The 57,671-nt window shown below is 40.1% G+C and carries 50 protein-coding genes and 2 pseudogenes (1 of these 52 running past the window's edge); 11 read left to right on the top strand and 41 right to left on the bottom strand.

Translation table 11 applies throughout. The features are described 5' to 3' along the window. The 13 genes from IEU71_RS01465 to IEU71_RS01400 all read right to left on the bottom strand — a co-directional run. Positions 1-237: the 5' portion of an ABC transporter ATP-binding protein gene (locus tag IEU71_RS01465; RefSeq protein ID WP_004911416.1), read on the bottom strand. The gene continues 1,545 nt to the left of window position 1, outside the view; 237 of the gene's 1,782 nt are visible here — the first part of the coding sequence; it begins with the start codon at positions 235-237; its stop codon lies beyond the left edge, outside the window. After that, entirely contained in the window at positions 234-1,175 is a 942-nt protein-coding gene (locus IEU71_RS10240; protein WP_004911417.1) for an MFS transporter, read from the bottom strand. Before IEU71_RS10240 ends, IEU71_RS01465 begins: the two co-directional genes overlap by 4 nt. A 192-nt stretch (positions 1,176-1,367) precedes the next feature. Beyond that, on the bottom strand, positions 1,368-2,027 hold the full coding sequence (locus IEU71_RS01450) for a histidine phosphatase family protein (protein ID WP_004911423.1): 660 nt from the start codon (positions 2,025-2,027) through the stop codon (positions 1,368-1,370). Between the two features lie 27 nt (positions 2,028-2,054). Next, positions 2,055-2,717: a YfbR-like 5'-deoxynucleotidase gene (locus tag IEU71_RS01445; protein ID WP_004911426.1), complete on the bottom strand. Its 663-nt coding sequence runs from the start codon at positions 2,715-2,717 to the stop codon at positions 2,055-2,057. Positions 2,718-2,720: 3 nt separating this feature from the next. Beyond that, entirely contained in the window at positions 2,721-5,273 is a 2,553-nt protein-coding gene (mprF, locus tag IEU71_RS01440) for a bifunctional lysylphosphatidylglycerol flippase/synthetase MprF (RefSeq protein WP_004911429.1), read from the bottom strand. Continuing rightward, positions 5,260-5,994: an alpha/beta fold hydrolase gene (locus tag IEU71_RS01435; protein ID WP_004911431.1), complete on the bottom strand. Its 735-nt coding sequence runs from the start codon at positions 5,992-5,994 to the stop codon at positions 5,260-5,262. The genes mprF and IEU71_RS01435 overlap by 14 nt, the downstream gene beginning before the upstream one ends. A 57-nt stretch (positions 5,995-6,051) precedes the next feature. Next, positions 6,052-6,417: a preprotein translocase subunit YajC gene (gene yajC / locus IEU71_RS01430; protein ID WP_004911433.1), complete on the bottom strand. Its 366-nt coding sequence runs from the start codon at positions 6,415-6,417 to the stop codon at positions 6,052-6,054. An 80-nt stretch (positions 6,418-6,497) separates the two neighbouring features. Further along, positions 6,498-7,718: a tRNA guanosine(34) transglycosylase Tgt gene (tgt, locus tag IEU71_RS01425; RefSeq protein WP_004911440.1), complete on the bottom strand. Its 1,221-nt coding sequence runs from the start codon at positions 7,716-7,718 to the stop codon at positions 6,498-6,500. A 147-nt stretch (positions 7,719-7,865) separates the two neighbouring features. Then, positions 7,866-8,249: a fucose-binding lectin II gene (locus IEU71_RS01420; RefSeq protein WP_233539830.1), complete on the bottom strand. Its 384-nt coding sequence runs from the start codon at positions 8,247-8,249 to the stop codon at positions 7,866-7,868. Then, positions 8,230-8,790: a putative Ig domain-containing protein gene (locus IEU71_RS01415; RefSeq protein ID WP_004911443.1), complete on the bottom strand. Its 561-nt coding sequence runs from the start codon at positions 8,788-8,790 to the stop codon at positions 8,230-8,232. Before IEU71_RS01415 ends, IEU71_RS01420 begins: the two co-directional genes overlap by 20 nt. A gap of 5 nt (positions 8,791-8,795) precedes the next feature. After that, positions 8,796-9,638 (bottom strand): hypothetical protein, encoded by an 843-nt coding sequence (locus IEU71_RS01410; protein WP_004911444.1) that lies wholly within the window; start codon positions 9,636-9,638, stop codon positions 8,796-8,798. Positions 9,639-9,664: 26 nt separating this feature from the next. Continuing rightward, positions 9,665-10,456, bottom strand: coding sequence for a hypothetical protein (locus tag IEU71_RS01405; protein WP_004911445.1), 792 nt, complete (start codon positions 10,454-10,456; stop codon positions 9,665-9,667). Between the two features lie 54 nt (positions 10,457-10,510). Next, positions 10,511-11,056, bottom strand: a complete 546-nt coding sequence (locus tag IEU71_RS01400; protein WP_004911446.1) for a hypothetical protein — start codon at positions 11,054-11,056, stop codon at positions 10,511-10,513. 323 nt (positions 11,057-11,379) lie between these two features. Here IEU71_RS01400 and IEU71_RS01395 point away from each other — a divergent pair, with 323 nt between their 5' ends. From IEU71_RS01395 to IEU71_RS01385, 3 genes are all read left to right on the top strand, one after another. Beyond that, complete coding sequence (locus IEU71_RS01395; protein WP_004911449.1) at positions 11,380-13,323, top strand: Cna B-type domain-containing protein; 1,944 nt, start codon at positions 11,380-11,382, stop codon at positions 13,321-13,323. Positions 13,324-13,428: 105 nt separating this feature from the next. Beyond that, positions 13,429-14,844, top strand: coding sequence for a hypothetical protein (locus IEU71_RS01390; RefSeq protein ID WP_004911453.1), 1,416 nt, complete (start codon positions 13,429-13,431; stop codon positions 14,842-14,844). Continuing rightward, positions 14,825-16,444, top strand: a complete 1,620-nt coding sequence (locus tag IEU71_RS01385) for a lectin-like domain-containing protein (protein WP_036066529.1) — start codon at positions 14,825-14,827, stop codon at positions 16,442-16,444. The genes IEU71_RS01390 and IEU71_RS01385 overlap by 20 nt, the downstream gene beginning before the upstream one ends. Before the next feature lie 100 nt (positions 16,445-16,544). On the opposite strand, the gene IEU71_RS10130 is transcribed toward IEU71_RS01385, so the two are convergent. From IEU71_RS10130 to IEU71_RS01375, 3 genes are all read right to left on the bottom strand, one after another. Continuing rightward, a complete protein-coding gene (locus IEU71_RS10130; protein ID WP_233127265.1) occupies positions 16,545-17,039 on the bottom strand; it encodes a DUF3324 domain-containing protein in 495 nt (164 codons plus the stop codon). Then, the gene (locus IEU71_RS10125; RefSeq protein ID WP_004911463.1) at positions 17,009-17,572 is read right to left on the bottom strand and encodes a DUF916 domain-containing protein; all 564 of its coding nucleotides are present in this window, start codon (positions 17,570-17,572) and stop codon (positions 17,009-17,011) included. The genes IEU71_RS10130 and IEU71_RS10125 overlap by 31 nt, the downstream gene beginning before the upstream one ends. 150 nt (positions 17,573-17,722) lie before the next feature. Further along, complete coding sequence (locus IEU71_RS01375; protein WP_004911464.1) at positions 17,723-17,932, bottom strand: P8 family protein; 210 nt, start codon at positions 17,930-17,932, stop codon at positions 17,723-17,725. A 135-nt stretch (positions 17,933-18,067) separates the two neighbouring features. On the opposite strand from IEU71_RS01375, the pseudogene IEU71_RS10305 reads away from it, so the two are divergent. The 5 genes and pseudogenes from IEU71_RS10305 to IEU71_RS01355 all read left to right on the top strand — a co-directional run. Continuing rightward, positions 18,068-18,492 (top strand): annotated as a pseudogene (locus IEU71_RS10305) (ABC transporter ATP-binding protein); the annotation flags it as partial. A gap of 6 nt (positions 18,493-18,498) precedes the next feature. Then, complete coding sequence (locus IEU71_RS10300; RefSeq protein WP_371867059.1) at positions 18,499-18,975, top strand: ABC transporter ATP-binding protein; 477 nt, start codon at positions 18,499-18,501, stop codon at positions 18,973-18,975. Continuing rightward, positions 18,968-20,188, top strand: coding sequence for an ABC transporter permease (locus tag IEU71_RS01365; protein ID WP_004911474.1), 1,221 nt, complete (start codon positions 18,968-18,970; stop codon positions 20,186-20,188). Before IEU71_RS10300 ends, IEU71_RS01365 begins: the two co-directional genes overlap by 8 nt. Beyond that, a complete protein-coding gene (locus tag IEU71_RS01360) occupies positions 20,185-21,519 on the top strand; it encodes an amidase family protein (protein ID WP_004911475.1) in 1,335 nt (444 codons plus the stop codon). The genes IEU71_RS01365 and IEU71_RS01360 overlap by 4 nt, the downstream gene beginning before the upstream one ends. 1 nt (position 21,520) lies before the next feature. Beyond that, positions 21,521-21,985, top strand: a complete 465-nt coding sequence (locus IEU71_RS01355) for a hypothetical protein (protein ID WP_004911478.1) — start codon at positions 21,521-21,523, stop codon at positions 21,983-21,985. Positions 21,986-22,026: 41 nt separating this feature from the next. Here the strand turns inward: IEU71_RS01355 and IEU71_RS01350 are convergent. The 5 genes and pseudogenes from IEU71_RS01350 to IEU71_RS01330 form a co-directional block, all read right to left on the bottom strand. Then, positions 22,027-24,666 (bottom strand): annotated as a pseudogene (locus IEU71_RS01350) (cation-translocating P-type ATPase). A 435-nt stretch (positions 24,667-25,101) separates the two neighbouring features. Then, positions 25,102-26,352, bottom strand: a complete 1,251-nt coding sequence (locus IEU71_RS01345) for a glycosyltransferase family 2 protein (protein ID WP_004911486.1) — start codon at positions 26,350-26,352, stop codon at positions 25,102-25,104. Beyond that, positions 26,336-26,635, bottom strand: a complete 300-nt coding sequence (locus tag IEU71_RS01340; RefSeq protein WP_004911489.1) for a hypothetical protein — start codon at positions 26,633-26,635, stop codon at positions 26,336-26,338. Before IEU71_RS01340 ends, IEU71_RS01345 begins: the two co-directional genes overlap by 17 nt. Before the next feature lie 292 nt (positions 26,636-26,927). After that, positions 26,928-28,649 carry an ABC transporter permease/substrate binding protein gene (locus tag IEU71_RS01335; RefSeq protein WP_004911492.1) on the bottom strand — a complete coding sequence of 574 codons (1,722 nt, stop codon included), beginning with the start codon at positions 28,647-28,649 and terminating at the stop codon, positions 26,928-26,930. Beyond that, complete coding sequence (locus IEU71_RS01330) at positions 28,636-29,832, bottom strand: quaternary amine ABC transporter ATP-binding protein (RefSeq protein WP_004911495.1); 1,197 nt, start codon at positions 29,830-29,832, stop codon at positions 28,636-28,638. The genes IEU71_RS01335 and IEU71_RS01330 overlap by 14 nt, the downstream gene beginning before the upstream one ends. 199 nt (positions 29,833-30,031) lie before the next feature. Here IEU71_RS01330 and IEU71_RS01325 point away from each other — a divergent pair, with 199 nt between their 5' ends. After that, positions 30,032-30,649: a GntR family transcriptional regulator gene (locus IEU71_RS01325; RefSeq protein WP_004911497.1), complete on the top strand. Its 618-nt coding sequence runs from the start codon at positions 30,032-30,034 to the stop codon at positions 30,647-30,649. Positions 30,650-30,681: 32 nt separating this feature from the next. Here the strand turns inward: IEU71_RS01325 and deoD are convergent, their stop codons facing one another. The 20 genes from deoD to IEU71_RS01225 form a co-directional block, all read right to left on the bottom strand. Beyond that, positions 30,682-31,389, bottom strand: a complete 708-nt coding sequence (deoD, locus tag IEU71_RS01320; RefSeq protein WP_004914216.1) for a purine-nucleoside phosphorylase — start codon at positions 31,387-31,389, stop codon at positions 30,682-30,684. After that, the gene (locus tag IEU71_RS01315) at positions 31,386-32,576 is read right to left on the bottom strand and encodes a phosphopentomutase (protein ID WP_004914219.1); all 1,191 of its coding nucleotides are present in this window, start codon (positions 32,574-32,576) and stop codon (positions 31,386-31,388) included. Before IEU71_RS01315 ends, deoD begins: the two co-directional genes overlap by 4 nt. Further along, a complete protein-coding gene (rbsK, locus tag IEU71_RS01310) occupies positions 32,573-33,499 on the bottom strand; it encodes a ribokinase (protein ID WP_036068433.1) in 927 nt (308 codons plus the stop codon). The genes IEU71_RS01315 and rbsK overlap by 4 nt, the downstream gene beginning before the upstream one ends. Position 33,500: 1 nt before the next feature. Next, the gene (locus tag IEU71_RS01305; RefSeq protein ID WP_036067036.1) at positions 33,501-34,520 is read right to left on the bottom strand and encodes a DUF4432 family protein; all 1,020 of its coding nucleotides are present in this window, start codon (positions 34,518-34,520) and stop codon (positions 33,501-33,503) included. Continuing rightward, the gene (gene fucP, locus IEU71_RS01300) at positions 34,483-35,835 is read right to left on the bottom strand and encodes an L-fucose:H+ symporter permease (RefSeq protein WP_004914226.1); all 1,353 of its coding nucleotides are present in this window, start codon (positions 35,833-35,835) and stop codon (positions 34,483-34,485) included. The genes IEU71_RS01305 and fucP overlap by 38 nt, the downstream gene beginning before the upstream one ends. 471 nt (positions 35,836-36,306) lie before the next feature. Next, positions 36,307-40,737 (bottom strand): KxYKxGKxW signal peptide domain-containing protein, encoded by a 4,431-nt coding sequence (locus tag IEU71_RS01295; protein WP_036086329.1) that lies wholly within the window; start codon positions 40,735-40,737, stop codon positions 36,307-36,309. A 210-nt stretch (positions 40,738-40,947) separates the two neighbouring features. Next, complete coding sequence (locus tag IEU71_RS01290) at positions 40,948-42,300, bottom strand: glucose-6-phosphate isomerase (protein WP_004914239.1); 1,353 nt, start codon at positions 42,298-42,300, stop codon at positions 40,948-40,950. A gap of 49 nt (positions 42,301-42,349) precedes the next feature. Further along, complete coding sequence (locus IEU71_RS01285) at positions 42,350-43,051, bottom strand: glucosamine-6-phosphate deaminase (RefSeq protein WP_004914241.1); 702 nt, start codon at positions 43,049-43,051, stop codon at positions 42,350-42,352. A 132-nt stretch (positions 43,052-43,183) separates the two neighbouring features. After that, positions 43,184-44,488 carry a D-alanyl-D-alanine carboxypeptidase family protein gene (locus IEU71_RS01280; protein ID WP_004914243.1) on the bottom strand — a complete coding sequence of 435 codons (1,305 nt, stop codon included), beginning with the start codon at positions 44,486-44,488 and terminating at the stop codon, positions 43,184-43,186. Then, positions 44,469-45,581, bottom strand: coding sequence for a sensor histidine kinase (locus tag IEU71_RS01275; RefSeq protein WP_036067037.1), 1,113 nt, complete (start codon positions 45,579-45,581; stop codon positions 44,469-44,471). Before IEU71_RS01275 ends, IEU71_RS01280 begins: the two co-directional genes overlap by 20 nt. Beyond that, the gene (locus IEU71_RS01270) at positions 45,578-46,270 is read right to left on the bottom strand and encodes a response regulator (protein WP_004914247.1); all 693 of its coding nucleotides are present in this window, start codon (positions 46,268-46,270) and stop codon (positions 45,578-45,580) included. The genes IEU71_RS01275 and IEU71_RS01270 overlap by 4 nt, the downstream gene beginning before the upstream one ends. Positions 46,271-46,288: 18 nt before the next feature. Beyond that, positions 46,289-46,984, bottom strand: coding sequence for a DUF1129 domain-containing protein (locus IEU71_RS01265; protein ID WP_004914248.1), 696 nt, complete (start codon positions 46,982-46,984; stop codon positions 46,289-46,291). A gap of 51 nt (positions 46,985-47,035) precedes the next feature. Beyond that, on the bottom strand, positions 47,036-48,136 hold the full coding sequence (gene ychF, locus IEU71_RS01260; RefSeq protein WP_004914250.1) for a redox-regulated ATPase YchF: 1,101 nt from the start codon (positions 48,134-48,136) through the stop codon (positions 47,036-47,038). A 1-nt stretch (position 48,137) separates the two neighbouring features. Then, the gene (locus IEU71_RS01255) at positions 48,138-48,347 is read right to left on the bottom strand and encodes a DUF951 domain-containing protein (RefSeq protein WP_004914252.1); all 210 of its coding nucleotides are present in this window, start codon (positions 48,345-48,347) and stop codon (positions 48,138-48,140) included. Then, positions 48,347-49,255, bottom strand: coding sequence for a ParB/RepB/Spo0J family partition protein (locus IEU71_RS01250; protein ID WP_004914254.1), 909 nt, complete (start codon positions 49,253-49,255; stop codon positions 48,347-48,349). Before IEU71_RS01250 ends, IEU71_RS01255 begins: the two co-directional genes overlap by 1 nt. Beyond that, positions 49,245-50,006 carry a ParA family protein gene (locus IEU71_RS01245; protein WP_004914257.1) on the bottom strand — a complete coding sequence of 254 codons (762 nt, stop codon included), beginning with the start codon at positions 50,004-50,006 and terminating at the stop codon, positions 49,245-49,247. Before IEU71_RS01245 ends, IEU71_RS01250 begins: the two co-directional genes overlap by 11 nt. A gap of 22 nt (positions 50,007-50,028) precedes the next feature. Further along, positions 50,029-50,748: a 16S rRNA (guanine(527)-N(7))-methyltransferase RsmG gene (gene rsmG / locus IEU71_RS01240; protein WP_004914261.1), complete on the bottom strand. Its 720-nt coding sequence runs from the start codon at positions 50,746-50,748 to the stop codon at positions 50,029-50,031. A 77-nt stretch (positions 50,749-50,825) separates the two neighbouring features. Beyond that, complete coding sequence (gene rihC / locus IEU71_RS01235) at positions 50,826-51,770, bottom strand: ribonucleoside hydrolase RihC (RefSeq protein ID WP_004914263.1); 945 nt, start codon at positions 51,768-51,770, stop codon at positions 50,826-50,828. A 468-nt stretch (positions 51,771-52,238) separates the two neighbouring features. Then, entirely contained in the window at positions 52,239-53,039 is an 801-nt protein-coding gene (locus IEU71_RS01230) for an SDR family NAD(P)-dependent oxidoreductase (RefSeq protein WP_158082480.1), read from the bottom strand. A gap of 27 nt (positions 53,040-53,066) precedes the next feature. Further along, the gene (locus tag IEU71_RS01225; protein WP_004914270.1) at positions 53,067-54,701 is read right to left on the bottom strand and encodes a peptide ABC transporter substrate-binding protein; all 1,635 of its coding nucleotides are present in this window, start codon (positions 54,699-54,701) and stop codon (positions 53,067-53,069) included. A gap of 259 nt (positions 54,702-54,960) precedes the next feature. On the opposite strand from IEU71_RS01225, the gene IEU71_RS01220 reads away from it, so the two are divergent. Next, positions 54,961-55,167, top strand: coding sequence for a hypothetical protein (locus IEU71_RS01220; RefSeq protein WP_004914272.1), 207 nt, complete (start codon positions 54,961-54,963; stop codon positions 55,165-55,167). Between the two features lie 157 nt (positions 55,168-55,324). Then, positions 55,325-57,577, top strand: coding sequence for a BspA family leucine-rich repeat surface protein (locus IEU71_RS01215; RefSeq protein ID WP_036068413.1), 2,253 nt, complete (start codon positions 55,325-55,327; stop codon positions 57,575-57,577). Positions 57,578-57,671 lie beyond the last annotated feature (94 nt).

Here is a 57,671-nt window from a genome sequence, read left to right as displayed (position 1 = left end):
CATCATCAAGCCAAGTGCTTTGTAAAATGGCGTCATGCTGGCAGTTTGATGCGTCTGAGGATTCATGTATTGTCCAACATAATTAGCCAATTCCGTAATAGCTTGACCCATATAAACTGGTGCTTTAACTTCAAAATAAATAGAAATGACTGTTACAACCGTAACAAAAGCTAAGCTGAGCCAATAACGCTTAAGATATTTTGCAAAATAGACAACCGCGCGTTTAATATCAGTCATGCGTTCGCTCCTTTCGCTTTCTGTGTCTCATAGATTTCTGTATAAATAGGAGATGATTGCAATAATTCTTGATGTGACCCAACACCAACAAGTTGCCCATTATCAAGCACCAAAATGCGATCTGCGTGTAATACGGAGCTAATTTTTTCAGCAATCACAAATGTCGTGGTACCTTTCAAATCACGATCAAGCGCTTCTTGCACTAATTTTTCAGATCGCGCATCCAAGGCGGATGTTGAATCATCAAGTATCAAAATTTTAGGATTTCCGACCACGCCACGCGCAATTGATAAACGTTGTTTTTGCCCACCGGAAAAATTGGCCGAACGTTCTTCAACCTCGTGTTCAAAGTTATCATCTTTTGATGATTGTAGTGGTGTCATTTCTGAAGTATCGGGCACACGCTTGATGAACAGGAATAAAATTGGAAAGGCAATCAAATAGACCAAAAATGTCGCACGCCATCCAAATGCTAGTAACAAGCCTGCTAATAAAGTCAAAACTGCTTGTCCAACTTGCTCAGCAGCCGCACGATAACCTAACATCGCCGCGCGTGTTTTACCATTGTACATTACTGCAATCATGGATACTGCCAATGAATTAAAAATGCCTAGTCCAGCGCCCAATACTGTTCGTAAAACTAATATAATGGCATACGAGTCAGTGAACATTGGCACAATACCAGCTAGACCCACTAACGTCACACCCAAAATAATAGTGTTTTTGTCACCAAGTTTTGCTGCTATGAAGCTGCTCAAGAGTACAAAAACCGTTACCGTGATAGACGGTGTTGTTGCCAAAACCTGCGCCTCTGTCGATGAAATGTGCAATGCCTCAGTCATTTGTGGCAACGCACCGTTAATAGCATACGCACTTGTCAAGACAAATGAAATGCCCAAAAACGCAATCTTAGTGAGCAGGCTATCTTGTTTAACCATGTTATCTCCTTCAATTATGATAATCACTTACCATAATATTGTAACCGGTTCCACTCTAAAATGTCAATCGTTTATCAAATTTTTGTGAAGAAAATAACAATGATGTTTTCAGAAACAATTGTGAAAAAATCATTGCTAAAAGGTTTATTTTGTTTCTCAATAAAAGTAAAGAATTTTTAAATATATCTATTTTTAGGAAAAAATGGTGTCAATGTCATTAAAGTGAGTCACTTTCAAACCATTATTATCCAAATCAAAGACAGCAACTGCACCATTTCGAGGACGCTGGGCGCCTTGCAGATGGCCATAGTGTTGCGCTAAGTTACCAATCAATTGGCCGTGAGTCACAATTAAAATATTATCATTGGGTTGATGCTTAGCGTTTAAGTGACCCAGTGCGCCGGACATACGTTGCCAAAAATCAGCGGCAGTTTCGCCAATATGTTGCGGATCTACTTCATGAATTTTGTTCATGATAGCCGTCATATCATGTATTGATTCAGCAATCGCATCAGGCGTTTTTTCGCTAACATCGAGCGCATCAGCGACAGCGCCCCACATAATATCGTTGCTACCACCTTCAAAACTCCCAAAAAAATATTCACGCCATTCGGGCAGAAACTTCAGTTGTGGTGTGGAATTATTGTTTTCAGCCAAAACAAACTCAGCCGTGTGGATAGCACGCGACGTATCTGAAGAATAAGCAGCATTGAATTTGACATTTTTTAGTCGTTGGCCAGCCATTTGACCATCTTTTTCACCTTTTTTAGTAAGTGGTGTATCAGCCCAACCTTGTACTTTGTTTAATTGATTAAAGATGGTCTGCCCGTGACGTACAACGTACAATTTCATAATATTTGCCTTTCTAAGTGGTAAATTTTAGTGCTCAGCATTATTAACTTTCGCAGCAAAATCAGGTAGCAAACTTTTCGCCAAATCATATAATAATGCTTTGTGGATGAAAGTTTCATGGAAGATGTCTGGTAAAATTTCAGTGGCTAAATACTTAACACTCGCCATTGATTGATACTCAGAAAGTGCTTCTAAACTGCTTTGGAAAATTGAAACATAGACTGGTTCTGGATTAAACTTTTCAAGTTCGCCATACGCTTCATACATCAGGTCAATTTTATCAGCAATGGACAAAATTTGTCCTTCAATGCTGTCGTCTTTACCTTCTCCAAGCCGTCTCGTATAGGCTGCTTGAAATTGCGCTGGAATTTCTGTTTTGATAAAATTTTCGGTCATTGAATCTTCTACGTCAGCTAACATTGACCGTAAGGTTGAGGTCGCATATTTCACGGGTGTTTTGATATCACCGATAAATCGTTCTGTGTAATCATGATTCAAGGCTTTTTCATAAACCGATTGCCAATTAATTTTGGCGCCATTTTGTTCCTCAACATCCGCTAGAAACTGCGCGATTTGAGTCACTTTCCAAGAGTGCGCCGCTACGTTGTGGGGTTGATATTTGAAAAATCCCGGCGCGCGATTAATGAGCTCTAGTTGTGTCATGCCCATAAAGTATTCATGCATTGGCATTATTTAATTGTCCTCCTCATCCAAATTGTCTTTAGTATAACGCAAATCTATCTCTGGTGCATGTGCCACTCCCTTATTATCAACCTTCAGTAGTCCAATCATCACAGCAATAATGCTACTTTTTCTCGAATAAGCAATGTACATTGCCTGCCACGTAGGAGAAAATTTATTTTTGTAGTGATGTAAGCCTTCAAAAGAATAGACTTTGGATCCAAATTGATAGACTAAGTTAGCTAATCGCTCACGTCCAAAGCTTTGTCGATGAAGCCCGACATTGGCTAAGGGTGACATGCCTAAATTAAAAGTTTCATAGTTTTGTGCCTTTGCATATTTGAAGACATTAACAAAAAGGACATCCATCACCCCATTAGGTGCTGAAGCAGTGAAACGCATTAAGTCAACTGCCATCTGCTTTTCTGTGTGTGAAACAACTAATGAAGCAAACGCCTCAATGCGATCATCTTTTTCCAAAATGGCAACCTCGCCACGTTGCAAATAATTAGGGTCAAAAAAGCCTAACGAGTAACCTTTTTCATCACGACCGGCTAACCATTCATCACTAATTGCCTGCATTTGTGTGAGGACGGCTGGGCTGAATGGTGGTGTCAAAACTTTGAATTCAAAGCCAGCGCGACCAGCTTGATTTATTTCTGAACGAATATTTTGCATTTTTTTGCCAGCCGTTGAAAAATCAGCCAAATTAACATGCGCCTCTTCGCCAAGTTTGAAAAAGTCATAGCCAAACTCATGAGCTAGCATCGCCACACGCTCACTAACCTCATAAAATACTGGTACATAACCAAGTCGATCAGCTTCTTCAACAAAAGCTTGCATGGCTTCAGCAAAATAATGTGACTCCCCAAATGGATCGCCCATCACCATGGCCTTATTATTGACTAATCTAAACTGCAACCCAACAACATCATGTTCCTTAATTTGGTAAAAATAAAGTCGCTTATCACCCAAAAAAATCAAGCTGGTATAGTGATTGTCACCGAGTGATAAGACTTCTTGTACGCGCATTTCATCAAATTCAGTGCCCAATGGTCGTTGTTTGGCATGTAAAAATTGTGCTAGCAGCCAAACAGAAATCGCAACAATTGCTATCGTAACGGCGCCTAACCACCACCAGTGTATTGATGGTAAATGACCAACATGAATAAAGTGGCGATGAATACTTGGCACATGCATGAAGCCTAACATTAAGTAACCGGCAATCAAGGCACCCCATATCACACCATCAACTGTTTGCTCTTCCCACGCGTGTATAAATTGTGACCGATATAACGTTTTTTTGCTAAAAATAACTGCCATTAATACCAAACCAATCAAAATCAAAGGTAATAGATGGCGATAGAAAAATAGCACATATACAACCGTCAAACTTAGAACAATAATGGTTGACTGATAAGCACGCGCCACACGATTAGCTACGCCACGTGCATTCATCAAAATCAAGAATCCCAATAAAATGCTAGGTAACTGATTCGCCAGCGCATAAGTAATAGGCCACAATCTAAGTTGGTTAAATAATGGTATTCGCTCAACGATTTGAGGCATCGTACCAGATAGCACTAGTAAAATACCAGATAAATAAAGTGCAATCGTCACCAAACGATGTACCACGGCTTGCGCAACATAATGTGGTACACCACGAAAATTATTATTTATCTGCTTTGATAGCCGGAAAAATAACAAGCCCAGCGCGCTCAATAGCGGCACCAAATTAAAGGTCACACGATATAAAATTAGCCAAATGACACCATCCACGCGAGATATGCCAAGCAAACTAATTAGCAATAAAACCGCGACTTCAAAAGCACCCCAAGTACCCGGCGCCATTGAAATCAACGCAATTGTACTAGCAATAACAAAGACGATTAAAATATTTAACCAGCTTAATTGAACATTAATGATAATGCCAATGATTAAAAACAAAATCATTTGTGCACTCACAGCAACCACAGCATTTAACATTAACTGTCCTGCAACTGGCCATGTCAGCCCGTCCCAAGCTTTCAAACGTGAACTTAACGATACTGCCAAAGCCGCCATGCCGACGATGATTAATACTGCCAACCAACCAATTTCATCGGCAAAATAATGACTGTGCCAAACTAACAAATCAAACAAAACTAGCACTGCCAATAGCAATAAACCAGTTTGTCCCAAAAAATACATTTGTACAAAGGGCTTAACACCATTCTTTCGTGTTTGGTCGCTATAAAAAATACGCCGTAATAACACACTAAAGACACCAAAAAAACCAACGTTAAGGTTGATCACATTAACGAGCCATGAACGCTGTAACAACTCACCATTTGTCAATTGATACCCTTGCCAGCGACTTAATATTTGGTCGTTATACAATGTCGGTATCACCGCTAAAAAGCCAAGCAAAATCAACAAAGCGGCTTGCCACCATGCCACGTCATTAATACTTGACCAAATTGCCTGCCAAGTAATCTCACGCGTCATAATGATTAATTGTGTCACCAAAATCAACGTAATGGTCGGAATCACCAACCGCAATAATAAGTTTTTAAATTTTTGCATCATTTCCCCCTATTAAAAATGGTGCCACCAATTGCGCAAACTTGCGTGGGTTCGTGTAAGTGACAAAATGCCCATGTCCCTTTAAAATCATGACTTGTGCATGTGGCATTATTTCAGCAATATGTTCGATATGACGACGCTTGACTAGATCAAACTCACCAATGACTATCAAAGTAGGAATGGCTAAATCCGCCAATTGCTGACAAGTAATATTAAGTGGTTCACTCATCACATGTAATTGTTGGTGGCGACGTTTAGCATAAGCACTGACTGGTGCCATTGCTGCAGTCGCAACTTGCGCAACATTGTCTCCCCACCAGAGAATTTTGTACACACCTTCCGAAGTCAAATTAGGTGCATTGAGTACCAAACGTGCCACATGCTGTGGATATTGTATGGCATATTTCATAGCAATATTAGCACCATCGCTGTAACCTAAAATAACCACTTTGTCGAGATGCAACGTCGTACGAATTTGTTCAATATCACTAATTAAATCAGTAATCTTAATATCCGGTTGTGTATTATTAGAGCGACCATGCCCTCTTGAGTCAATCGCAATGACATGTAAATGTGCAGCATAGATTGGTAATTGACGCTTAAAGTAACGCGCAGAGCTACCATTGCCATGCAATAGCAAAACAGTCGTTAGCGTGTCATTTCCATATTCATCATAAACAATTTTTGTACCATCAGGCATAGTCAAAACGTGTGTTTTCATATTTTCTCCAAAATAAAAGGAAGCTTTCGCTCCCTTTTATTATACCGTTAAGAAAATTTACTTGCTATCTGATGGCTTATCAGTATCATCAGTAATCTTTTCTGTTTCTTCAACTGTTTCGGCTGGCTTTAAGTCATCAACTGTTGGCTTTTCTGCTACTGGTGCAACAGGGTTTTTGATTGTACGAATTGCTGACAATTCAAATGTCAAAATAACACCTTCAGCGTCTAAATCAACTGTTTTTGCAGCAGTATCTACGCTATCAACAATCGCATGTAAGCCGCCAATTGTCACAACTGAACTACCTTTTTGCAAACTGTTTTGCATAGTTTGTTGTTGTTCACGTTGCTTCTTTTGTTGGCGTGACATAAACCAAAACATTGCCACGATAATCACCAATGGCAAAATCAAATTCCAAGACATGTTATATCCTACTTTCTTCATTCTGTGGTCATATTTTGAGTAAAGCCCATAATTTTACTAGTATCTCTATTGTACCAAATTTAAAAAAGACGTGCATTTGGTTTGTTGTAACCGTATTCTTCCATGACTGTCTCACGGAAAGCTAGTAGCTCATCATTCTCGATTGCTGTACGCATATCTTCCATGAATTGCAGTAAGAAACGTAAATTATGTTCTGACGCTAATTGTGCACCTAGTAACTCATTGGCGTTAAACAAGTGGTGTAAGTATGAGCGTGTCAGATTCTGGAATGGGTTGTAATCCGGCAAATCATATTGTGCTAAGTTACCAAATTGTTCACGGCGAATTGGATTAGGTGAGTAATAACTCAAATCTGGATCCAATGGTGTGAAATCATTTTTGTACTTTGAATTTTTGATGACGACGCGACCAAAGCGTGTCATTAAGGTACCTTTACGACCAATTCGAGTGGGCAAGACCGAGTCAAACATATCAACACCGCGAATAACACCGTCAATCAATGAATCAGGTGCTGCCACGCCCATAAGGTAGCGAGGCTTGTCTTCTGGCAACAGTGGCATAGTGAAATCAAGCACGCGGTTCATTTCTTTTTTAGATTCACCAACTGATAAGCCACCGACTGCATAACCGGGCAAGTCCATGCCAACTAAACCATTAGCAGACTCTGTACGCAATGCTTTAAAACCAGCGCCCTGTACAATACCAAACAAGGCTTGTGTGTCAGGATTTTTGTGGGCAACTTGCGCACGTTCTGCCCAACGTAATGATCGTTGCATTGATTCCTTGATGTATTCATAAGTTTCAAAATACGGAATGGCTTCGTCAAGTTGCATCATGACATCTGAACCCAAATTATTCTGAATTCTCATTGCCACTTCAGGTGATAGAAACATCTTGTCCCCGTTGACGTGATTTTGGAAAGTGACGCCTTCTTCTTTGAGCTTACGAGCGTCAGCCAATGAGAAGACTTGGAAGCCACCTGAATCAGTCAAAATGGCTTGGTCCCAACCCATATATTTGTGTAACCCACCAGCTTGCGCAATTAACTCATCCCCGGGACGAACCCATAAGTGATAGGTATTGCTCAAAATAAATTGTGCACCAATATCTTTTAATTCACGTGTACCAACACCTTTGACAGCACCTTGTGTGCCAACCGGCATGAACATAGGCGTCTCAAATGTGCCATGCGGCGTGTGGATACGGCCTCTGCGTGCGCCGGTGTATTTCTCGGTATGCAGATGTTCATACCACACTGCCGGATGTTCTGATTTTGCCATTGTTATTTCTCCGTATTTAGCAAGTTATCTTTCTGTAAATCAATCTTTTCAGTTAATTAGTTACTTTACTATTGTACGTGAAAAATCCGAACATTGTCAAACGCAACTGCAACAAAAAAAGGCAACTAGGTGTTAACGTAAACGTTATTAACCGTTATGTTGCCATGCTGACACTGATAAAAATAAGTCATTATAATCGTAGTCGGTCCAATCTTCCGCCACGAAAACATAATCACGAGTAATCAGACTGTCATCATTATTTGAAATAGTGAGTTGCTCATAGCGCACATCTAAATCTGTCGAATCATCACAACGAATTGTCACCGTAGGATTGTCTGTCAATGTGATAAATGTGCCAGTAATAGTTGGTATTGGATTGCTACTTGATCGCTGCGCATAAAATAATTGCGTACCATTCTGATCAGTAATAGTAACTTCTATGGCATAACCTGCTTGCGTTGTCATCGTCACTAAACCAAAATAACCAGCTGGAAATTCAAGCGTTTCAGTTCTAATATCTTTCATCATCATCTTGTACCATTCTAATAATCACCTTTACAGTATCTGTTGTGTTCTGGCTATCCATCACCGTTATTGTAATTGTTGTATCGCCGCCAAACGCAATGGGTTGTCCATAAATCACACCAGTTGTCCCATGACAATATAAGCCACATGGCAAACCGTGACAACTATAATTTATCTTGCCAACACCGCCATCAACCGCTATTTTTTGTGCAAAAAACTGTCCTTTTTGAAAAATAATGATTTTAGATAATGGTCCAATCTTAAGTGGTGGCGAAACCGTCGCACAAATATTTAAACGTACTGTTAAAATATCATGACCATTGATTGTGCTCACTTGCACATCATGAGTCTGCGCAAATGGCGTTGCCGTTCCATATAATTCACCAGTCGTTTCATTAAACAGTATCCCCCCCGGTAGTTGCCCGGCAACTATTTGAAATGTCACATTTGGATTAACTTCATTGTCCGTCATGTAAGCAATCACTGTTGAATAAGGAACACCAATATAGATGTTAGCAAACAATTGCCCACGAACAAATCCATCCATCACAATTAAAGGTGTAATTGTGAGATGAAATCCATCTCGTGTTCATTTATTGGTGCTGTTTTCAAGCCTCGATTTGTTTGTAATTGTTTTATCTTTGAAGCTTCTGCAGCCCCAAACAGCACACGTAAATCAATGTCAACAACATCACCACTTTTGATGCCAAATTCAGAAAATGAGTACTTACAATTATAGTTATTACCAGTCTTCACAACTGGTAATTCAACCTCATTGCTAAACGCAATCCCATTATGCGCTGTGACTCTTAAATAGGCCACGCCTGATGGCGCAAGGGTAACATTTGAAAAGAACAAAGCGCCTTGATTATAATTCAATTGAAAATAAGAACCTGATTTAACATTTTCAGAATCAACAACTAAATTTTTAAAACTCGCAGTATAAATCATGCCGCCAGCCGCCAGAGCATTTCCTCTAAAAGTGGTGGGTTCGTTAACTGGCACGACTTGCACAAATGTGTCAACTGGATAATGTGAATTCGTATAAAATGGTTCAATATAACCTTTATCAGTTGGCCCAATGAGCAAGCTTTCACTCATTGGGTCATCACCCTTGATATCATCAACATTAGCACGGGTAATCTCGAGTGCATTTTCAGAGGAGCGATTGAACAAAAGATGATCAACCTTACCAGTTGTTTCATTTTTACTTGTGATAAAAGAGCCATCACCGATTGATAAGCCAGTGTCAGATAATAAGTGTGTCTGTCCATCATGGTCAGTGTAGCACATAGTTAAGCGTCCCGCATTGGTATCAGACAATGTGCTCGCAAAAGCGCCACAAATCTTACCCACCATTGCACCGGCACCCAATATTGTTCCTAGAATTCCCATAGTTTCTCCTTTTGTGATAATTTAAGCTAAAATTTACTTGTATCCCACTCAATATATTCGTTCAAGTAGGCTTTATGATCCCAATTAATTAAGAAGCTATTAGAAGACGAGTACAAAACTGGTTGCCACGTATAGACTGCTGGAAAACTAAATGACACACCCAGTTTATTTTGTACAAAGTCTGGATAACCGAATCCTATTGCACTCGTGACCGCTGCTAGCCAGTTTAATTGTCTGGCGTCAGCATCGCTTGTCAGTACGAAAGTGTTGCGATAAACATCTGGTCCACTAGGTGGATTCGGATTATCATCACTCATATCTGCCACACCAGCATCATTGTAGTGCACCCAGTGACGTGGGTCAAAATTCATCTTAATTCTTATATTCCAAAAACCTTTATCTAAACGTAAGTTGTGCACTTGACTAAACATTTTTTGATAAAATGTTTGAACTAAACCGTTATTTTGTGACCATAGTGATTCAATGTTTTGCAAACACCATGCATTGTAATCGTCGCTCAAAGTGGCAGCTGTTGCCTTATGATTGACCGTTGGACTGACTTCGCCAGCATATAAAGCGCGTAAGAAAGTGCTTATCAAATTTTCTTTCTGTGACTTATCATAAGCCGACTTTACAATGCCCCCTACTATATCATCCATCGTCTGCCAACTAATCGAATGACAGATGTGCATACTAACACTATTATCAAAAAGCTTCTCAACTGCTGATGTGAAGTTCGGTCGTCCTTCAGTAATAACTAATTGGCCATCGTCATCAAAGTAAATCTTTTCAGCAATTGATATGATGTTGTCATTCATGAACTCTACCTCATACCAGAAAAAGACTACTCTAATCGAATAGTCTTCTAAGCATTATGCACCCTCTGTCAAAGTCCAAGTCACTTCAGATGTCAATGCCTTGTCAAGAGCATTTGTCAAATTACCACTACCTGTCAAGTCTAAAGTAAAGTCCTTAGAGCCATAGTTAAAATTCTTGTCAGATAAACCACGTGTTGTTGGCGCAGACGTACCAGTAGTAACAAAATCTTGAGCAGCTGTAATAGAAGTACCATCATACTGAATTGGCAGGTTAGCTGCTGTCGCTTGCGTTCCACCATTGATCCAATCACCTGTTTGTTGCACTGTAATACCATAAGTGCCAGTTGGATTAGCTGAAGTTTGGCTCAAAACAACCTTACCTGTTGCTTGGTTTGTAGCCGTAGGTGTGAAATCAGCAACGCTTGCCAAGTCAATTGTGCCAAATGTAATGTCATCTGCACTATCAATTGACAGTGCACCTGTTTCATCAGAAAATGTCACAGTTCCATCTGAAGTTTCAGCACTAACAGTACCAACAAGTGGGGCTGCACCTAACATTAATGCCAAAGCAGCAGTGATTGTCTTTGTGTAAATCGTCATAATATATACCTCTTCCTTTTATGTATATTGTGTTACCGCGAGAACACTCTCACTTCTTCACAAGATTATTATCTCTAAAATTTGTGAAGATATACGGGAGAACTGATGAACTAACAGTGAACAAAATCGTTCAGTTTGTGACTATTCTTTGACTACTTGGCGGGCACTCTTGATATGACTGAAACCGTTATCATTCTCGCTTATTCAGCACTATAATAACGGTTTTTATTTTTTTAATTTTTAATCAAATTCTTGAGAATGATATGATGACTTACCCTATTACAATACCTGATGAACAATAGAAAAATGATAAGGAGAGAAACATGTTCAAGAAATTCACCACACTGTTCAGTTTGGTTGTGATGATCAGCACTTTTGCTGTGACGCCTATATCAGCTGCCACACAGGCAGCTTCAACGGATACAACAGTATCACAGGCAACAACGGAGCAAAGCAATCACACTGATGTCACTAAAGAAGAGACGACAGCAGCTACAACTTTGCCCGCTACAAGCGACAAGTCTTCACTAATACCAACAACACAGAATCAAAAAGCTACTAATCAAATAACTAATGCACAAGCACAATCTCGTGCGCCTGCTTTGAGAGCCACAGACTGGGGTGACCAGTTCGTGACCCATGCAGAACTCGAAGATGAAAACGGTAATCCAAAAACGGATTTTGGCATTTACGACAATATGCAAGCCCACTGGGACTATAACATTCCCGCAGGAACTGCTATTAAGTCCGGAGATACAATGTCGGTTAATGTGCCCTCAGTATTGGCATTACAATCTGATGTCACATTTGATATCAAAGACGCTGCCGGCAATGTCATTGGTCATGCTGTGGCTGACCATACAACAGGTAAAGTAACAATTACGTTTACTGATTATGCAGAAACATCAGCCAAAAACGGCATAAATGGTGACTTCAATATTTGGGTTCACTGGAATCATAGCCAAGTAGAAGAAGATACAGATGTCCCGATTGATTGGGGAACAAATGGTCAAACTATTCATGTTGACCCTGATGGCAATCCAACACCAGATCCAAATGAAGTTTTGTATAAATGGGGAACAGTTGATTCTAATGATCCAACACTTATTCATTGGACAGTGAGACTGAATTTAACACAAGAAGAAATTAAAAATGGTGTTTATACAGACTTCATAGGCGAAAATCAACAAGTTGTCCATGGTACAGTGGCAGCAATGCATGGTTCTTACAACGCTACTTTTACAGATTTCATAAAAAGTAGTGATGTGCCAGCTGACGCAATCTCCTATGATTCAGACACGCAATTCCATATCAATATTGGTGATTTTAGTGATACCGTTCTAATTAATTATGACTCTCGTGCTACCGATGGCGGTCAATCTTCCAAATATGAAAATTCTGGTCAGCTTACTGGTGACAATATAGAAAAGCAGACCGTAGATATCTATACACCAGATAATGGTGGTGGCGGTGGTGGTGAAACCACTGAAACTGTATCAGGCACGAAAACTTGGCAAGATGATAACAACGCCGAAGGATTACGTCCTGACGCAATCATCGTTGATCTTTACCAAAATGGTGTAAAAATTGATAGTAAGTCCGTTTCCGAAGAGACGAACTGGCAATATTCATTCACTAACTTGCCAAAGTATGATGCCGATGCCAATGCGTATACCTACACCGTCAAGGAAGAAGCAGTTGATCATTACACATCTCAACAAGACGGTAATAACTTTACCAATACACTATCTGATACAACTTCTGTATCAGGTACAAAAACTTGGGACGACCAAAACAACCAAGATGGTAGCCGTCCTGACGCCATTAAAGTTAATTTATTGGCTAATGGTCAAATCATCAATACAAAAACCGTAACAGCCAAAGATAATTGGCAATACAGTTTCACTGATTTACAAAAGTACGATACTAACGGTAAAAAGATTGTCTATACCGTCACTGAAGATAAGGTTTCAGGATATAAGACTGAAGTGTCTGGCTTCGATATTATTAATCATCACACGCCAACACCTACGCCTACTCCTACTCCTACTCCCACGCCTACGCCTACGCCAATTATTCCAGTAGACCCAGTGACACCAGATAAGCCAATTCAACCTAGTGAACCAAAACTCACACCTGAAGCACCTGCTAAGCAAGCTAAGTTACCAAGTACAAGTGCTCAAGCTTTGGCAATTGTGCCACTCGTTCTCCTAGCGTTGGCTATGACTACGATTACACTCGTTTGGTATCAAAAACGTCACAACTAATTGATAAAACTCATCAAATTAATTGATGGGTTTTTTTTTGCATGACCTGCCAACTGTTTTATAATGAATGTAATATACCGATAAACACTACAACGAAAGATTCCTATGCCCTCAATCCTGAATGAATTTATTAATAAAAATGACGCTTTAAAGATTAAGTTACTCACTACTTTGCTGGAAAACAAACAAAACACCTACGAGCTTCGTAATTTAACCAATCAGTTCAAAGTGTCAGACTATTTGATGCGTGAGTCATTAGAAGCCCTAAATAGTGACATCAACGTGTTATTTGGTGACGATTGGATGGTACTAAAACGTGGTATCATTTATCAAAAAATGACATTGACTCGTTATCATGTCTATCGTTTATCGCAATATTTCTTTGATTTATCGCCACTTAAATTATTGCTAGATCAACGATTAATTTCTGGCAGCATACCAAATTACACGTTTATGCAATCGGAATTTGGCTGGAGCACCTCTTATTTCTTCATTCAAAAAAATACCTTATCAGAGCTTATTGATCTTGACTCACCCGAAGCTGTGATTTCGGCCGCTTTTGTGATTTACGATCACTACGATGCTAAACCAAAATTTGATCATTATATCCTGTCAGCAAGTCAAGCAGTCAGTCAATTTTTAGTTGACAAAAGCTACATCAATACCCACGGTGCTGACAAAAAAAGACTTCTGATCGCTATTTTTTTGAATGAAATAACCCATAATCCAGACAACTGCCGCAATATCATGCAACACGAAGACAAGCACATCCATGTTGATGACGGTTTGCCAGATGATATTTGTCAACGTTTAGGCATTCCTCTAAATAACATGGTGCTATCACATCTCATTAGTGCCCTTAATATTTTTGACCTATTAGAAATATCGGCGCCCATCTCTTTCACTGATTACGCCCAACCAATTGTAGATCGACTGGCGGCGGTAATCATGCCAAGATTAAGTCATAGTAAATTAAATTGCACACCCGAAGACGCTGAGAAAATTAGTCACGCAATGGCATGTTATTGCCTTAAATTTACGACAACTAACCATTGGGCGCTGCTATCGCAAGATAATATTTCAACGAATTATTTTCAAGATATCTATCCGTCAATTTATTACTTGATTGAATCCTTTTTACAATCAATTAACTATCCCAAAGAAATCGTGCCACCCACCTATTTAAACGCAGCCATTTTAAATATGATTAGTATCATCTTTTACTATTTGGACATCACTAATGTTGACGCCATCACTATTAGTCTTAATTTTTCGGGATCCCCTTTCACCAATAATATGATCGAAGCGATATTAAAAGATCATATCAGTCACGCCAGTGTGCATTTTGTCACTGAAGTCCTTGATGACAGTGCTGACATTTACCTGTCGGACACACTTTGTGACGACGTCTCAAAACCTCAAGTGATTTGGAAAAAACCACCCACAGTTAGTGATTGGCAATCACTCGCTGAACTCATCATAAGGCTAAAGAAAAATAAAAATGACCAACAATCAAAATAAAATAAACCGCCTCTACTACCTTTTGGCATTTAGTTCAACACTACTCACTGTTAATCAATTAATGCCTTACACAGTGGCTAATGCTAGTGCTTTAATTTCACAAAGCCACTTAACACAACAACAATTAATTTCAAATTTTACAACCAATGGTTCGGCCAAAGTTAATCACAATATTTTTACGTTAACTGATGACCACCCTATGCTGTCCGGAGCTGCTTATCAAAATACGCCCATTGATTTATCACAAGATTTTTCGTTGGACTTAAAGGTTAATTTAGGTAGCAAATTGCAACAACAATGCGGTGGCGACGGGTTAGCTTTCGCATTGGTACCTTTTGAAAAGGTTAGTCAAGTTAATCATACAAATGGTGGTGCCTTTGGTTTAGGTAAAATTGCGAATGTTTTTGGTTTCAAATTAGATACTTATTATAATGCCAACGGCGAAGCAGGATCATTTACCAGCGATCCCAAAGAATTTGGTACTTCAGAAGGCAACGGGTCACCATTTGGTGCTTTCTTTGGATCTAGCACAGATGGTGAAATTCAAACCTATGAACATGATGCCATGGCTATCAAACCACACACTAATGATGATTTTGAATCATTGCAGATAGTCTACCATGCTGAAACACAAAATTTAATGGTGACCTATCAGTCAAAAGTATGGTCCTATCACATCACTGATGAGGATTTGTTAACCAATCCAATATCGCTTGTTTTTTCTGCGTCAACGGGTACCAATCATAACTTGCAACAATTAATGATTGAACGCAACGACTACCACCCTTATACCACCTCGCTAAGGATTAACTATCTCGATGAGCAACAACATCCCCTCGCAGCTTCACAAACTATTTCTGGTGATTTGAACACACCTTATCACACAAAGCCCCTATCATTACCCGGTTTTAAGCTCGCGTCGCAACCAAATAATGCCAACGGCATTTTTACGTATCATGACAACCGTAGCATTAATTATTATTACGAACCTTTAACGCAATACGTTACGATTAACTTTGAATATCAAGGCAAAATACTACGCAAGGCTATTTTTTCTGGACACACTGGCGAACAAATTGATTTTTCACCAGTGTCCACTCTGGCACAATTAAAAGACTATACAATGTCTCAAACTGACTGGCCCGGCAGCTTTGTTTTGCCAAAGGATAATAACACCACTTGGCATTTCACAATTCACCTCGAAAAGAATGCCAGTCAACCCGTCAACAACAGTACGATTTCCCAGCACACTGATCGCGTTGCAGACCCATTCCTCTCACAAGCACAAATAAGACCGCAACCAAATCCAAGCAACACACAATCAACGCCTAAGGCGTCATCAGCTAGTCAAGCAGCTACTGAAAATGCCACGTCGCAATCTAAAAAACCAACCAGCAGCAAACAATCACCCGCTGTCACAACGCCAAAAAAGAAACATGTGATCTCCAAAAATCAACCATACGCATTATTTCAAGATACAGTAAGTGATTTTAACGAAATGACACAGCCTAATTTTCAACCAAGCCCGGCAAGTGAATCATCTTCATTCACTCAAGTCGTCACACTATTAGCTCACTACACACTACTAGCCGAACGTTAAGATAATTATTTGCTATCAAAAAGCCTAAAAAAAAGCCACATATCTGCGACAGTTACTTTATCTTTCAGATATGCATTGCTTCTTTTTAGGCTTTTTTTATTTAATTCTTGTTAGTTTGATTACGACGGCGCTTCCAAATATAGGCACCCAGAGCTAGTATGATAGCGACAATCAAGACGATCCACCACCAATTGAAGCCTTCGTCATGGACAATTGTAATATCCTTGGCGTTCACATCAGTCGCTTCTTTGGTTATTATGGTAAAGTTTTTCTTGAAATGCCAAGTGTTTTTTTCAGATTTTACAGTCATATTCATTGTATAACGACCCGCTTTAAAGGCATGTCCCTTTAAATTGATTGGGTAGTTAAAAATCGAACTCGGTGCAATCTTCATATCACTTTTCTTAGATTCATAGAGCACTTTACTGCTGTTAACACGCGTTACTTTTGATGTCACAGATACTTTCTTAAGATATGTTTCGGAAGTATTATGCAATTCGGAAATGATTGCATTGCGTGCATCAATTTGACCAGCGGTTACCTTAGCCAAATTCAATTTTTCAGCTACGGTTGAATCCTGTTTTGTTTGTAGCAAAACACCAATTGCGTAGGCGTATCGATTCGAATCGTTACACCGCTTTTTTTGTTACTATTACTTTGGGTAGCTTCAGCTTGTGTCACCGTAATACCCCCGGCCACTACACCATCCCAGTTTTTATCTGGAATAGCCAATTTCACTTCCAATTTTTTTGAGCTATTGGCAGGAATTTCTACTGATTTAGGTAGGGTCGCAATTTTTGCCATATCAAACGGTGCTGACTTATCTAGTTTGTTCTTAGATGGGGCATATTCTACGACACCGTTGATGTTTGTTTTGGCAGCGCTGACCGCTGTGTTCACAGTTTGTGGTTTATTACTGGTATTGACTACGTTAACAATGAGCGTCTGTTCATCTTTTGGCTTAACCAACAAATCAAAATATGAAATATCGTTTGATCGTTGATTTTCTGGCAAAACAGCGCTCACACGCAAACCAACACTATTATCTTCCGCATTAGCGGTACTTAATAATGGTGTCATCGTCATTGCAGTTGCTACAAAAATCAGTCCTATTTTTTTAAAATTCATCGCCTATTCCTTCTATATTGAGAGTTTATGCTTTTATTATAGACAATGATTGTGGCGGATTTTTGCGCGTTTTGTGAATTAATTAAGACCAAAATATAGACAAAAAAAATCCAAGCAGCATAACACAGCTTGGACGTTTGTATTTTAGATTTATTTTAGTACTTTAGCAGCTTCCGTTTTCACTTCATCAGAAGACATTTTTTCAAATGCTTTCAAGTGCTTCAAAGTTGACAAAGTATCTTTGTTGCTGGCTTCCATGAAATGATTCCATAGTGCATCACGTAGTGGGGTTTTGTCCTCGCTCCAACTAAATACTTCATTCATTGGAATATCTAACGTTTCGAATTTTTCATCTGCCATGATTTATGGCCCCCTTTTCTTAACTCCGTTATAGTTCTTTTTTGGCTAAAATGCAAACTTCTTAACTTGTCCTAGCTTGCTAACTATGTCACAATGGAGTATAAGAGAGGTCCTATACCATAGGACTGCATTAACATGGAGGAGCGTAATATGATTCAGTTAACTGACATCAGCAAAAAATTCGGCGCACATACTGCCGTTGCTGATATGAATATGACTTTAACGCCCGGAAAAGTCATGGGTCTCATCGGCCAAAATGGTGCGGGAAAGACGACCACATTTCGTATGATTTTGAACTTTATTGAGCCTACTTCCGGCAGTATTTTGTGGGATGATCACCCAATCACCCAGCTAGACAAACAACGAATTGGTTTTTACCAGAAGAACGTGGTTTATACCAAAAGCGTACAGTCGAAGAACAAGTTTTGTACTTTGCTGAATTGCATGGTATGTCGCGTGCTGATGCAAAATCATCGTTAATTCAGTGGATGAAGCGTTTAGATGTTGTTGGCAAACCAACAGATAAGGTTCAGACTTTATCGAAAGGTAACGCACAAAAAGTTCAGATGATTGCATCTTTGATTTTTGAACCAGACTTCATTATTTTGGATGAACCTTTTTCAGGCCTTGACCCAGTCAACACCAGTCTCATGATGTCAGAAATTATCCGTATGCGTGACAATGGTGCTATGATCATTTTTTCAAGTCACGACATGAGCAATGTCACAAAAATTTCTGATGACTTAACGATGCTTAAAAACGGTAAAACAGTCTTACAAGGACCAGTCCAAAACATTCGTGAACAATTTGGACGGACACGCATTTATGTTGAATCGCCAACAACAGCCACTGAACTGGCTGCAATTGAAGGCGTCGCCACCGTCACTAAACAAGGTACCGGCTTTGATTTAGTTTTATCTGATGAAGCTGCTGGACGTCGCGTCTTTGAATTAGTAACGCGAAATGGTTATATTCCAGCGTTCAGCCAACAACCACCGACATTAGATGACATTTTCCGTCAGGAGGTCGCTATTCATGATTAAACAACTTAATATTGTCATTAAAGATACGCTAAGAGCTAACTTCAAATCACGTGGCTACTGGATTTTGGTATTATCTCCCTTAATTTTTGTAGCCGTTATTGGTTGTGTCGCCTTTGGTGTAACACAACTGCAGGGCAACACAACGCCCACAGTGGCCGTTATCGGACAAGCAAGTGAACGGGTTCCTTTTGTTCAATCAGCAAAAAATTTGGACATGAAGATATCCAAAATCACTAACGAAAAACAAGCTGATAAAGCATTAAAATCAGAAAAATTGGGTGGTGTCTTAACTTTAAAGTCAGATTTAGCGACACTGACAACCCAACCAAAAAGTGACCAAGTACCAAAAGACGATATCGCCACTATTTTAAATCAACTCTCACAAGCCAAAAAAGCCACGCAGTATGGCTTAACTGCTGCACAGACAGCTGATTTCATGAAGCCTGTTAACTTCAAAACCGTTGTGCAACAAGCAAATCAGTCTGAAAGTGGTGACAATACTGAGGGTGCGAATTACGCCATCGCTGTTGCGATTGGTGTTATTACTATGATTGTGGTAATGTGGTATACCTCAATGATTGCCAACGCGATCGCCAACGAAAAATCGTCACGTATCATGGAAATTTTGTTGGCAGCCACTTCTGCTCGCATTCAGTATTTTGGTAAATTAATTGGCGTGTTTCTATTAGCCTTGACGCACATGCTGATTTATCTTATCGCAGGATTTGCTACTGTTATTTTTTTGAAAGATAATGTTTTTGTCAAAATGATCACGTCTAATCTAAATGGTGTGACAACTGGCTTTATGCTCTACGCGTTAGCCTTTATACTCATTGCTGTTGCCTTATATTTGGTACTGACGGCTATGGTTGCTTCATTGATTAACGACAACGCACAAGTGCAACAAGCCATTCAACCTATTTCATTTTTAGCGATGATTGGCTATATGTTTAGTTATTTCATGACGTTTATGCCTAATAATATCGCTATTCGCGCATTAAGTTATGTCCCATTTGTTTCACAATCCATGATGCCAGTGCGTCTGGTCACCCACGTTGAGGGTTGGCCGACTGCCTTGGCTTCACTTGGTATTTCATTTGTTGCCCTAATCCTATTAGCTTGGTTTGGACAAGGTATTTATGCCAAAAATGTCTTATCATATTCAGACGAACCGATTATGAAACAAATTACTGGAAGGTTTTTTAGAAAATGATTAATGTTAAAGAACAAAGTGTCACTGCGTTACAAGCCATGCTACGCGCCGGTGAAATAACGTCAGTTGCTTTGGTTGAAAGCTATTTAGCACGGATTAAGCAACTCGAATCAGCGCCTTACCATCTCAATGCCATTAGCGATTTAAACCCCAATGCTTTAGACGAAGCTTTAGCTGCAGATAATGCTAGGCTTAAAGGTCAGGTGACCCCAAAACAGTTATTGTTTGGCATTCCAGTTTTAATAAAAGATAACATTGATGTCGCGGGTATGCCAACATCAGCTGGTTCACTAGCCTTAGCAGATAATATTGCTAAATCAGATGCGACAATTGTCCAGCGTTTGCGATCAGCCGGTGCTATTATTTTGGGTAAAAACAATCTTTCTGAATTTGCTCATTTTATGAGCAATACGCAACCTTCTGGCTTCTCTTCTCGTGGTGGACGTGTCATCAATCCAATTATGCCAGATATCACGCCAAGTGGCTCTTCTTCCGGCTCAGCAGTTGCTGTGGCTGCCAGCATGGCCACAGTAGCTGTTGGCACGGAGACTAATGGTTCTATTTTAGCACCCGCTCATATGAATAGTATTGTTGGTTTAAAGCCAACTCATGGTCTACTACCAAATGATGGTATACTGCCGCTAGCTGAATCACAAGATACTGTTGGTCCAATGGGACGTACAGTATCTGACACTTTTGCACTATTTGCAGCATTAAATCAATATAATCAAAATCAAAAACTAGTCCCTGTGATGAAGTCACATTTAAGCGTTCTATCTTCACTAAAATGGACCACGTCATTACACGAAGCAGTTTCTGATTATGTGGATCACTACGATCGCGTTGACATGCCGGAAGAACAACCAAATGATGACGACGAAAAAGCAGTCTTCTTGTCGGAATTTCAGCATGGCATAAACAGCTATCTCACAACACACAGCACTAGAATGAACACTCTTCAAGATATCATTAATTTCAATCAAGCCGATATCCAAAAACGTGCACCTTTTGGACAAGAATTACTAGAAAAAGCACTTCTTGCTGGCGACGCCACCCAAGAAAAGCCACGTGTCCAAGACATAGCACGACGGTTGCTTGATACTATGCTCAAAGATAACAATGTTTTACTTGGTGATGACACCAAACTAATTAATCTTGCTGCGATTGCCGGTTATCCTAGTTTAACAGTACCTACCGGCAGTAGTGATGACCTCTACTTTCATGGCCTCTCAAGTGTGATTATGGTCGCTAAGCCCTTCAATGAGATTGCTCTCAAAGTCATTGGCGAATCAATTGAATCTCATCATCAACGTTTAATACCGGAGTTTTAGCATGACCAACACCCCTTATTTTTTAACTAATCCAACATGGTTTCGCTACGAAACCCACACAGCGCCAAATGGTATGCCGTTTGAACGATTCGAATTAACAGCTTCTGCAACACCGTCTGCCATTGACAGTTTTAAAAAAACGATGCTGAGCGTTGCTCAAGATAGTGCTATCGAACCAGATAATCTCAACCGATTTCAGCAAGCACTAGCAGCAGCCGAAAAGCAATTTTTATTTGAAGAAGCTAACGACTTATCGTTAATTGCAAGTCAGGCAGAACAAATTTTAATTGCAAGCGCCATTCGAACTTATCAACTATTAGAAGACGACTTTAGCGCACCAACAACATTTATTTTTCAACCAAGAATCGGGTTTCTGTATCGACGATTTTTAAAGCAACATAATCAGCGTATTAATGATGAAGCGCTCACCCAATTTATCATCGCACAAGACCAATTACTTAAATAATCGCAAAGAAAAAACCAACTCATAAATTGCAGCTGGTTTTTTTAGACTATAAATAAGTTTGGGCGTATATGCTTTAATAATTCAATAACAATCGTTGGTAGTATTGATAAGACCAAGATTACCGACCAATGAGCAATTGAAAGCCCTGTTAAGCCGAATAATGTCTGTGTCAGTGGTACTAACGAAATAGCCAAAGTAATCAATGTCGCGATTATCGCCATATTGACTAGCGACTTATTGGCACCATAGCTGATTGCAAACAGCGTTTTTTCTGATCGAATATTAAAGACGTGCCAAATCGAAGTTAACGATAAGATGATAAATGCCATTGTTTGTCCAACTTGTTCATTAGGTTGTAATCCGCCCAATATTACGTTTTGCCCCATCCAAATGGCAATTAGCGTCACAACCGCAAACAATATTGCGTTCAACCCAATTTGTCGATCAAGCCCTTGTCCAAATAACTTGGCATTTTTGGGCATTGGCGGTTGGTTCATAACATTTGTCAACATTGGTTCTCGACTCAGTGCAAAACCCGGTAATCCGTCGGCCACTAAGTTGATGAACAGCAAATGAACCGGTAACAAAGGTGAACCCCAGCCTAACAACATGGCAATTAAAATCACTAATAGCTCAGAAATGTTAGCACTCAATAAGAAATTAATTGTTTTGCGGACTTTAACATAAACACCACGTCCTTCAGAAATGGCGTTAATAATCGTCGCAAAATTATCATCTGTCAAAATAATATCTGATGCTTCACGGGCCACGTCTGTTCCTGTTTCACCCATAGAAATACCTACATCAGCGGCTTTCAAGGCTGGTGCATCGTTAACACCGTCACCAGTCATTGCAATCGTCGCATCCTGACGTTGCCATGATTTGATAATTCTGATTTTATCTGTTGGTGTCACACGCGCATAAACGCTATAACTTTGTATGTTGTCATCTAATTCTTGATCGGACAACTTAGCTAATTCTGAGCCGGTAATTGTTTGGTCACCCTCACGCAAAATGCCAATTTCACGAGCAATTGCGCTGGCTGTTTCGACGTGATCTCCAGTAATCATAATGGTACGTACACCGGCTTGTCGTGCTTTTTCGACGGCTGGCGCTGATTCAGGTCGTGGTGGATCAATGATACCAACCAAACCGACCAAAGTTAAATCCTGCTCATAGAAAGCTTGTGTTGGCTCTTCTGGCATGACATCAAAGTTTTTGTGTGTAATTGTTAGAACACGCAATGCCTGTTCACCAAATATTTTGTTCACTTGCTCAGCTCGTTGATGATTGCCATGCTTAACCATTGGCAATAAAACATCAAACGCGCCTTTTGTGATTGCTATGTAGCCACCTTCTGGACGTTTGTGAACAGTGGTCATCCGCTTCTTTGTCGAGTTAAATGGTACTTGATCGACAAGAGGATATTGTGATAAAAGATGTTCACGTGACGTTTCTGATTCAATAGCACGTACCAAGGCCACTTCAGTTGGCAAGCCGTCGTAGACCTTTTGATCATCCACTGATTTAACAGAAACGTTTGTCGACAGGGCGGCTAATGATAGCACTTCCTGAGCTGAAGTATCTAAACCATCAGCGATATCCAACAAATCGTCGTGCTGATCATGCCAAACTTTTCGAACAGTCATTTTATTTTGTGTTAGGGTACCTGTTTTATCAGACGCAATAATATTGGTCGTCCCTAATGTTTCAACGGCTGGCAAACGACGAATGATGGCGTGCTTTTGCGCAATCCGTTACACACCAAGCGCCAATGTCATCGTCACAATAACAGCCAAAGTTTCAGGCACTACCGCAACTGCCAATGAGATGGCTGTCAAAAAGATGTGCTTAAGATCCATGCCTTGTGAAATGCCTAGTCCCAAAACAATCACAGCAGCACCAATCGCTAACCAAGAAATGTTTTTACCTAATTGTACTAATCGACGTTGCAAAGGTGTCAACGGTGTCTTAGACTCATTACGTAACAGGCTGGCAATTTTACCCATTTCTGTTTGCATACCAACAGCTGTAACCACTGCACGACCGTGTCCATTGACGATTGTTGTCCCACGATACACCATTGTAATACGTTCACCCAAATCAATGTTATTGTCTGAATCAAATGTCGCATTTGCATCTTTTTCAACAGGTAAACTTTCGCCAGTTAATGCCGATTCTTCAGCTTGTAATTCAACTGATTCAATCAAACGCGCATCAGCAGCAATGGCACTACCATTTTCAACCACTAAGACATCCCCTAAAACGACGTCATCAGCGTCAATTTGCACAATATGACCATCGCGCAAAACTTTCACTTGGGTGCGGTTTAAATTTTGGAGTGCCGCTAAGGAATCTTCTGCTTTACCTTCTTGGACAATGGCCAATGCAGAATTGATGACGACGATACCTATAATTAACAAACTTTCAAAATAATTACCGCTTGATTCTAAATAGGTTGCAACAAATGAAATCACCGCTGCAATCAATAAAATAATGGTAGCAACGTCATTTAAACTGAGTAATATTTTTTTAAATAATGAAACTTTTTTCTCAGCATCAAATACGTTAGCACCATTTTCTTGCCGACTTTGTGTCACCTGTTGTGATGATAAGCCATTTTGCACATTAACTTGATGTGCTGATATTGTTTCTTTAATACCCTTTCGGAACGCTTCCATTTAGTGTCCTCCTGTTGGTTTACTATTAATGGGAAGATTATAAAACTACATGATGTAGCCATGACACGTTTTCCCCAGCGCTGTCATGTTGGCAGTTGCATACTATCTCGTGCAAGCACTTCCGTACAAAATGAGTTTGACTGCATAAAACAATCGCTATCATGATGTGCTGTGCAAATAAAAATGAACCATCGTCATCTTAATTAGTCATTGCATTTGTTAATGTCACTCACTGTCAAAATTTAATTCTTGTGGATATCATGAGATAATGATAAAAAAAGAATAAAAATGATTACTTTTATAATTAGTATGATACTTATATTGTAACATATATACCTAAACGTTGTAATATATCACGGAATTTTATAAAAAAATTCAACACCATTAAAAAAAATAGTGACATGATGTCGCTATTTTTTGGACTGCAATATTGCTTTAATCAACGCTTCTTTCAGGAGACTGCCACGTCCCCTTACCCATGCCAGCGTAAACCGACAACAACGCGGGTATGAACTGTGTAATAATTGTCAAAGGATTTACAATCCAATAAAACAATAGGTATAATGGCGCAAACATGAAGTAATTCAACTTACTACCATTATCATCAACTAGTAGCGCAATAAATATTTGCACAGTACCCACAACAATTTGTAAGGTCATGACAATCAACGAAATACCAATGGTGCCACCCAAGGCATAAAAATCCCCGCTCAAAAATTCTGTAACTAATCGATAGGCTAAATAAATTGACATAATTAGCCATGAAAACGACCAAGCAATCGTTAAAAATTGATCAAATAACATCATAATAACTTTAGGACGCTTAAATGAAGTCAATAGATTAGTGAATAACACTTCAATGCCACCCTTTGCCCAACGTTTCCGTTGACGGTATAAATCTCTCAATGTTGTTGGCACATTCATATAAAATTTAACATCTGGGGCGAAACCAGCATCATAGCCATTCAAAGAGTGATCAAACGCTATACTAATGTCTTCCGTCGCGCGATCTTCTCTGAAACCACCAACCTCTTTTAAAGCAGCCATTGCATACAATGTCGTTGCGCCGGAATAAGCGTACATTGTGCCCGTCATGGCGACCTGAGCACGTTTGATAATACCAACTATGGAACTAAATTCGACAACTTGAGACTTTGCTAAAGCATTTTCACGATTGGCAACATCCATATTAGCTGTCACGCCGCCATAATTATGCCCGTAAAAATAGTCTAATAATCGCTGCACACCATTAGCCTGCAGAATCGTATCAGCATCAATTGAGAGCAAATAAGCAGTTTTGTTTGGGTCAGCTAATTCATCAATTAATTTAATCGCATAATTTAAACTATCAGCTTTTCCCTTGTTTTGGTCTTTCGTGTATACTCTAACACCTGCCATTGTGGCAATTTTGACCGTTTCATCACTACTGTTATCGTCAATAACCATAATATGGTCGTTATCCAACCCTTGATTTTTGACTGACTGAATCGTTGTTAGTAAGGTTTTTTCTTCATTATAGGCTGGAATCACAGCAAAAACTTCATCTAAATCGTGATTTTGTTTTGGAAATTCATGATTTCTCTTACTCAAAATTAAATAAAAGAGTAAGCCACACGACCATTTGAGTGCCCCTAAAACAGGATAAATCGCTAATAAGATTAAAATGATTTCAATTGTTAGTAACATTTTTTGTAGCGCTCACTTTCTTAACTGCAAGATTGTGACTAAAGGTCATCAACGCCGTATACAATAATGTCACTGCAGTCGCTACCAGAATAACTTGTCGGATTAATGCCACAGTATTCATATTAGGATGGAACGGAAACCCAACACTATTGATAAAGCCTTCAGATAACATCACATACGAATGATGAGCAAATATGACAAATAATATCCATACCACAGCACTCATGATGATTGCACCAATCGTTAAGCGTTTTCTTATTTTTTGTTTATTATTTTGTTGCATCTTAATTTCTCCAGATTCTTGTCAAATGTGGCAATATATTATTCTTACAAGAACAATATGTCACCAACTTTAGGCTTGTTTGTGTGTCTGATAACACAATGATACCAATTGAATTTGCGCTACTTGCGACATGAATGCTAAGAAATCGTGAAGAGAAGAGAATTAATTATGAATTGTATGATTATTTTTCATTTGATATCGTTAGCAATGTTTAGGTGCTACTATCATCACAAAAAAAGTTTGACCAATTGCCTGATACAATCGGTCAAACTTTTTAAATTGTCGATGATAATTATTGATACCAACTATCAACTAACTTTTTGTGTTTTTTAATCCAATCAGCCGCCGCCTGTTTAGGAGATTTACCATTTTGAATTTCTAACATGACTGATTCCATGTCATCTTTCGTCCAATGGAATTTGTCTAATACTTGATAAGCTTTTGGATCTGATGATTTGAGCTTTTTACTAACAATAGTATTAATTGTTTCTGAAGAGCCAAAAGTGTTTTTAGGATCTGCCAAATACTTTAAGTGATACTTACCAAACATCCAGTGTGGTGACCACCCTGTTACGACAATATCTTGTTTATTTTTATAGGCTTTCGCCAAAGCAGACACCATAGCACCAGATGATGATGATGACAAATTCCAACCCGAAAGGTTCGGATAAGCCTTCAGCGTCTTCTCAGCAGTTGCCATTTCTCCTGCTCCGGGTTCAATACCAGTGATTGTTTTATTAGCTTGCGTGGTTAAATCACTAATTGAGTTTGCTGACATATAATCCGGCACCACTAAGCCGGTTTTGACACCTTTTAGGTTTGGTCCCAAAAGTGTCACATCGTTTTTATATTTTTGATAAAGGGCTTTGTGGGTGTTTGGTAGCCATGCGGACACAGAAACATCAACTTGATTATTTGCCAATGATTGCCATAAAACAGCATTATCTAATGGTGTCAAAGTAACATCATAACCATGCTGACGAAGTGATTCAGCCAGAACATTTGATGAAGCCACTTCAGAATCCCATTCGACGTAACCAATGTTAATTTTTTGACCAGTCGTTTGACTAGTTGTCATGGCATTAACTGTACCACCAGCAACGATAGCGAGCAAAGCAACGACAATTGTCCAACGACGCCATGGCTTGAGTGGCGCTTTTTGTCCGGGTTTTGTATTGAACTTTTGTGCGAATCGATCAATAATGATGGCTAAAATAACTAGTCCTAATCCATTCACAAAACCAGAACCAACATCAGCGTGTTGCACCGCCGACAAAACTCCACGACCAAGTCCAGGCGCACCAATCATAGAAGCTGTTACAACCATTGATAAGGCTAACATAATCGTTTGGTTAGCTCCAGCCAGAATTGTATTTTTGGCATTTGGTAACTCTAACTTAATCAGCTTTTGCCACGTTGTTGAACCAAACGAGTCTGCTGCTTCAACTAAATCAACTGGTACTTGACGAATACCTAAGTTAGTCATACGAACCATTGGCGGTAAGGCGAAAATAATTGAGGCAAAAACGCCTGGTACGACACCAATACCGAAGAAAGCAACGGCCGGAATTAAGTAAACAAAGCCAGGCATTGTTTGCATAAAGTCCAAAATTGGCTGTACAACAGCAGCCGTTTTTGGCGATTTGGCCATTAAAATACCTAAAGGAACACCAATAATTAATGACACAACTGATGCCATCAATACCAATGTCACTGTATTCATCAAATCAGACCAAAGTCCTTGGTTGGCAATTAACATTAAACCCAAAGCAGCAAAAATGGGAAAACCATATTTTTTAGTGGTCATTGCAAATGCTAACGCTGTGATACCAATAATCATCAATGGCATCGGCACCGCCATCAGCGCACTTGTGATGGTGTCCATAATTGCTTGACCGCCTTGCTGAATTGCGTTGAAAAAGCCAGACAAATCGGTCGTTAACCATGAAACGAACCCACTAACCCAATCTTCAAGTGGCAGTTTTGGAATATTTATCAGATTATGCGTTGTCATCACTGTCTCCCTCCGTATCTGCTAACGCCTTAAGCACAGCACCACGAATGATAACCCCTCTCAAACGATTATCATCATCAATAATAGCCACTGGTGTTTGGGCATCATAAATAATCGGCATGATATCAGATATCAATGTATCTGGCTTGACAGTCGGCATTTCAACAACAACATCAGCCAGTGGCAATTTTTCACGTCGAGCTGAAACCGCTGCTTCAGATGACAAATAACCGACAAATTGACGGTGGCGGTTAACCGCCACAACACCAGAGACTTCTTCAGCAGACATCTTACGAAGCGCAACAGTTGGACCATCAACTGAAATATTAGAGGTCAATGCCGGAATCATAATACTATCAGCCGTCAAAACCTTAGTACGGTCAACATCACCAACGAAAGTTTTAACATAGTCGTTGGCAGGATTAGTCAAAATTTCTTCTCCAGTGCCAACCTGTTGTAACTGACCATCTTTCATGATGGCAATATGGTCACCAATGCGCAACGCTTCGTTCAAGTCGTGCGTGATGAAAATAATTGTTTTTTGAACATTCGCCTGCAAATCCAATAATTCGTCCTGCATTTGACCACGCACTAGTGGATCTAATGCCGAGAAAGCTTCATCCATCAACAAAATGTCAGGATCATTGGTCAGCGCACGTGCTAAACCGACACGTTGTTGCATACCACCAGATAACTGGTTAGGATACTGATCCTTAAATGATAATAATTGTGCATTATCCAACGCCTGTTCCGCACGTTGACGACGTTGCGCTTTTGGCACACCTTGAATTTCTAATCCAAACTCTGTATTTTCCAGTAGTGTACGGTGTGGAAATAGACCAAAGTTTTGGAAAACCATGCTCATCTTTTTGCGACGAATTGATAACATTTGTTTTTTTGTCAAATTAGTAATTTCTTGACCATCAATGAATAGTTGGCCATCTGTCGGTTCAATTAACCGGTTTAACAAGCGAATCAGCGTTGACTTTCCTGATCCGGAAAGCCCCATGATGACAAATATTTCGCCCTCTTCAATTGACATGTTGATGTCATAAACACCAACTGTACTCCCTGTCTTTTCGACAATTTCATTTTTGCTTTTGTTTTGCTTAACCATTTTGAGTGCCGCTTTAGGGCGCTTACCAAAAATCTTGGTTAAATGTTTAATTTCTACTTTAGACATTTTTTAGCATGCACATCACACAGTGATTGAGATAAAATACCACTGCATGCGCCACATTCCTCCTTGATTCTTTTCGAATTTAACTATAAAATAAAGTGACAACCCATTGCATTTATTAGGTTGTTACTTCAAGTGACAACTTATATTTTTACACAGATTGCCACTTGTGTCAAATTTTTAATTATTAGGATAATATAAAATGCCAAAAATCAGAGAACCGCGTTACCGAAAAATTGCTTTTCTTATTGCAGAAAAAATTGTTAATAATGAATACCGTGTTGGTACTAAACTCCATGCGCGCTCGACGCTATCAACTACATTTGGCGTGTCTGCGGAAACAGCTCGTAAAGCAATTAATGTCTTGTCAGATTTGGATATTGTGCGTGCCGTTCATGGTAGTGGTGTCGAAATTTTGTCACGGGAAAAAGCCAAGTCATTTTTGAATCAGGCAGCAGAAACGACTAACATTCAAAATATTCATGTTCAAATCAATGATCTCATTGATGAGCAAAAATCTGCACTAGACAATTTGTCAGGCGCATTATCAACATTATTTGAACAAACACAACGTGTCCAACAGCACAATCCACTCACACCCTATGAATTAGTGTTAGAGCAACCAAGCGCAAAGTTAAACCAATCAATTGGTAATTTAAATCTGTGGCAAAATACCGGTGCCACCGTCATTGGCATTTTGCACAATGAAGATCTCATCGTTTCACCCGGTCCGTACGCCGTCATTGAAACCGGTGACACGCTATATTTCGTTGGTAATGATACCAGTTACCAAGCCGTCCAACATTTCTTCTATCAATAAAAAAACGATTTGATGTCGATCAAATCGTTTTTTTACGCGACCACAGCTGTTGACAGAGCCAAGCGCATCATATCCTGAAATGCAGTCTCGCGCATTTTAGCATCAGCGTATTTTTGAGTCACTAAATTGTCACTCACTGTCAAAATACTGAGCGTTTGAACATGATATTTAGCGCCAATCAAGAATAAACCAGCTGACTCCATTTCGACAGCCATAACACCGTACTGCGCCAATTTATGATTATCAATTTCATCATTATAGAAGCGATCAGCAGCAAAAATATTACCAACACGCACAGGAATATTAAGTTGTTTAGCAGATTGATGCGCTTGACACAACAAATCAAAATTAGCTAAAGGTGCAAAAGCAATTGATTGTCCAAAAGTGGCTTGTAAGACATTGGAATCTGTTGAGGCCCCTTCGGCTATCAAGACATCCCCAATTTCTAACTCAGGTAATAAACCACCAGCTGTGCCAACACGAATTATTTTTTTGACACCAAAATCTTGAATAAGCTCTGTGGCATAAATTGATAATGACGGAATTCCCATGCCAGAACCTTGCACACTAACCCGCACGCCTTGATAAGTCCCTGTATATCCAAACATGTTACGAACCGTGTTGTATTGGGTGACATCCGACAAAAGGTTTTCAGCGATAAACTTTGCCCGTAAAGGATCGCCCGGTAATAATACGACTTCTGCAATGTCACCTTGTTTTGCATCAATATGTGTACTCATTGTAATTCTCCTAAAAAACTTGTCCCATTGTCTAGTTGCCCACCAAAATTATCTAAAATTGTTGCCCCAAGGTCAGCAAATGTTCGGCGTCTGCCTAACGTTTTCCCGCATTTAATCAGTCTTGGTGAATAGCTCAACAATGGTACCACTTCACGTGTATGATCAGTACCATGAAAAGTCGGGTCATTGCCATGATCAGCTGTAACCATGATGAGATCATCGTGATTCATCTTACCTAACACATCACCAAGCTCTTGATCAAATGTCATTAAAGCACGTCCGAAACCAATTGGATCCCTGCGATGACCATACATAGCATCAAAATCGACTAAATTAGTAAACACAAAACCCTTTGGTGTAGTCTCCATCACATGCAGCAAGTGGACCATGCCATTATCATTGCTGTCATTATGATAAGTCGTATCAATTCCCTCACCGGAAAAAATATCCTGAACTTTACCAATACCAATCACTGGTACACTCATTTTTTGTAACCTTGTCAATACGGTATTGCCAGTGGGCTTCAGAGAAAAATCACGCCGATTGGCCGTACGCTTAAAATCACTCGCATCATGACCCACAAACGGTCTAGCGATTACCCGTCCCATTTGATAGGGTGGCTGATTAACTAATGTACGTGCATACTCACAAATTCGATATAGTTCAGTTACTGGCACAACGTTTTCATGCGCTGCAATTTGTAACACCGAATCTCCAGATGTGTAGACAATCAGTCCGCCAGTTACCATCTGTTCTTCACCATAGTCCTTTAGCGCTTCTGTCCCCGAATAGGGTTGATTCAACAAAATTTTCCGATTTGCAAATTCAGAAATTTTGCTTACCAGCTCATCTGGAAAGCCATTTGGAAATGTTGCTAAGGGTTGCTTAACCGGTAGGCCCATCATTTCCCAATGACCATCCATGCTATCTTTGCCTGCTGATATTTCTTGCATAGTCCCAAAATCACCAATTGGCCGACTCTCAACAGCAACACCTTGCAGACCGCCTTTGTGTAAATTAGCTAGTCCCATTGCTTGTAAATGTGGCAAATGCAACCGACCATGATACACTTGCGCAACATGCCCGATCGTGTCAGCGCCAACATCATTAAAGGTAGCTGCATCAGGTGCCGCGCCAGCACCCACCGAATCCAAAACAATGACCATAATCCGTTTAAAAGGCTTCATGCTTGAACCTCCTTTGTCACGTGACTGCATATATTGGGATAAGATTTTTGCGTACCACGCGCCATGACAGACAGCGCAGCATAGGCATTAGCTTGAGCAATTGCTGCATCAAGTGACTGACCTTGAGCAAAATAATGTGCAAACGCACCGACAAACGCATCACCTGCACCGGTGGTATCAATGGCATTAACATTTTGACCATCAACTAGTGTTTCTTTCTGGCCTGCCGTCATCCAAAGCGCACCACGTTCGCCCATTGTCACAATGACATTTGCCACGCCAAATGACAACAAACGTCGCGCCGCAGATTTGGTTTCCTGAACTGTTGACACTGGCATATTGGTAATAGCAGTAAGCTCAGATTCATTAGGAATCAGATAATCAACCATTTGCAAAACGTCTAACGGTAATTTGTGCGCCGGTGCAGGGTTATAAATAATTGGAATATTATATTTTTTTGCCAAATGAATGGCCTTAATATTAGTTGGCATGGGTATCTCTTGTTGCAGCACAATAACCTTTGCTTGTTTTATCAAGTCGATTTTATCCAACAATACTTCTGGTGTGAGTTCAGTGTTTGCACCCTGCACAATCAAGATACGGTTGTCACCGTTACTTTCGACAAAAATTGGTGCCACGCCGTTGCTCTGATTTCCTGTTAATACACCACTGATGTCAATATGATTGGCCACAAAATTGGCACGTGTTTTTACGCCAAAGCCATCATTGCCAACACACGTTAGCATTGCAACCCGAGCGCCCAATCGACTGGCTGCTACTGCTTGGTTGGCACCTTTACCGCCAAATCCCATCTCAAAGCTTGGTGCTTCAACTGTCTCGCCTTTATGCGGTAAACGCTCAACATAGCTGATTAAATCCATTACATTTGACCCAATGACTAATACATCAATATCTTTTACCATATTATTCTCCAATTCCAGTCGTAACCGTAAATGACTGTGTTTTACCAGCCGCAAGATGAATCAAAGTACCTGCTTGACTAGCAGCGTTATACCCATCAGGGTGACTAGTACCCGGAATGGCAAATGCCGCTACTTGTTGATCAGGATTATTTAACAACCACCTCGTAACAAACGGTAATTCTTTTGTGTTAAATGACGTAACAAATGTCGGTCCATTTGGTAGTGACATTTTAAAAACAGCTCGGTCAACTAACGGACGCAAATCTGTTGACATGTATACAATTTCCGGGTCAAAACGACTACCATTATCTAGCACCTCAATGACTTCACCACTTGCTTGTAACGCTTGATTAAATGCCCGCCAGCTGGCTGTCGGTTTGACATGGGACGGGATTGATTGTCTTAATGTCAGTGCATTCTCTGGTATGTTAGCTGTCATCATTGCGCCATCCACATAGCAATAATTAAGATGATTCAAATATTGCAAAGGCATTGTTTGATAGTTGCTGAGATTAGTCACTTTTAATCCAATATCTATCAATGCTGAACCTGCGTGCATGATAACAGTATTATGGGTTCGATAATGATATCCAAATCCTTTTACATACTCGTACTCGCCGCCAATTATGATATTATCTTGGTCAATTTCTAAATAAATATGATCAAGTTTGGTCATAGGATATTCGCCATGCAATGAGTGAGTATCTGTCTCACTAGGCGTACCACTAGCTAAAACACCAGATGTAAATTGAAACATGCCATACGTATCGGTCACCTGCGTTCCTGAGTATGGTTTATCAAACGCTGATGTCATTTTCAGAGACAATTGATCAAAAACGGCATCCCAAATCATGAAACCTTGAAAAGGTAGTATCATAATGTAGCCACGATTATTACTAATTTTCAAGCCGGCAACGCCTGTATCATATTGCATGGTCGTCACCGTAAAATGCTCATCTTGATAAATGTTATAAGGTTCTTGGTCAAATAATTTCTCCGGCAAATTGATTCTTTGTGTCATTCTGTTGCGCCTCTCTTTCTTGCTGTACCATTGTCTTGGCAAACCAAGCGACAACGGCAAAAGCGATTAAATCAATGCTGAAACTAGTAGACATATCCGTCATATCAGCGACAGCACCTTGTATCAGTGGCAAAATCGCACCACCAACAATACTCATAACCAAAATAGCACCGGCTGTTTCACAATGAATTGGCACCTGAACCGTATTAATCGTTTCCGAATAAATAGTTGCCCAACCCGGTCCAAACAAGCCACTCACTAGCACTAAGGCATATAATGCTGAAACATCATGTACCAATGTGACGTAGAGCAACGCTACAATACCCATCACACCATACGACAGTAGAACATGAACCGCACCAAATTTTGGTATTAACAAGTTGGCAATAAATTTACCAACAAAGAAAGCAACATAGGCATAAATCATAAAATTACTAGCATATCGTTCATTAAAATGACTATTCAACGTCAAAGCAAGTCGAATTGTAAAGCTCCAAACCGCTGTTTGCATACCAACATAGAAAAATTCAACCAAAATGCCTTGTTTAAAAGGCTTGTTTTGCCATAAATACTTGAGTGTGTCCAGAAGCTTTGCATTTGGTTGTCCAACAGTTAGTGATTGCTGCCTTTTCTTTGGGTATTGTGTCAAAACCAAGATGATAAAAGCAACACCTAACACCACCAGCAAGCATTGATAAGGCAATAATGTATGTGCCAAAGCTTTGTGCCCAAATGAGAGTTTCTCGCTGGCGTTCATTCCTGCCATCTGTTGCGCCAAACTTTTTCCATTGCCAAAAATAAGATATTTTCCCAATATAATGCCTAAAATCGATCCCACAGGATAAAATGTTTGCGAAATATTGAGTCTCAGAGTGGCGTGTTGCTTAGGACCTAACAAACTAGAATAGGTATTGGCGCTAGTTTCCAAAAAACTCAACCCTGTTGCCAAAACAAATATTGCAATTAAAAATACGCTATATGTTCCCATTTGACTGGCTGGAAAGAACAATAGCGACCCGACCATGTACAGCCCGAGTCCAATTAAAATGGAAATTTTATAACTCGTTCTTTGAATCACGCGACTGGCTGGAATAGCCAGTACAAAATATCCCAAGTAAAATGCACTTTGTACAAATGCGCTGGCAACATTTGACAGCGTAAACACTGCTTTAAATTGCGTAATTAAAATATCGTTCAAACTAGCTGCAGCACCCCATAATGGAAACATGAGTGATAGTAAAATAAACTGAAAAGGTGGTGTTTTATTCAGGTAGCCATCTGCCTGAACAACTGCTTTTGTTTTAAATATTGTCATTATTTTCTCCTCCAATGTCACTATTTACATAGCATAGTTGACCTTTTGAGAGCGTACAATGACAATAATCGTCTTCACAAACATTTGTTCGTAATTCATCGCACTGATGTTCCCGACGAGCCGGTCATGATAGAATATTTTTTTCACAAAGTGTTGACATGCTATTGTTCATTTCCTCATATTTACGGGAATAATAACGATGATATCTAACTTATTAACCCTTTCAGTATCATTATATTATCTTGTTAATAAACGATTGGCACACCCAAATATTGACATTAAAAAAAGACACATCTCTATTAAGACGGCTTTGTACATTAATTCACATTATCATAGAAAAATTCTTCTTTATTTTTGAACAATTTTCAACTTATATTTTTAAACGTTCGTTTTTCAGCAAATTATAGATTTTAAAAAAGACAGATTTAGTTCATCATAAACTAAATCTGTCTTTTCAACTCATTTATTGTATTAGTTGTTATTTTTTCTTTTCAAGAGTGTTAACAAGCCTAGCAAACTTGTCAAAATCAAGCCACTTATTACAACATGGCCGTTATTTTGTGATGCACTCGTTTTTGGTAATTGCTTGTCTGTGCTTTCACTATGATCACTATTGATTTGCTGACCATCATTACTAGGATTAGCAACAGGTAGCACAACATCATTATCTTTGTTCTCTTTTATGTCGTCGATTGGGGATTTTTTCTTTTCCTCAACTTTTACGACAATGGCAACATCACCACCTGCGTCTGGTACAATGACCGGACCATAGGGTGTATCAATTGTAGTACCCGGTGCTACTGGACCGTATGGTATTTCTGGACCAACAGGATTACCATTTTCATCTTCTGGCACAATGTTGCCAGCTACTACATACTCTGGCACGTCTACGGCTGTCTTTTCATAGACCGCAATCCCTGGTACTTCTGAAGCGACCGTAACGACAATATCCCCACCATTTGCTGGTACTTCAACTGGGCCATACGGTGTGTTAATGATAATGCCTGGCGTCTCGATACCATGTGGCGTCACAATTCCAGAATTGGGTTCAAGTGGACCATATGGAATTTTGGGCCCGACAGAGTTACCATTCTCATCTTGAGGTACGATATTTCCTGCCACTACATACTCTGGCACGTCTACGGCTACCTTTTCATAGACCGCAATCCCTGGTTCATTTTCTGCTGGCAATGCAACGTGTTCTGGGACGTCTACGGCTGTCTTGATTGTCACAACCACATCGCCACCTGTCTCTGGGACAATTACTGGGCCGTATGGTGTGTCAATTGTTGTCCCTGGCTTAACTGGTCCGTATGGCATCTCTGGTCCTACTGGATTTCCTGCTGGATCTTTTGGCACAATGTTGCCAGCTACTACGTATTCTGGCATATCTACGGCTGAACCTTGCGCTTCTGGAACATCGGCAGCTACCTTTTCATAGACTGCAATTCCTGGTTCGTTTTCTGATGGTAATGCAACATGTTCCGGTATGTCCACGGCTACTTTTTCATAGACTGCAACTCCTGGTTCGTTTTCTGCTGGCAATTCAATGTGTTCTGGGACGCCCACGGCTGTCTTTTCATAGACCGCAATTCCTGGTTCAGTTTCAGCTGGCAGTTCAACATGTTCTGGGACGCCCACGGCTGTCTTTTCATAGACCGCAATTCCTGGTTCAGTCTCTGATGGTAATTCAATGTGTTCTGGGACGTCTACGGCTATCTTTTCATAGACCGCAATTCCTAGTTCAGTTTCTGCTGGCAGTTCAACATGTTCCGGTATGTCCACGGCTACCTTTTCATAAACCGCAAGCCCTGGTTCGTTTTCTGCTGGCAATTCAACGTGTTCTGGGACGTCTACAGCTACCTTTTCATAGACTGCAATACCTGGTTCAGTCTCTGATGGTAATGCAACATGTTCCGGTATGTCCACGGCTACCTTTTCATAAACCGCAAGCCCTGGTTCGTTTTCTGCTGGTAATTCAACGTGTTCTGGGACGTCTACAGCTACCTTTTCATAGGCTGCAATACCTGGTTCGTTTTCTGCTGGCAATTCCACATGTTCTGGGACATCGACGGCTGTCTTGATTGTTACTACCACATCGCCACCTGTCTCCGGGACAACCACTGGACCATATGGTGTGTCAATTGGTGTCTTAGGAGCTACTGGTCCGTATGGTATCTCTGGTCCTACTGGGTTTCCTGCTGGATCTTTGGGCACAATGTTGCCAGCTACTACATACTCTGGCACGTCCACGGCTGAACCTTGTGCTTCGGGGACATCGACTGCTGGTGTCTTGATTTGAATCACAACATCACCACCATTAGTTGGTACTTCAACTGGGCCATACGGTGTGTCAACCGTTGTCCCTGGCTTAACTGGGCCATATGGAATTTCTGGTCCTACTGGGTTACCATGCTCATCTTGAGGTACGATATTGCCAGCTACTACATATTCTGGGACGTCCACGGCTGAACCTTGTGCTTCGGGGACATCGACAGCTACTTTTTCATAGACCGCAATTCCTGGTTCGTTTTCTGCTGGTAATGCAACATGTTCTGGGACGTCCACGGCTACCTTTTCATAAACTGCAATTCCTGGTTCAGTCTCTGATGGCAGTTCAACATGTTCCGGTATGTCCACGGCTATCTTTTCATAGACCGCAAGCCCTGGTTCGGATTCTGCTGGCAATTCAACGTGTTCTGGGACGTCTACAGCTACCTTTTCATAGACTGCAATCCCTGGTTCAGTCTCTGATGGTAATGCAACATGTTCCGGTATGTCCACGGCTACCTTTTCATAGACCGCAATTCCTGGTTCAGTTTCAGCTGGCAATTCAATGTGTTCTGGGACGTCGACAGCTACTTTTTCATAGACCGCAATCCCTGGTTCAGTCTCTGATAGTAATTCAATGTGTTCCGGGACATCGACAGCTACTTTTTCATAGACTGCAATTCCTGGTTCAGTCTCTGCTGGCAGTTCAATGTGTTCTGGGACATCTACGGCTACTTTTTCATAGACTGCAACTCCTGGTTCAGTCTCTGATGGCAATTCCACGTGTTCTGGGACGTCTACGGCTACTTTTTCATAAACCGCAATTCCTGGCGTGCTCGTGGCCACTGTAACTGTAATATCGCCACCATTTGCTGGTACTTCAGCTGGGCCATATGGTGTGTCAACTGTTGTCCCTGGCTTAACTGGGCCGTATGGTATCTCTGGTCCTACTGGATTGCCTGCTGGATCTTTTGGCACAATGTTTCCAGCTACTACGTATTCTGGCACATCTACGGCTGAACCTTGTGCTTCTGGGACATCCACGGCTACCTTTTCATAAACCGCAAGCCCTGGTTCGGATTCTGCTGGCAATTCCACGTGTTCTGGGACGTCGACAGCTGCTTTTTCATAGACTGCAATTCCTGGTTCAGTCTCTGCTGGCAATTCAACATGTTCTGGGACGTCGACAGCTGCTTTTTCATAGACCGCAATCCCTGGTTCAGTCTCTGCTGGCAGTTCAATGTGTTCTGGGACGTCGACAGCTACTTTTTCATAAACCGCAATCCCTGGCGTGCCCGTGGCTACTGTAACTGTAATATCGCCACCATTTGCTGGTACTTCAACTGGGCCATACGGTGTGTCAATTGTTGTCCCTGGTGCTACTGGGCCGTATGGTGTCTCTGGTCCTACTGGATTACCTGCTGGATCCTTTGGCACAATATTTCCAGTAACGATTTGTTCACTGGTAACAGTCTTATAGGTGTAAGTAGTCGTATATGAAACCTGATTGCCATACAAGTTAGTACCAAGCGCAAACATTGTATCCATATTTAGTTGCTGACCAACCTGTAAAGAATCGGCGATATCAACAGCAACTGTTATTTCATTTTTTTCACTTGGAACATTAGTGCCCGTTAATGCGGATATTTTCAAAACATTGTGATTGCTATCTTTAAATAGCATAAAGCGATGACCATTACTATCGGCATTTACTTCAGCATCATACATTGTACCTTGATAGCTAATTTTTGTGTTATTGGCTAATTCAGTAATTAATTTCTGTATATCATCAGCCGTCATTTTTTGTACATTTACCTTCAAAGTTCCAGTCGGTACTTGAACTTTAAAAGTAGCTGGGTCTAAATGTACCCATTCCCCATCTGAATCTTCAATATTTAAGTAGCCATTATCAGTCAAGGCAGTCATTGTGATGTTGTCAACCTGTGGATCAAACTCGACATGTGCCTTCATACTACCAGCAGATCCTGGTAATGTGCCACTAATATATCCCTTTGGTGGGTTAAGTTTCTGCGTCTCTGTATAGTACACACGCGTCGTTGACTGATTCCCATCAGGAACCTCGCTCAAGTCATTTACCGTAGTCTCTGATGATACAACATCATTAACATAGTCTATATTTGATGCTTTCATGTCATCACTATATTGTGACTTCAAATTATTATCGTCAAGCGAATCAACTTTTGTTGGCTCACTTGTTGTAGACGTGCTGACTGTTGACGAGTTGTCTTGATTGCTGACAGTATTAATACTTTGCTGAGTATTTTGTGCGGTCTGGTTCTGACTATTGTCAACCAAACTATTATCTGAATCAGTCTGAACATTAGTTGATACAGATGTGTCAGCAGCATTTGCGCTTTCACTTGTTAAAACATTCACATGACTAACAACAGAATTAGTGTTTGTGTCCGAAATATCTGATTGCTGAGTATTGTCTGTAACTTGCGTAACAGCCTGTGCGTCTATTGTATCTGCGCTAACTGTGGCGTGATCAACCATAATTGCAGCACCAGTCATAAAGGCCAACGCGGCCATTACCCATTGCTTTTTTGCCTTATACATCTTAAATTTAACGGTTGGCGTTGCTGTAAAATTATGCTCTTGCTTACTCATATTTTTATTCCCCATTTTTAACTCAACTTACAAATTGTAACCAGTGTAATAATATCATTTATTCACAAAAAAGTCAATATTTGTTCATATTTATCGTTTTAATAACACATATAAGCACATTTGAACAAAATTTAATAAATTTGAACAAAAAAAGACCAAAACAATTAACACATTGTTTTGGCCTTTCTAAAATATTAAATCAACACAACTTTATTTATCTAAGCGCGCACGGAATGCTTTTGTGGCTTCTTCATAGCCAGGCTTGCCCAATAGCGCAAACATCGCTGTCTTATAAGCTTCGACACCAGGTTGATTAAATGGGTTAATGCCAAATGTATAACCAGAAGCACCAACAGCCATTTCAAAGAAGTAAATCATGTAACCCAATGAGTAAGCGTCTTGTGCTGGCAAGTGGACAGCCAAATTAGGTACACCACCGTCAACGTGAGCCAAAGTAACACCTTGAGAAGCCTTTGTGTTCACTTCATCAATCGTGATACCTTCCAAATATTGCAAACCATCATTGTTGCCTTCTTCATGTGGTAGATCCAAATTAGATACAGGATTATCTAACTTAACCACGGTCTCAAACAAGTCACGGCGTCCTTCTTGAATATATTGTCCAAGTGAGTGCAAGTCGGTTGAGAAGTTAGCTGAAGATGGGTAGATACCCTTTTGGTTTTTACCTTCAGACTCACCCATCAATTGCTTCCACCACTCTGACAAATATTGCATTGAAGGTTCCCAGTTAATCAACAATTCTGTTGTATAACCCTTATCATACAAAATACGACGAACGGCAGCATACTTATATGCCTCATTCTTTTTCAAATCAGAATCAGTATATTCGTTTTGCGCATCACAAGCGCCATCCATCAATTTTTGGATATCAGCACCTGAAGCAGCAATTGGCAACAAACCAACGGCTGTCAAAACAGAGAAACGACCACCAACACCGTCAGGAATTGTAAATGTTTCATAACCTGAAGCCGCAGCTTCATCATGCAGAGCACCACGATTAGCATCTGTTGTTGCGTAAATGCGCTTCTTAGCAGCATCAGAACCGTACTTTTTCTCAAGCAATTGCTTAAATACGCGGAAAGCAATTGATGGTTCTGTTGTTGTACCAGACTTTGAGATAACGTTGACAGAAAAGTCTTGATCACCAATGACACGAACCAAATCATTCAAGTAAGCTGCAGAAGTTGAGTTTCCTGCGAAATAAATTTTAACACCTTGACGTTGATCATCCGCCAATTCATTATTAAACATTGGATTCAAGAAATCAACTGCCATTTTTGCGCCCAAATATGAACCACCAATGCCAATGACAACCAAAATTTTTGAATCAGATTGAATTTGTTTGGCCACCTTTTGAATACGTGCAAATTCGTCCTTGTCGTAATCAGTAGGTAGAGTCAACCAATCAGAATATTCCGCACCAGCGCCCGTACGATTGCGCAATTGTTGGTCAGCCATCGTAATTAACGGTTGCATCTCGTCCAATTCATGTGGTGCGAAAAAATTCTCAATGTTCTTTGTGTCAAATGTAATGTGTGCCATTATTCGCTCCTATTATTAATATTATGAAATCGTTTTCACTATTATTTTATCACAACTTTGACGCAGCTGCTTCATCAACAATGATTGTAACATTTTCGTGATTTTGTAGAACAGAAGCTGGCACGGTTTCAGATACTGGTCCATTTACTGTTGCTGCAATCGCATCGGCTTTGCTGTCACCATAGGCTACCAAAAGAATCTGTTTAGCTGACATGACTGACGCAATACCCATTGAAATAGCTTGCGTTGGCACGTCAGATTCTTTTTCAAAAAAGCGTGCATTTGCATCAATTGTAGATTGCGTTAAATCAACAATATGCGTGGTTGAGTCAAATGATGTCCCTGGCTCATTGAAACCAATATGCCCATTACGACCAATGCCTAATAATTGTAGGTCAATTGGATTTTCCGCAATAATTTGATCATACGCTTTGGCGGCAGCTTCGTGGTCATCACTTTTACCATCTGGAACGTAAGAATGCTTGAAAGGCTTTTGATTAAAGAGATGTTGATTCATAAAATAACGATAACTTTGGTCATTATCACCGTCTAGTCCCAAATATTCATCCAAGTTGACTGATGTCATATTTGAAAAGTCCAAATCACTTGCTGATAAACGATCGTACAACGCAATTGGTGAGGAACCTGTTGCCAAGCCTAACACTTTTGCGCCACTTTTAATCACATTCTGATAAATTTCAAATGCCTTTTGAGCCCCTTCGTCAGCGTTTTTTACTTTGATAATATTCATGATGTGGTCTCCATTCTTTAATTGGTCTATACCGCTTTGGTCTATACCAATATAATAGCATTATTTTAATGGAATAACAAGGTTATGGTTGGATCAGTTCACAAAAAAATCGATCTTTCGATCGATTGTATATTAAAACAGATTCCGCCAAAGTCTCACAAACCAGTTAGCTTGCGTGCCTTTAACACCAGATTTTACAGTTAATTGTTTGTCTGTTTTTGAAGTATAAGGCAAATATTGTGCGTCTAAAGCTGGACTAATATGCCCAATCTTTTGATTTTTATTTAGTTTGGCAAGCTTAGTGTCAACACTCAAATTCGATAATTTAAGTTGTGTCTTTTTGTTTGTCCAAAAAGTTTTAGTTTCCGCCAATTTGACCGGAACTTCAGTCTTCTTTAGTGCTTGAAAATTTAACTTTTGTATTGTTTGATTACTTGTGAATGTATGCCCTTGCTTTTTGGCTAACACCTCATTGACTACATCCAACGTGGCCTGAAAGCGTGTCTTTTCATCCATATAATCACCGGCACCATTGACAACCGTAATAAATACATGTCCATTTTGGTCTTTGATAATGCCTGTGAATGCTGCGCCAGATTCAGGTGTTGATCCGGTTTTTAGCCCTTCAATTATCAGTTTGTTTGGATTAGACAGCTTTGGCATTGTTTGTGTCATTAGCTGCCAGTAATCAGTTTTGTCTGTCACCACATAAGAGGCAGTTAAATGGTATGAAATAGTCATTTTTTCAGACAATTTTCTTAGAGTGGGATCCAACTCTAAATCAGCTTTAGCAATCATCGCTAATTGTTTTGCAGTCGCATGGTTGGCAGCTGTCTTTGAAGCACTCTTAATTTGATTTTCAAAGGCATCCCCATTGACTTGCCCCGCAGAATTATACCACTGTGAGCCGGTCAAATGTAATGATTTTGCCCACATTTGCAATGCTTGCTGAGTTGTTTTGCCTTTAGGTGTCATAAATTCACCTAGTGCAAATGCGGCATCATTAGCAGAATTAGCAAACATAACGTCATATAATTCTTTGACAGATAATTTGTCACCAGCTTTCACGGCAATATGGGAAAAAAGATGGCTGTCCTGATCAGATAAATCTGATTTACTGGTAATGGGCACTTTGGTTGTCCATTTAATTTTGCCGGACTTAATGCCTTGTAGCACACCATAAGCAGTCAACATTTTAGTTTGTGAAGCAATTGGCACCTGCTTATCAGCATTTTTGACACCAAGTATTTGTCCAGTTTTTGCGTCAATCACAACCGCTGAAGTGGCATCAACACTCAAATTGATTGGTTTATCAGTCACGTGCTTGACATTAGTTGGCTTTGAAACATCCTTTTTATTTGTCGATAGTCCAATAATCAAACCAATTATTAGGACAATCACGCCCGCGACTATTAACTTAGTTTTGTATCTTTTCATAACTCACTCCCTTTTGTTTGAGTGGGAGACTGATGACAAAAGTTGTTAAATCATCATCCGATTCGGCAGACACAACACCGTGATGTTGTGTCACAATACCTTTAACAATTGCGAGGCCAAGCCCCGTTCCCCCTGTTTTACTATTACGAGAACTTTCTACACGATAAAAACGGTCAAAAATATCGTCTAGCGCATCCCCCGGAATTTTAGCCCCGTCGTTAATCACACGAATCTCAACATTTTCATCTCGTACTTGAGCTGTTAACTTAATAAAAGTGGCCCCATCACCATACTTAAAAGCATTCGTAATCAGATTCATCAACACCCGCGCTAACTTATCAGAATCAGCTTCAATCACAATCATCTCTGGATTGGTTAATTGCGTCAACTTAATATTTTTTTCCTGTGCCTCAAGTTCGTAGCTCGCTAATAATTGACCAAACAAATCGCTTAAACTTAATGATGTCAGATTCAAAGACGCGTCCTGAGCCTGTGTCTTTGAAAATTCAAATAGATCCTCAACCAACACTTTCATTTGATTGGATTTATCATAAGCCGTATGAATATACTTTTTGCGGTTATCGTCGCTAAGATTGTCACCCATTTCTACCAATCCTAGGTAACCAATAATCGCTGTTAATGGCGTACGCAAATCATGTGAAATATTAGTAATCATTTCATCTTTAGAACGTTCACTGGCACGTTCTTCTTCTCGAATACGTCGCGTGTTAGTCGCAATTGTGTTAGAAACATCAATCAACGCTTGTGTTTTAGGCGCATAAGTAGCATGCCAATCAATAGTCATATCCGCATTATCTGCAGATATTTGTCGTAATTCCCTAATTAATCGCAACAAACTTTCATCTCGTCGCCATTTAACATATTGAACGATAATAATCGCAAAATTGCCTAGTACAAATACAAAAAATTCCAGTATCTGCCAAGTATTACTGGAAAATCTATTAACTCGCTGTGCTAAAACATCAAAACCTGTCATAGTTGTCCAACTATATAGGCAAAGCAACAGTAGCGTAACGATGATATAATAATTTTTTGTGCGATTATGCTTAAAAAATATCGCTATTTTTTTCATTGGTTCACTTCAATTTTATAGCCAACACCCCAAACTGTTTGGATGACTTGGTCACCATTAGTTGCTTCTTCAATTTTGTCACGTAAATGAGAAACGTGCACCATAACTGTTTTTGCAGACACAACCGATTCTTGTTGCCAAACACGCTCAAAAATATCATCAGCCGAGAAAACACGATTAGGATGAGAAGCTAGCAAGTACAAAATACCAAATTCCAATGCTGTCAAATTGACCAAATCACCATCTGATGTTTTGACTTCATGGCTGTCTTTATTGATAACAAGTGATCCAATGTCTAATACGTCGGGTGTTTGATCTTGTACGGCATTTTCAGCTCGACGCAAGAGTGACCTAACGCGCGCCATTACTTCCAGCGGATTGAATGGTTTGGTAACATAATCGTCAGCGCCTGTGATCAAGCCCTGAATTTTGTCCATGTCGCCTGACTTAGCTGACAGCATCAAAATCGGAATACGACTATCTTTTCGTACTGCTTTGACAACTTCTAGACCATTCATATTTGGCATCATGACATCTAAAATCATCAATGCAATGTCTGGGTTTGTATTCAGCTTTGACATTGCCTCTTTACCATCGCTGGCCATAATTGGATCATAGCCTTCATTTTTTAAATAAATTTCTAACAGCTCTGCAATTTCAAGATCATCATCAACGACTAGAATTTTCATGGTTCAATTTCCTTTCAATTACTTTTGCGCAGCTTCTAGGCGCGCTTGTTGTGATAATTGACTTATGGCGAAGAAACCACCCTTTAAGCCAGCACGTTGGCGGTTCCAACGGAAAGCAAGATAAGCCACGGCTGCCAAGATAATATAGACAATCGCAGGCAATGTTGGGTTAATAACAGCTGGCAACATACCCAAAACGACGAATCCCAAAATCCAAGCTACCATCGCAGCAATGAGGTAGCCCCAGCGACGACTACGAGAATTAGTTTGTTCAGGTACTTTTGGATTAGGTGTCAACTTCAAAACCACTGCTGTATAAATTGACCCACCCAGTCCGGCAATCAGCAACAGAGAAATAATCCCTGCGCCTTGATTACGATTGTTTTTTGAGAAAAACAAAGTCAAGCCAAAGACTAAAGCAAATAACATAAATATGGCTAATGACGTATCAATTGCTAAAGTACTAAATTTGAAGTCAAAAAGCTTTTTGGCTGTCTTTTTAGGGTCAAGATACTGTTGAACAGCTTGTGTTGGTGTACCAAACAATTGCGTCGCTGTTTGTCCTTGGCCTTGTGTTGCCAAAAGTTTAGCTTCTACCTCTGATACAATTGTGTCTATTTTTTCACCATCTAATTTTGTATTTTGAGCCAATAGTTTTTTGAATTGGAACATGAAATCCTGATTTTTTTTCGTTAATTCACGATTTTCTGACATGCGTTGTTGCCTCCCTAGGTTATGTACGGTGCGAGTGCACCTTTATATTGATTAAACGTTAAATCTGAACTCGATAATATCGCCGTCTTGTACGACATATTCTTTACCCTCCGAGCGCAATTTTCCAGCTTCCTTCACTGCTTTAACTGAGCCTAAAGCATCTAAGTCGTCAAAACTAATGGTTTCAGCGCGAATAAAACCACGTTCAAAATCAGAATGAATGACACCAGCGGCTTGTGGCGCTTTGGCACCTGCTCTAAAAGTCCAAGCGCGTGTTTCTTTGCCACCAGCTGTGAAGAATGTTCGCAAGTCAAGCAGATGGTAGGCAGCTCGAGTCAACTTATTCAATCCGGGTTCATCAACCCCGGCCATCTCCAAAAACTCAGCACGTTCATCATCTGGTAATTCGGCAATTTCTTCTTCTGCACTTGCTGACAAACCAATGACATCAGCACCTTCGCTATTAGCAAACGTTTTGATTTCATTAAAGTACTTTGAAGATTCAGGATCAGCCATATCATCTTCAGCCAAGTTGGCGACATACAAAACGGGTTTGGTAGTTAATAAGAACAAGCCTTTGACGATTTTTTGTTCATCATCACTAAACGCAACAGTTCGAGCGGATTGACCAGCTTCTAACGCTGGCTTTAATTTTTCAAGGACTGCAAACTCAGCTTTAGCAGCCTTGTCGCTACCCTTAGCGGCACGCGCTACTTTGGCATAACGCTTATCAACCGTTTCAAGATCAGCCAAAATCAGCTCAGTGTTGATTGTTTCAATGTCATCCAACGGATTAACAACACCATTAACATGAATAATTTCATCACCGTCAAAAGCGCGGACAACGTGGACAATAGCATTCACTTGACGAATGTTTTCTAGGAATTTATTGCCCAATCCCTCACCTTGTGAGGCGCCTTTAACAATACCAGCAATATCCGTGAATTCAAAAGTTGTTGGGATGACTTTATCAGCAGGTTCAATGGCTTGAATACGTGCCAAACGCTCATCTGGTACTTCTACCATACCAACGTTGGGCTCAATCGTCGCAAAAGGATAGTTGGCCATTTCTGCACCAGCTTTCGTAATTGCGTTAAATAATGTTGATTTGCCGACGTTTGGAAGGCCGACGATTCCAGCAGTAAGTGCCATGTTAATCTTCTTTCTGACTTGCTTCTTCAAGTATTTTTTTCAATCGTTTGTTAAAATCAAAACGCGTCATCATAATTCCACGTCCACATTTTGTACAAGATAATTTGATGTCTGCGCCAACACGCGTAATTTCCCAAGCATTGGCACCACAAGCATGTGGCTTTTTCATTTCAACAATGTCATGTAAATTGTATGTTAATGGTGTTGCCATCAATCTACCTCAATATTTAATAATGCTAAAATACGACTTAAATCATCATTTGAAACATAGTTAATTTCAATTTTGCCATTTCCCTTGGTGGCTGTATTGACCTTAACTTTTGTGCCAAATTTTTCTTCCAGCTGTGTTGCAACTGCCGCAATGAAAGGTGAAATTTGTGGCTTTTCAGAGGCAGCAGGCTCGTCACCAGATTCATTGATTTGTTTAACTAATGCTTCGACTTGACGGACATTTAAACCACGCGCCATAATCGTGGCAACAACCTTGTCAATTTGTGATTTTTTCTTTAAACCTAATAAAGCTCTTGCCTGTCCCATTGATAAATCACCATCTTGTAACAATGTTTGGACATTTTCTGGTAACTTCAACAGTCGCAATGCATTTGCCACAGTTGCTCTATCTTTACCAACTTTTTCAGCCAGTTGAGCTTGGCTAAGTGACAATCTTGTCATTAAAGCATCGAAAGCTTGCGCTTCTTCAATGACATTCAAATCATCACGCTGCAAGTTTTCAATTAGTGCCACGGCTGCCATCGTGTCATCATCAACCTGACGCACAATAGCTGGTATTGTAGTTAATTTTGCTAATCGTGAAGCACGTACACGTCGTTCACCAGCAATAATTTGGTAGCTTTTACCATCTTCACGAACGATAATCGGTGTTAAAACACCGCTATCTTGAACGGATGTTGCCAATTCCTGTAACTTCGTCTCGTCAAAATGACGGCGTGGTTGAAATGGATTAGGCTTTATAGCACTCAAGTTAAGCTGCACAACATTCTCGGTTGCAGTCGGCTCTTTTGTTGCAGATTTTGTATGTTCAACTGCTGATTTTGACACATTATTGGCGCCAAATAGCGAACTCATGCCCTTTCCAAGGCCACCTTTTTTATTTGCCATATTGCTTCAAGACCTCCTGTGCCAGATCATTGTACACTTGAGCACCAACACTTCTTGGATCAAAATCAATGATTGCTTGTCCATAAGATGGCGCCTCGCTCAAACGAACTGTTCTTGGGATGATTGTCTCATAGACTTTGTCATCAAAGTAATTACGCACTTCTTGCGCAACCTGCTTAGCCAAATTCGTGCGTCCGTCATACATTGTCAACAGAATTCCGGCAACATCTAACTCTGGATTAAATTGCTGACGAACCAGCTCAATTGTATTCAACAATTGGCCCAAACCTTCTAACGCATAAAATTCAGTTTGTACAGGAATAAGAATAGCATCTGCTGCCGTAAATGCATTGACAGTTAACAATCCCAAAGCTGGTGGATTATCAATCAAAATAAAGTCATAATCATCACGCACTTTTTCAAGTGCTGTTTTCAAGCGGTATTCACGTTTTTCTTGATTGGATAATTCAATTTCGGCGCCTGATAATTGAATGGTGGCAGGCACCAAATCATAATTGTCCGTTGGCACAATAACATCATGCAATGGTGTTTGCTCAACGATAACGTCATAACTATCAACGGTTAAAGCAGATTTATCAACACCAGAACCACTAGTCGCATTACCTTGGGCATCAATATCAACCAATAAAACGCGCTGCCCAGCCTGTGCTAATGCCGCGCCTAAATTGATACTTGTGGTGGTCTTACCGACACCGCCTTTTTGATTGGCTAATGCAATTATTTGTGCCATTTTAGGCGCCTCCTATTTTAGTTTAAGCAATTGGTTTTTTACTTGGTGTACCCGCTTGGCGCGGATACTTCTTGGGTGTTTTCGTCACTTTATCAACAATTTGTATAAATCGTGAATCACCATTAGGCAATTCAAACGCGTATTCATCACGTAATTTACCGCCTAGCGTTTGCAACGCCTTTTGCCCATCAGCCAACTCTTGTTGTGCTGCTGCACCTTTCATGACTAGAAATTCACCACCAATGTGGACAAATGGCAACGTATACTCGGCCAATACGCTTGTCCGTGCAACAGCACGCGCTGTTGCATAGTCAAATTGCTCCCTGAACGTTGGATTTTGTCCAATATCTTCGGCACGCCCATGAACAATAGTCACGTCGCTCAACTTGAGCTCGTCGACAACGGTTTGTAAAAACTTAACCCGTTTTTGCAAAGCGTCCACCAAGGTGATTTTAAGATTTGGAAAGGCAATTTTTAGTGGTATCGCTGGGAAACCGGCGCCAGTACCAATATCAATTAAACTATGCTCACCATCTTGCAAGCTTTTTTCATAAAATGCGACTGTCAGTGAATCATAAAAATGTTTGAGATAGACCTCTGATTTTTCAGTGATTGCCGTCAGATTAACACTGGCATTAGTTGTCACCAATAATTCATAATATTGTTCAAATTGCGCTAATTGCGCATCACTTAATGTCATGCCGGCTTGTTTGAGTGCATTCATGAAGTCTTCGTTTGTCAATTGTGTTCTCCAATTTCAATTAGTTCAGCACACAAAAAGCGCCATTTTCAACTACTACTAGAATACCTAAAAATGGGCTATTTTTCAAGTTTTCCCGCGTTGATATTTGCGTCATCAATTTGTGCAACCATCAACAAAAACCAAGCATTAAACGCTGGTCCGTCAATATCAAGGGCCACATGTGCGTTTGTCGTGTCGTGGCTACTTTGCAAAATGTCCCCAACTGTTGCACCAATTGCCGGTCCGCTTGTCACCACGTCAATCCAAATATCCCTCATTTGGTATTTTTCAGGGTGTAATAAGTAATATAGTGTGTTAACGTCATGCATTGGCTTGCCAGTACCTGTGTGATCAGCGTAGTGGTCAAATAACGCTGACAGCATTCGTCCCGTTTCATTGATCTGTGCTAATGTTGCTAAAGAATCAGTTGTCAAAACGGCCTTTTCTGTTACATCAAGACCTAACATTGTAATAGACAAGCCACTTTCAAACACAATTTTGGCGGCATCCGGATCGGTAAAAACATTAAATTCAGCAACTGATGTCAAATTACCGCCGGACAAACTGCCACCCATAATGACTAATCGTTCAATTTTCTGCAAATCGTCTGGGAATCGCTGTATCAACATCGCGATATTAGTAAATGCCCCAACTGCAACCAACGTAATTGGTTCACGTGATGCCTGTATGGTCTGATGCATGGCCACAACTGCTTCTTCGGCAATTGTTTGAGTAGATAGTGTGCCAAAATCATAGCCCGGCATGCCGCTTTCACCATGAATTGCCGCAGCATCCTTAAATGGCTTGACCAATGGTTTTTCTGCGCCACGAGCTACTTTAACATCTTGCCGATTAAAATAATGTGTTAACTTCAAAGCATTCAGCGTTGTTTTATCGACGGAAACGTTCCCCGCAACCGTCGTCACCAATCGCACATCAAAAGCAGAATTTGTCAGTAATATACTGAGTGCCGCAGCATCATCAATACCCGGATCAGTATCAAAAATAATTGGAATTGTCATATTTTCCCCTTTAGTTATTATTGTTATTATTATACCAAAGCTTTCAACTTGACATTTTTGAAAGTCCGTTTTATTATGGTCTTAATCTAGGAAAGGGGGTCATAACTTTTGAGTAATTCTAATGGAAAACGCTCAATCGTTTTGGCCGCTTAATAGGAAAAGCGGTCGATTCGATTGCAGCAACCACGAAGCAAGTTTGATTTAGATTCTGCTTCGTGGTTTTTTTATTGCCTTTTACATGAAATTCACCAAATAAAAAAGCACACCAAATGGCATGCTTTCACGAATAATCACTTGCGTGCTGCAAGTTTAAAGTCCAGTGGAACACCAACTGCATGGTGATAGAATCCTGTAACATCAGGATTAACTAGTTCTGGTTGTGCTTGAGTTAAATAATTTATGTTACCTCATTTTTGGTATGAAACAAGCATCTATCTCTTTGATAAGTAATTGTTTGTTAGTAAACTATTAAATGTTATGTCCCCCACTAACCTTAATGATCTGCCCCGTAATTTGGTTTGCTTCGTCACTACATAAAAACGCAACCGCGTCAGCAATATCTTCTGGTTGAACCAACCTACCTGTCGGAATATCTGGTAAAACAATTGTTTCTAAATCTTTGTTGATCCATCCTGTTTGCGTTGGTCCTGGCGCAATACAGTTAACAGTTATACCTTTTGAACCCAGTTCCACTGCAAGCGACCTAGTTACTGACTCGTTAGCAGCTTTACTTGCACCATAAGCAATTTGACCTGCCATATTTTGCGCAGAATCTGTTGAAAAATTGATAATTCTCCCACTTTGTCCTTGAAAATTTTGAAGGTAAAGTTGTGACATCAACAATGTCGCTTTGGTATTTACATCAAAAATCAAATCAATTGCTTCAGGAGTAATTTTATCAAGAGAATCATGTTCGCTAAACTCGGCTGCGTTATTGATTAGGAAATCTACATGACCAAATTTTTTGACAGCTTGCTTAAATATTTTTGCTGGTGCATCTTTTTCAGTGATATCAGCTTCTATTGTTAATATTTTAGCACCAGCTCCCTCTAACTCATCTTTGACTTCGCCACCATCACTCGCAAGGCTTTTAAAATATAAATCATATCCTGGTTCATTAGCCTTTGCTTCGTCCCAAGAATAGTCTAAGCGTTTATAAACGAGTACAAGTTTTGCGTTGGCGTTAGCAAATTTTCTAGCGATGGCCGCCCCGATACCTTTGGGGTTATTTGTCCCTGTAATTAATATTACTTTATTTTCAAAACGCAATTTCATCACTCTCTTCCATCCCAACTATCACTTGCGTGCTGCAAGTTTAAAGTCCAGTGGAACACCAACTGCATGGTGATAGAATCCTGTAACATCAGGATTAACTAGTTCTGGTTGTGCTTGGTAATACAGCGGATTCAAAATGGCTTGTTGATTGATAATCTTTTCCAATCCCTTTTCGTCAGCTGCACGTTTAGTATCATTTGTGGCATCGACACCCTTTGCTTTGTTCCATAGTGCATCGTAATCCGCGTTTGAATTGTGGTTGTAGTTATTAGCGTTGCCAGTCGAAGCCAAATCTAAGAATGTCGTTGGTTCGGCATAATCAGCGCCCCACTGCGTCAGCATAATTTGGAAATTAGCATTCGATCCATCTTGCAAGCGTTGCTTGAATGGCACGAACTTCTCAGTCACTTTTAAGCCGGGCAAATTCTTACTCCATTGACCTTGCAAATAGTTGACAACATCTTTCGCGTTGGCAACACGATCTGTATCGGCTTCGATTTCTAATGTAATGGACTGCTCGCCTAATTCCTTCAGGCCTTCTTGGAAAAGCTTCTGAGCTTTTGCTTTATTATACTTATAGTCTTGCTTTGCATAAGTCGCAAAATCAGTTCCATTTACCGAGCTCAATCCTTTAGGTGTAAATGACGTGGCTGGCGTTGACGTACCTGACAATACTTGTGAATTCAACTCTGAACGGTTCGTCACCAAATTCAGCGCTTGACGAATCTTCGTATTATTCAACGCCTTGACATTTCCGGACTGGTTATAAGCCAAAAATACCGTTGTTGCTTGTGGCGTGATGCGATATCCTTTGTTATTCTTATTCGCTTCTGATAATTGTGGCGTGTTAACCAACGCAGAGTCCAGCTTACCCGTCTTATACATTTGCACAGCTACTTCTGGTTTCTGAATGACCTGCAAGTCAATCTCCGGTGTCTTAACCGCTTTCGCGTCCCAGTAATACTTATTCTTGACTAACTTAAACTTATTGTTTGTTCCGTTCCAACCCTTAAATACGTAAGGCCCGTTATAAAGCGTCTTGCTAGCGGTTGTCCCGTACTTTTTGCCATATTTTTCAACAAAGCTTTGCTTTTGTGGGAAGAAAGTTGGGAACGTCAACAAACTCTTAAATTGTGGCATCGGCTTTTCCAATGACACTGTCAACGTATTGCCGCTGGCTGTGATACCTAACGTCTTTTTGTCGACCTTACCAGCTTGAATGGCGTCTGCGTTCTTGATACCACTATACAAATAGGCATACTCTGAAGCAGTCTTCTGGTCGTTAGCACGCTGCCAAGCGTAGACAACATCTTTGGCCGTTAACTTACTGCCATCAGACCACTTGAGCCCATTACGCAAAGTAATTGTCCATGTTTTGCCATCAGTTGATGACTTGATTGATTTGGCAAGCGCCAGTTGTGGCTTGCCATTCTTATCAGCTCGAAGTAAGCCTTCTCCAGCATTACCAACGACGTCCATTGAGTATTCATCAGTAATCGTTGCTGAATCCAACCCATTCAAAGGTGTCGGCAACGAAAAGTGTATCGTTTTATCACTGCTACTGTTGGAACCACCCCATAAGCCAGCTGCACGAGTGCCACCGACCACAGCCACAACAACCACACCACCAATTGTTAGTTTTTGCCATGTTTTCATTAAAATATCCTCACTATTTTCTTCCGTATTTACTCATTTTACCACATCGAAAGCTAATCGGATGGGAAAATGCCATAATTTGGTACTTTTTTTCATAGTTGGTCTAACAGATAAACATTGATGAAAAATATGTACCAATTTTCAGTAATATTATATATATTAATAGTAATACCATAGACAGAATGAAAATATTGCCTTATACTAGGTGCTAATAAGATAATTAAAGCAATATATAAAGCTATTTTGACGAGGAAAAATTATGATTGGTATAGAATATATTTTGGAAACAGATTGGAAAAAAACTGCGTATATTATTGCGACTGGCGATACGCAATTGGTCAATGTATCAGATCGTGTCCACCATTTATGGCGTGATTCATCACATGCACGTACACTACCACGTGACAATCGCATTAAAGAACAAGCACGTATTTTGTCTGATTTTCAAAAAAACGGTTGGGCATAATTGATAAAAAAGGCGGACGGTGTTCGTCTTTTTTTAATTCGCGTACTTATTTCAGTCATATTTCGACGCTAAAATTCACAATTTATTCACTTAAAAGTCGTCTTATCTTCCACCCCCCCTAGTAGAATGAGGGTCTAGACTACTATGGAGTGGAAATATGCGTGTTAGAAAATCATTATATATTATCATCATCACCTTATTAATGACTTTATCAGGCCCTCTGCAAGCTGTGACAGCGTCTCAACTATCAGAAAAAAATAATAACCAACCAGCAACGACAATGCGGTTACCTAATGAGGGGCGTTCTGATTTGCAGGAATTGATTCAACGGGTGGATGCTAATGTTGGTGATGATTCTGCTGAGGGAAGATCATCAGAGCCAGAAACAGATGAGCATGAAACAGTGGAGGAACCGGTTGAAAATAGTGGGGTGTCAGAACCCACAGTCAAAGAAGCGCCTGAAGCAACTGATAGCCAGAAACCGGTTGCCAAAAATAAAGCACCAAGAGCCATCACAACTAATACCAACGGGACAAGTACTTGGACGTTTGATTCTGCTACTGGCTTGTTGGTCTTTGGTGCGGGCACGCTGTCGCAGATACTTAAAACAAATTTAACTAATGCAGGTGTGACACCAGCAGACGTCAAGAGCATTCAATTTGAAAGTGGCGTTGTTGCGCCAGCAAATTCAAGCAATTTGTTTTCGCAATTAACAGGGCTATCTCAATTAATTGATGTGAGTAATTTTGACACCTCATCAGTAAAGTACATGAGCGGGTTGTTTTATAAGGATAGCGCTTTAGCCACCACGCTAGATTTGAGCACGTTCGATACAAGTAACGTGATCAGTATGGGCTCTATGTTCGAGGAGAGTGGTGTGACCAGTTTAGATTTGAGTAGCTGGGATGTTACCAAAGTGTCAGGTTTTGGCAATATGTTCAGAAATGCGACAAAGTTAACCACCTTAAATCTATCGACTTGGGGGGTTGGTCGGACCGCGACATCAGTTGAAATGTGGTATATGTTTTATGGCACCAGTCTATTAACCAATTTAAACCTAACCAATTTTAAGACAACCAATGTCACTAATATGAGTTATATGTTTGCTTACAGTAAGTTGTCTAGTTTGAATTTAAATAGCTGGGATGTCACCCAAGTGTCAAATTTTAGCTATATGTTTTACGATGCGGATAAGTTAACCACTTTAAATCTATCGACTTGGGGGGTTGGTCGGACCGCGACATCAGTTAATATGGCTTATATGTTTTATTCCACTCCTAACTCTTTCAGTTTCAACTTAACCAATTTTAAGACGACCAATGTCACTAATATGAGTTATATGTTTGCTCGCGGTAGTGAGTCTGCTTTGGACTTAAGTAGCTGGGATGTCACCCAAGTGTCAGATTTTAGCTATATGTTTTACGGTGCGACAAATTTACGTAAGTTAGATCTCTCGACTTGGGGTGTCGGTCGGACCGCAACATCAGTTAATATGGCTTATATGTTTGCTTACACTAAGATCACACGTGGTTATTACGACATCCCTTTGGACCTATACAATTTTAAGACGACCAATGTCACGGATATGAGTTATATGTTTTATTGTTTTATCTACAGTGATATCCCTTATATCTCTAGCTGGGATGTCACCAAAGTGCAAACGTTTAGCAATATGTTTAGACTGTCTGATATTAGTATGCTATATCTGTCCGACTGGAATACATCCGGTGCGATAGTTACTAACATGTTTGCAAAGACTTCTAAACTCTGGCACATCAAGCTGGGGGAAAACATTAAATTTGCCGATGATCCTAGCTTCACAGCAGCTCCCCCCATTGGGACAACGATTACGTCAAGCCACAAAACAACTGCAGCCAGTTGGCAGATTGTTGGCACAGGAAAAGTATTTAATCCTAAGGGTGCAATGGTCACAACGACAGAAATGTACGCTGATAGAACTGAAGCAGTTACGTACGTGTGGGCACAAGAGGATGTTATCAATACGATTTCATCACTTACCTTTGGCACGTTAGCAGCCAGTGACTTCTTTAATGGCAATAGCCCGCTGGCAACCAACATGGCAACTGGTTCGGTGGCCTTAATAGATTTAGATTACAGTACAACGTATAATGTTACAGTGGCGCAAACAAGTGATTGGACAACTGATGGTGAATCAGCTACGATTGCCAAGTCAAACTTGAAGATTAAATATGGCACTAGTGATTTAGCCACTGGTGCTAGCAGTTTCTGGTCGGGCACATCAGCGGCTGCGACCAAGAGTATTGCTTTTAATCATGATGATACCAAAAACTTCAGCATTTGGTTGAACCCAAGCACTGTGATTGATACAGCATTGCTTGGCAAACAACTAGAATCAGAATTAACATGGACGTTGAGTGAGACGCCATAATCTAACAAAAAGATATGGTAGATTGCAAGAATTAACCGAACACTGCAAACTGCTGAAAAACCTTTCGTGGTGATTGCCAGTTGAGTGTTTTCAT

Source organism: Leuconostoc falkenbergense, from assembly GCF_014634805.1.
Taxonomy (GTDB): domain Bacteria; phylum Bacillota; class Bacilli; order Lactobacillales; family Lactobacillaceae; genus Leuconostoc; species Leuconostoc falkenbergense.
Note: the sequence above shows the minus strand (reverse complement) of the source record. Positions and strands in the feature narration are given on the sequence as shown.

What these genes read in the sequence shown, in the direction of transcription:
- IEU71_RS10125 (WP_004911463.1), bottom strand. Translation starts at nt 17,572, where the DNA reads ATGAATTTTAAAAAAATAGGACTGATTTTTGTAGCAACTGCAATGACG.
- IEU71_RS01275 (WP_036067037.1), bottom strand. Translation starts at nt 45,581, where the DNA reads ATGAAAAAAATAGCGATATTTTTTAAGCATAATCGCACAAAAAATTAT.
- IEU71_RS01390 (WP_004911453.1), top strand. Translation starts at nt 13,429, where the DNA reads ATGCCCTCAATCCTGAATGAATTTATTAATAAAAATGACGCTTTAAAG.
- IEU71_RS10240 (WP_004911417.1), bottom strand. Translation starts at nt 1,175, where the DNA reads ATGGTTAAACAAGATAGCCTGCTCACTAAGATTGCGTTTTTGGGCATT.
- IEU71_RS01290 (WP_004914239.1), bottom strand. Translation starts at nt 42,300, where the DNA reads ATGGCACACATTACATTTGACACAAAGAACATTGAGAATTTTTTCGCA.
- IEU71_RS01420 (WP_233539830.1), bottom strand. Translation starts at nt 8,249, where the DNA reads ATGATGATGAAAGATATTAGAACTGAAACGCTTGAATTTCCAGCTGGT.
- IEU71_RS01410 (WP_004911444.1), bottom strand. Translation starts at nt 9,638, where the DNA reads ATGGGAATTCTAGGAACAATATTGGGTGCCGGTGCAATGGTGGGTAAG.
- IEU71_RS01395 (WP_004911449.1), top strand. Translation starts at nt 11,380, where the DNA reads ATGTTCAAGAAATTCACCACACTGTTCAGTTTGGTTGTGATGATCAGC.
- IEU71_RS01305 (WP_036067036.1), bottom strand. Translation starts at nt 34,520, where the DNA reads ATGACACAAAGAATCAATTTGCCGGAGAAATTATTTGACCAAGAACCT.
- IEU71_RS01225 (WP_004914270.1), bottom strand. Translation starts at nt 54,701, where the DNA reads ATGAAAACATGGCAAAAACTAACAATTGGTGGTGTGGTTGTTGTGGCT.
- IEU71_RS01340 (WP_004911489.1), bottom strand. Translation starts at nt 26,635, where the DNA reads ATGCAACAAAATAATAAACAAAAAATAAGAAAACGCTTAACGATTGGT.
- IEU71_RS01315 (WP_004914219.1), bottom strand. Translation starts at nt 32,576, where the DNA reads ATGAAGCCTTTTAAACGGATTATGGTCATTGTTTTGGATTCGGTGGGT.
- IEU71_RS01285 (WP_004914241.1), bottom strand. Translation starts at nt 43,051, where the DNA reads ATGAATATTATCAAAGTAAAAAACGCTGACGAAGGGGCTCAAAAGGCA.
- IEU71_RS01215 (WP_036068413.1), top strand. Translation starts at nt 55,325, where the DNA reads ATGCGTGTTAGAAAATCATTATATATTATCATCATCACCTTATTAATG.
- IEU71_RS01255 (WP_004914252.1), bottom strand. Translation starts at nt 48,347, where the DNA reads ATGGCAACACCATTAACATACAATTTACATGACATTGTTGAAATGAAA.
- ychF (WP_004914250.1), bottom strand. Translation starts at nt 48,136, where the DNA reads ATGGCACTTACTGCTGGAATCGTCGGCCTTCCAAACGTCGGCAAATCA.
- IEU71_RS01365 (WP_004911474.1), top strand. Translation starts at nt 18,968, where the DNA reads ATGATTAAACAACTTAATATTGTCATTAAAGATACGCTAAGAGCTAAC.
- IEU71_RS01405 (WP_004911445.1), bottom strand. Translation starts at nt 10,456, where the DNA reads ATGAATGACAACATCATATCAATTGCTGAAAAGATTTACTTTGATGAC.
- IEU71_RS01385 (WP_036066529.1), top strand. Translation starts at nt 14,825, where the DNA reads ATGACCAACAATCAAAATAAAATAAACCGCCTCTACTACCTTTTGGCA.
- rbsK (WP_036068433.1), bottom strand. Translation starts at nt 33,499, where the DNA reads ATGGTAAAAGATATTGATGTATTAGTCATTGGGTCAAATGTAATGGAT.
- IEU71_RS01400 (WP_004911446.1), bottom strand. Translation starts at nt 11,056, where the DNA reads ATGACGATTTACACAAAGACAATCACTGCTGCTTTGGCATTAATGTTA.
- IEU71_RS01360 (WP_004911475.1), top strand. Translation starts at nt 20,185, where the DNA reads ATGATTAATGTTAAAGAACAAAGTGTCACTGCGTTACAAGCCATGCTA.
- IEU71_RS01250 (WP_004914254.1), bottom strand. Translation starts at nt 49,255, where the DNA reads ATGGCAAATAAAAAAGGTGGCCTTGGAAAGGGCATGAGTTCGCTATTT.
- IEU71_RS01245 (WP_004914257.1), bottom strand. Translation starts at nt 50,006, where the DNA reads ATGGCACAAATAATTGCATTAGCCAATCAAAAAGGCGGTGTCGGTAAG.
- IEU71_RS01265 (WP_004914248.1), bottom strand. Translation starts at nt 46,984, where the DNA reads ATGTCAGAAAATCGTGAATTAACGAAAAAAAATCAGGATTTCATGTTC.
- IEU71_RS01450 (WP_004911423.1), bottom strand. Translation starts at nt 2,027, where the DNA reads ATGAAATTGTACGTTGTACGTCACGGGCAGACCATCTTTAATCAATTA.
- IEU71_RS01335 (WP_004911492.1), bottom strand. Translation starts at nt 28,649, where the DNA reads ATGACAACGCATAATCTGATAAATATTCCAAAACTGCCACTTGAAGAT.
- IEU71_RS01375 (WP_004911464.1), bottom strand. Translation starts at nt 17,932, where the DNA reads ATGGCAGATGAAAAATTCGAAACGTTAGATATTCCAATGAATGAAGTA.
- yajC (WP_004911433.1), bottom strand. Translation starts at nt 6,417, where the DNA reads ATGTCTTGGAATTTGATTTTGCCATTGGTGATTATCGTGGCAATGTTT.
- IEU71_RS01280 (WP_004914243.1), bottom strand. Translation starts at nt 44,488, where the DNA reads ATGAAAAGATACAAAACTAAGTTAATAGTCGCGGGCGTGATTGTCCTA.
- rihC (WP_004914263.1), bottom strand. Translation starts at nt 51,770, where the DNA reads ATGACAATTCCAATTATTTTTGATACTGATCCGGGTATTGATGATGCT.
- deoD (WP_004914216.1), bottom strand. Translation starts at nt 31,389, where the DNA reads ATGAGTACACATATTGATGCAAAACAAGGTGACATTGCAGAAGTCGTA.
- IEU71_RS01415 (WP_004911443.1), bottom strand. Translation starts at nt 8,790, where the DNA reads ATGGATGGATTTGTTCGTGGGCAATTGTTTGCTAACATCTATATTGGT.
- IEU71_RS01220 (WP_004914272.1), top strand. Translation starts at nt 54,961, where the DNA reads ATGATTGGTATAGAATATATTTTGGAAACAGATTGGAAAAAAACTGCG.
- IEU71_RS01435 (WP_004911431.1), bottom strand. Translation starts at nt 5,994, where the DNA reads ATGAAAACACACGTTTTGACTATGCCTGATGGTACAAAAATTGTTTAT.
- tgt (WP_004911440.1), bottom strand. Translation starts at nt 7,718, where the DNA reads ATGGCAAAATCAGAACATCCGGCAGTGTGGTATGAACATCTGCATACC.
- IEU71_RS01345 (WP_004911486.1), bottom strand. Translation starts at nt 26,352, where the DNA reads ATGTTACTAACAATTGAAATCATTTTAATCTTATTAGCGATTTATCCT.
- fucP (WP_004914226.1), bottom strand. Translation starts at nt 35,835, where the DNA reads ATGACAATATTTAAAACAAAAGCAGTTGTTCAGGCAGATGGCTACCTG.
- IEU71_RS01325 (WP_004911497.1), top strand. Translation starts at nt 30,032, where the DNA reads ATGCCAAAAATCAGAGAACCGCGTTACCGAAAAATTGCTTTTCTTATT.
- IEU71_RS01270 (WP_004914247.1), bottom strand. Translation starts at nt 46,270, where the DNA reads ATGAAAATTCTAGTCGTTGATGATGATCTTGAAATTGCAGAGCTGTTA.
- IEU71_RS01445 (WP_004911426.1), bottom strand. Translation starts at nt 2,717, where the DNA reads ATGCCAATGCATGAATACTTTATGGGCATGACACAACTAGAGCTCATT.
- IEU71_RS01330 (WP_004911495.1), bottom strand. Translation starts at nt 29,832, where the DNA reads ATGTCTAAAGTAGAAATTAAACATTTAACCAAGATTTTTGGTAAGCGC.
- IEU71_RS01295 (WP_036086329.1), bottom strand. Translation starts at nt 40,737, where the DNA reads ATGAGTAAGCAAGAGCATAATTTTACAGCAACGCCAACCGTTAAATTT.
- IEU71_RS10300 (WP_371867059.1), top strand. Translation starts at nt 18,499, where the DNA reads ATGATTGCATCTTTGATTTTTGAACCAGACTTCATTATTTTGGATGAA.
- IEU71_RS01355 (WP_004911478.1), top strand. Translation starts at nt 21,521, where the DNA reads ATGACCAACACCCCTTATTTTTTAACTAATCCAACATGGTTTCGCTAC.
- mprF (WP_004911429.1), bottom strand. Translation starts at nt 5,273, where the DNA reads ATGCAAAAATTTAAAAACTTATTATTGCGGTTGGTGATTCCGACCATT.